We start from the raw sequence: 57,671 nt of genomic DNA, 5'->3' as shown, positions 1-57,671 counted from the left end.
ACGGCGAAAAGCGAAACATCGACGTAGTCTTAGGCGCTGCCGAAAACTTAGTCGCGCAAGCTAAAGATATGCATCCTGCGCTAGAAGGTGCTGACTTTGCGACAGGCAGCGATCGTGCTGGCAATGCTGCGGTCGAAGTTCGTGGAGTCGCTGAGGGCTCTCCAGCAGCAAGCATCGGCTTAAGAGCTGATGACGTTATTGTTGGCGTTAATCGTAAGCGTATCAGCAGCGTTACTGAGCTTTCAGAGAGCATAGAAGCGGCAAGCGGTGTCATCGCGCTCAATATACAGCGCGGAAACAGCAACTTGTTTGTGATTATTCGATAGTTAGCTATGGTAATGAATAAAGCCGCAGAAATGCGGCTTTTTTGTCTCTATTTTTTCAATTCGTCGGCCAACAGTTGTGATTTTATGAACACGGGCAATGACAACTGCGTCAAATTTGCTATGATCAGCGCTGTGATTTTTATTTGTTGGACACTATGACATTATTTGGCCGTATATTTGTTGCACTATTAAAACCCATTTTATTGGGTGTTGTAGTTGCGGCTATTTTGTTATTGTTCTTCCCAGAGTTTCGCCAAGGCGCGGGGCTTAATCTTAATTTTTTCAAACCTAGTCAAGTTATTCCGCCTCGCCTGAGCTATTACGATGCTCTAGAGCAAAGCGCACCGGCGGTGGTCAATATCTACAGCATTAGTTTAGAAAACAGCAATCGCTTATTCCGAAATCGAGCATATGAACGTACCTCGCTGGGCTCCGGCGTTATTATGTCAGATGATGGATACCTGATGACTTGCTATCATGTCATTAAAAATGCAGACAGTATTTATGTAGCGCTTCAAGACAGTCGTTTATTACAGGCACAGCTCATCGGTTTTGATGAAATTACCGACCTGGCAGTATTGCGAGTATTTGCCGAAGATTTGCACGTCATACCTCAAATGGAAGAGCCTGACCTGCGCGTCGGTGATGTGGTAATGGCTATCGGCAATCCTCTAGACTTAGGCCAAACTATTACCTCTGGCATCGTCAGTCGTACAGGGCGCAATGGCTTTTCTAACTTTTTTGACTTTGTTCAGACCGATGCGGTGCTCAATCCTGGAAACTCTGGTGGTGCATTAGTTGATAGCAATGGTTATTTAGTGGGTATTACTAATGCCAACTTTAAAACCCTAGATAACCGTCGCCGAGTAACCAATGTTGATGGTGTTAACTTTGCTGTACCTTATACGCTGGCACGAAGAGTGATGGAAGAAATCATCTCCAATGGCAAAGTCACTCGTGGGCAATTGGGATTTTCTGGAAGCGAAATTCGAGGCAGTCGCGGGATTGTGGTAGATGCGGTGTTAAGCAACAGTCCCGCTGATACTGCAGGCTTAAAAGTAAATGATATCTTACTATCAATAAACGGCGTAGAAGTGCAAAGCGCTTCAAAAACCTTAGACATGATTGCTGAAACCCTTCCAGGCTCAGAGATTGTATTAATGGTCAGTCGAGACGACGAAACTATCCGGATGACTGTGGTAGTTGGTGAATTAATCCCACAAATGATTGCTCGCGGCTAACTCACCCTTTCGATATTGCCGCCTAACTTTCTAAGCTTTTCTTCAATATTTTCATAACCGCGATCTAAATGGTAAATCCTATTTACCGTCGTTTGACCATCTGCAATCAACCCAGCAATAACTAAGCTTGCCGACGCACGCAAATCGGTTGCCATAACCTGAGCGCCTTTAAGGTGCGAAGACCCGGGGGTTAACGCACTGTTGCCCTCCAAATCAATACTTGCGCCCATCCTCTGCAGTTCGGGTACGTGCATAAAACGATTTTCAAATATCGTTTCGGTAATTATACCGGAGCCTTGCGCGACTGCATTTAGTGTAACAAACTGAGCCTGCATATCCGTAGGGAAGCCCGGATGCGGCATTGTTTTCAAAGAAACGGCCTTCGGTTGCCGCCCCTTCATATCAAGCTCAATCCAATCGTCGCCAACTTTGATTTCGGCTCCGCATTGTTCTAGCTTACTGAGCACTGCATCTAGTGTATGAGGCGCCGCTTTTTCGCATCTCACACTTCCTCGAGACAGCGCCGCCGCCACCAAGAATGTGCCGGTCTCAATGCGATCAGGCAATATGCTATACGTACAACCGTGCAGACTCTCAACACCTATAATGTGGATGCTGTCGGTGCCCGCTCCGGAGACTTTCGCGCCCATTGCATTTAAACAATTTCCTAAGTCGACGATTTCTGGTTCACGTGCGGCATTTTCAATGATAGTTTCGCCATCGGCAAGCGCGGCAGCCATCATTAGATTTTCTGTAGCGCCAACGCTCACCATATCCATAAATATGCGAGCACCTTTTAGCCGACCGCTCACCGAAGCTCTAATATAACCTTCTTCAACATCTATTTTAGCGCCCATTTTTTCGAGGCCTGATAGATGCAGGTTAACTGGCCTTGCACCAATGGCACAACCACCTGGAAGAGATACATTCGCTCTACCGTGCTTAGCAAGCAGCGGACCAAGCACCAAAATCGAAGCGCGCATGGTGCGTACTAAATCGTAAGAGGCCGTCACACTTTCTAGTTTACTAGCATCAATTTCGACCGTATCGCTGGCCGTTTGATTAGTAGTAGCGCCTAAGTCTTTCAGCAATAGTAAAGTGGTATTGATATCCCGCAGCTTTGGAACATTCGTAAATGTGCAGGCAGAGTCAGCCAACAAACTGGAGATAAGCACAGGGAGAGCGGCATTTTTTGCACCAGAAATAACAACCGTCCCTTTTAGAGGAGGGCTTTTCTTAATAACCAGTTTATCCACGATTTACCTTAGTTTATTGGTTAAAGAGTTTTTCACGCTGCCATTGAGCCTGAGAAAACGTCTTAATTGATAAAGCGTGAATAGTGCCATCTGCAATCTGTTCAGACAAGGGGGAAGAGATCATTTGCTGACGCTTTACTCGCGACATTGACTCAAATTGGTCATCAATCGCAATAACTTGGAAGTGACTACCTTCGCTTTTAACAATAACTTGGTCGATACCGGTCGCTTGTTTAATATGCGCTGCGACTTCTTCATTGGTCATAACTGGCCTCGTTGTTCTGTGATTAATTGACTGGCATTACTTAAACTCGCCAAATCTAATAGTTTTTTAGGGGGATTCATAACCGATACCGCTGTATTTACAGTCCGAATATCTCGTATTGAATTAAGCAACCACGCCAAGCCCGCAGTATCTCCGCGGGCTACATTTTTCAGGTCAATCGAAACTGACTTCGCCTGTTCTATGCTCTTTTTGGACTCGCTGGATAAGCCTTCCCAAAGGTTTTCTGCTAAGGTTTCCCTGTCTAATTCACCGTTAACTTCAATCACACAGTTGTCAGCGTCATTGTTTATAGACACGTCCACTAAATGCTAGCCTCTGCTTGCTTTGCTTTATCGTTGTTCAACTCAACCGGCTGATTAATACTGGCGCGCATTTGCGTGATGACTTCTTGAATGCCTTCTTTTCTGAGAATTGCCTCGAACTCACTCTGCTTGCTCGATAACAAACTAATACCTTCTGCAATCATGTCGTATGCCTGCCATTCCTCGCCATTACGATCTTTTCTTACCTTGAAAGCAATTTTAATATCAGGACGAACATCGTCAATAATGACCGCGCGCACAGTAACATCTGTGCGATCTGAAAAATCTCTAATGGGATCAAACTCAACGATTTGATTATCGTAATAGCCCATAGCCACTGCATAGCTCGTGATCAAATACTCTCGGAATACCGTGATAAACTCAAGTAGGTCTTTTTTCTCAACACCACGAGCATACTTGCCAAGTACTTTGTAAGCAGAAAAGCGATAGTCGATATATGGCATCAACTCTTCTTCCATAATCGTGCGTAACACCTCAGGATTGTTGAGAATGTCTTGCTCTTGCGCTTTCATACGAGAAAAGGTTTTGGTCGCAACATCTTGGACCATCATATAGGGGTCAGTTCTATCTATATCAACCGCTGCTTCTTGCGCACTTGCGACAGCGAATGTGCAAAGCAATACCAAGACGCCCAATAATTTTTTCGTTAAATTCGTCATTACCATAAACCTCATAAATTATTCGTCTCCTTGACTGAATAAAAATTGACCGATCAAATCTTCTAATACCAATGCTGACTTTGTATCTAATATTTCTTCACCGGCCGTCAAGTATGGGCATTCGCGTAAATCTTCCGTCTCACAAACTTTATCCTCTTCGATGGCGATTAAATCTTCAGGAAAAATAAAGCCTGGCTGTAATCCGATAAACTGCTCTCCCAATAAGCCAGAGGTTAGTATCGACAAACTGCTAGTGTCGGGAAATGTGTTTTTGTATTCAGATGATATCTCGAGTTCGACCACGGGAATTAAATCTCGTTCATTTAAGTATATTCTTGACACTCGACCTACAACCACACCACCCACTTTTACCGACGAACGCGGTTTTAACCCACCGATATTGTCAAACTGTGCGTTTAACATATAAACTTCACCGCTACCTGCCATACCTTGATTGGCGACTCGCATAGCTAGTAGCAGTGCAGCGGCAATTGCTAGTGCAACAAAAAAACCGACCGTTAATTCTGTTCGTTTACTTATCATTACTTTTCCTAATTCGCGCCAAACATCAATGCGGTTAACACAAAGTCGAGACCTAAAATTGACAGAGAAGAAAAAACCACTGTTTCTGTCGTTGCTTTACTAATACCTTCTGAGGTCGGAATGCAGGAATAACCTTTATACAGAGCTATCCACACAACCACCAACGCAAACACGATGCTTTTAATAATCACCCCATTTACGATATCTTTATCCCACTCTACGGTAGCCTGCATGATTGACCAGTAACTGCCCGCGTCGACTCCAAGCCAGTCTACCCCAACGATGTGCCCGCCTAATATTCCGACGGCTGAAAATATCAACGCTAACATCGGCATACTGATCACTCCGGCCCAAAAGCGCGGTGCAATAACCCGGCGCAAAGGATCAACCGCCATCATCTCAAGTGAGCTCAACTGCTCGGTTGCCTTCATTAAACCAATTTCTGCGGTGAGTGCGCTTCCTGCTCTGCCGGCAAACAATAACGCGGTAACCACCGGCCCGAGCTCCCTTAAAATAGATAGCGCAACCATCGGTCCCAAACTACCCTCAGCCCCGTAGTTTACTAAAATAGTATAGCCCTGCAGCGCCATTACCATCCCGATAAACAAACCTGACACTAATATAATTAACAGCGACTGAACCCCTACCACATGCACTTGAGCAATGGTGAGCCCCACATTTTTCCATTTAGGAAAAGCAAACAAAGCACCAAATAGCATAATGCTAGATGCGCCTACCGCGGTGATTTTCTCGATAGTTGAACGGCCTAAACTTTGTAAAAAGTTCATCGTTCATCTCCTATAAAACTACTTGTAAAATCTTTAGCGGGAAAATGAAACGGCACAGGGCCGTCCGCATTGCCTTTTAAAAATTGTTGCACTAACTGTGAGTTTGAGTCTTTAATTTGTGCGGGAGTTCCCTCTCCGATTATACGTTTATCGGCTAAGATATAGACATAATCAGCGATGGTAAGCACCTCGGTTACATCATGGGTAACCACCACTGACGTAACACTTAGCGCTTTTCCTAATGCTTTTATTAAGGACACTAGCACTCCCATTGAAATGGGGTCCTGTCCAGCGAAGGGTTCGTCGTACATAATTAAATCTGGATCAAGCGCGATAGCTCTGGCCAAAGCGGCTCTTCTTGCCATGCCGCCCGATAGCTCACTGGGTTGCAGGTCAGCAGCACCGCGCAAACCTACGGCTTCGAGTTTCAACATCACAATAGTACGAATAATATCTTCGTTTAGCTGGGTATGCTCGCGCAGTGGAAAAGCAACATTGTCAAACACCGACATGTTAGTAAAAAGCGCGCCGCTTTGAAAAAGCATGCTCATTTTTCGGCGCAGTTCATAAAGTTGGCTACGCGAAATAGCGTGAACATTTTGTTCTGAAAAAATGACGCTGCCGCTGTCGGGCGTAAGCTGCCCACCAATGAGCTTTAAGAGAGTAGTTTTACCGATGCCGCTTGGACCCATAATGGCGGTAATACTGCCACGCCTCACCGACAGCGAAATGTCGTCATAAATGACTCGGCCGCCGCGGCTAAAATGCATGTTTTCGATCGTTACAATATTATCTGGCATGAGTCTTTATTATTTCATCATCGCTCAGCAAATGGACGCTGTGCATAAAATCCCTATTAAGTAAGGTAAATTACCGGTTAAATCAGTAATATGATCATTAAGTTTTGGTAACTTGAACAGCGCTTGTGACACAGGTTTATAGACGTAGTAAAAATACAGTATTCAAAAGTCGTGTTATTTTAACCTTTTTCAAGTGCACCTGTCGTATAAAAAATCAATTAAGGCTGTATTTTGTAGTTATACCTTATTTCGTTGCACATAAATGTGATTTATTAGTGCTAAAACGTTACAATTTGCAACAGTGAACCCGTTGTTATTCAATAGAAGAATTGTGTGGTTATAAATTTAATAATATTTATTGTTGGTCTGGTGGTTCTTAGCTGGAGCGCCGACCGATTTGTTTACGGTGCCTCAGCATTAGCCAAAAACATTGGCGTTTCGCCAATGATGATTGGTTTGACGATCGTAGCCATGGGCTCATCCGCACCGGAGATAGTTGTTTCTGCTACAGCCTCACTGGCAGGCAACATCGACACAGCAGTCGGCAACTCCCTAGGCTCTAACATTACCAACATTGCCCTTGTGCTTGGCATAACGGCGCTGATAAAGCCTTTACTTGTATCATCGATGACCCTCAAGCGGGAATTGCCCGTGATGCTGATGATTACCTTACTTGCGGTTTATTTTATTGACGATAGCTTTCTTTCCCGGATAGAAGGGATCGTACTGATGACATTATTTGTGCTGGTTATTGCCGGAATGGCAGTTTTGTCGTTTACCGTCGATAAAAACGACCCTCTAGTCGCAGAGACTGAAACTGAAATACCAAATAATGTGGCCACATCAACCGCTGTATTTTGGGTAGTGGTGGGAATTGTGTTATTACCTCTGAGCGCTAATTTTTTAGTAGACTCAGCGGTCGAAATTGCTCGCCACTTTGGTATCAGTGAACTTGTGATTGGACTCACCATCATCGCGATTGGAACCAGCTTACCAGAGCTTGCAGCAAGTATAGCCGGTGTATTGAAAGGCGAAGATGATCTTGCACTTGGTAATATTATTGGTTCTAACATCTTCAATTTACTTGCAGTACTGGCTATGCCAGGCCTGATTGCACCAGGCATTATCGACGAAAATGCTGCCGGCAGAGACTCACTCGTCATGCTTGGCTTGAGTGTACTTCTGTTTGTATTTTGTTTTAATTTAAAAGGGACTAGACGTATCACTCGATTTGAAGGGGCTGTGTTTGTCTCTATCTTCTTAATTTATCAATATTGGCTATTTGCATAACGATGACTCTACTCGACTCTGCACAGCGAACGTTTAACAATCAAATTAATGCGCTAAGCGTGTTATCAAAAATGCTCGACAGCAGTTTTACTCACACCTGCGAAATACTGCTCGCGTGTAAAGGCAAAGTCGTTGTTTCTGGCATGGGGAAATCTGGTCATATCGCCAATAAAATTGCAGCGACTTTAGCCAGCACCGGCACGCCCTCATTTTTTATGCACCCAGGCGAAGCTAACCATGGTGACTTTGGAATGCTGAGTAAAGACGATGTGCTGATCGCCATCTCAAACTCAGGCGAAACCGCAGAACTCATCGGTTTATTGCCCGCAGTGAAACGACTCAACATTCCAATCGTTGCAATTACCAACAAAGCCAACAGCAGCTTAACCAAATTTGCCACGCAAACACTGTTGCTACATGTTGATAAAGAAGCATGCTCCTTAGGACTGGCGCCTACAACAAGCACGACTGCAACATTAGTGCTTGGCGACGCTATTGCAATTGCCCTATTAGAGGCCAAAGGCTTCACTGCTGAAGATTTTGCTTTTTCACATCCTGGCGGTGCGCTCGGAAAAAGATTATTACTTACTGTTGCAGACGTTATGGTCACAGGCACCGACATTCCAATAGTTGACGTCGGCGCAAGCCTAAGCCAAGCGCTGCTCGAAATGTCGTCAAAAGGCCTAGGTCTTACCGCAATAACTCAACATGCAAAAGTCGTGGGTATCTATACCGATGGCGATTTAAGGCGCACGCTAGATAAGCAGATTGATGTGCACGCAACCGCTGTAAGCGATGTAATGACACCCAACGGTATCACGCTATCTGAGCGAGGACTCGCCATAGATGCGCTTAACTTAATGCAAGAAAAACGCATCAACTCTTTAATAGTCGTCGATCACAACGGCAATGCTGTCGGCGCACTCAATATGCACATGCTCTTAAAAGCAGGAGTTGTATGATGGACGCCATTCACACGCTCTATGGAGAAGTGCCCAAAACAATCTATGATGCCTGCAAACATTTGAAATTATTAGTACTTGATGTAGATGGCGTGTTGTCGGATGGTTTCATTTATTTAGGCAATGCTGGCGAGGAACTTAAAGCCTTTAATGTGAAGGATGGCTATGGTATCAAGGCGATATCCCAATGCGGCGTAGATGTGGCAGTGATCACCGGACGTAGCTCGAAAATTGTGGAAAGTCGCATGACCGCGCTCAATGCTAAATTTATTATCCAAGGCGAAGAAGATAAATATCAGGCCTTAAGAAACTTAATGGCTCAAGCCGGAATTACGCAATCGCAAGTCGCTAGTATCGGCGACGACATGCCAGACTTGGGCTTATTTAAACTCAGTCATATTAAAGTTGCCGTGAAAGACGCCCATCCCTTTGTCAAGCAACAGGCAAATTTCGTCACAACGCTCAATGGCGGACGTGGTGCAGTAAGGGAATTTTGCGACTTAGTGCTGCAGGCTAAAGGTGTACTTAATATAAGCCATGGAGCAAGCATTTGAATCGTATCGGTTATAGCATCGCTTTTATTTTTACCGTTGTGCTCATTCTATACTTGCCTATTTTGTTCGAAAAAGAAGAAGCCCCATCGGTTTCTACTGACGGTGCTGAGCTGATACCCAATTATTCAGCTATTAATTTGTCGAGTAAGCTTTATGATAAATCTGGAAAATTAAGTCACCGCGTCGCTGCCACTAGAATGGAGCACTTCGATCAATTAGGATTTGCGGTCTTCGACAATCCGGTCTATACCCTGTATTTAGACAACGGTGAACCATGGCAGATTACGGCTGATGAAGGTGTTTTATATAATAACAATCGAATTCAGTTGGAAAAAAACGTAAAAATTCTGAATTTACGGACCGATGAGTATGTCAAAGAAATTACCACCGAATATATTGAAATAAATTTACAGGATAAAACCCTCTCATCTGATCAACTTGTTAATATCAGCGGAGTCGATTACACCGTTAAAAGTATAGGTTTGTTTGGCGACCTTGCAACACAACAATATGAGTTAAAAGAACATGTGCAAACCCAATTTTATCCTCGCCCTTAGTGTAGCCTTAGCGTTTGGCTTAGCTGGGACTAGCAACGCGCAAGACAGCAGTCCTGTTGTGACGAGTGAGCCATTGCAATCAACAATTAGCAGCGACTTTAACCTTCCGGTCACGCTCGATTCAAAAAGCCAAGCCCTCGACGGTAAAAATAAAACCTCTATTTTTATGGAAAACGTGGTTATTCGACAAGGCAGCCTCGAATTAATGGCAGACAAAGTAGAAGTAAATGCGGTAAATGGTGCAGGTAAAGAAATTATCAGTGCCAGCGGTCAACCGGCGAGCTACAAACAGCGTAAAGACGATGGCAGCATGGTTGAGGCGCAGGCTAACGAAATTATTTATACGGTAGAGTCACGTACTATTTCACTCAATGGCAATGCACTTATTATGCAAAATGAAGTCAGGGTGACTGGCGATTTAATCGTGTTTGATATGACTAGAGAACAAATACTGGCATCTACTAACGATAATAGTAGCGAATCTGTTAGAACCGTGATTAGTCCTGGCGCTTTCTCTTCCGAGCAGGAGCTTAAGCCTACAGACAATCAGGATCAACCATGACGAGCACCCTTAGCGCAAAGCATTTAGCCAAATCCTATAAGTCTAGACAGGTCGTTCGCGATGTCAGTATTGAGGTGTCTACCGGTCAGATCGTAGGATTGCTTGGTCCCAATGGTGCCGGAAAAACCACTACTTTTTATATGATTGTGGGATTAGTGCCTTTGGACAAAGGCGAAATTCAAATCGACCAATTAGATATTACTTATCAGCCGATGCATGAGAGAGCAAGACACGGTATCGGATACCTACCGCAGGAAGCGTCTATCTTTCGTAAGCTCACCGTCCATGAGAATTTAATCGCCATATTGCAAACCAGAAAAGAGCTGAGCCGAGCACAGCAAGAGCAGAAGGCGGATGAGTTACTTGATGATTTTAGCATCAACCACATTCGAAATAATTTAGGCATGAGTTTATCGGGTGGAGAGCGCCGCAGAGTAGAGATTGCTAGAGCATTAGCGGCAAACCCCAAATTTATTTTACTCGATGAACCCTTTGCAGGTGTTGACCCAATTTCTGTTAGTGATATAAAGAAGATCATATATCAGCTTAAAGAACGCGGTATCGGTGTACTCATTACCGATCATAATGTAAAAGAAACACTAGATGTATGTGAATTAGCGTACATTGTAAGCCACGGTGAGTTAATTGCATCGGGTACCGCTGATGAAATATTAGCCAACCAGACTGTTCGCGATGTATATTTAGGTGAACAGTTTGCACTATAGAGTCGCATTATTCGTATACAAGACGAATTCGTAGCTAAAGGAAGTTAATGAAACCCTCGTTACAACTGAAGTTTAGTCAACAGCTGACCATGACACCGCAGTTACAGCAGGCTATTAAACTGTTGCAACTTTCTACGCTTGATCTACAACAAGAAATCCAAGAGGCGCTTGAGTCAAATCCGCTTTTAGAGCTTACTGATCATGAGTATCCTGAGAATGACAGCACCGACAAATCTGATCAAAACAACGCCAAAACCAACGATAACTCTGCGACTTCTAATAATTCTGATCGAGAAACTGGTTTATCTGGCACCGACAACATGGATACCCATGACGCTCTAGAAAAAGGCGATATTCCTGATGATCTTCCACTTGATAGCTCTTGGGAAGAATATTTGGGCTCCAGTTCAGCGCCCATTAAAATGATCGGAACCAATCCTGACGAAGACTATGTTTTTCAAGGTGAAACTAGTGACTCCATCCAAGACCATTTAATGTGGCAAATGGAATTAACGCATTTTTCTGAAACCGACCGGTCGATTGCCATTGCGATCATCGACTCCATTGACGAGTCGGGTTATTTGACGACCACCAGCGAAGATATTCTCGAAAGCCTAGATGACGAAGACGTTGATTTAGATGAAGTCGAGTGCGTACTCAAACGTGTGCAGATGTTCGACCCTGTTGGCTCTGGCGCCAGATCGGTGCAAGAATGCTTGCTGGTGCAGCTGCGCCAATTCGACGCAAACACGCCATGGTTAGAAGAAGCCAAAGAATTAATTCAAGAGCATGCCGATTTACTGGGTAGCAAGGACTATCGAACCTTGATGCGCAAGACCAAACTCAAGGAGGACCAGTTACGCGAGGTCATGCGCCTGTTAAAGACACTTAACCCGCGTCCAGGCAGCGCGGTATCAACCAAAGAAGCCGAATACATTATTCCAGATGTAAACGTCTACAAAAAGAATGGCCTTTGGACAGTTGAGCTCAATAACGATGCGCTGCCGGCGCTATCGGTTAATGAGACTTATGCTAGTTTAGGAAAAACTTCAAAAAATCCGAACGATTCTCAATATATCAAGTCACATTTACAAGAAGCGAAATGGTTTATAAAGAGCTTGGAGAGTCGCAACGAGACATTATTAAAAGTCTCTCACTGCATTGTTTCAAAACAGCGTGAATTTTTTGAAAAAGGGCCAGAGAAAATGACCCCCATGGTACTAAATGACGTGGCAGAGATGGTCGATATGCATGAGTCGACAATTTCTAGGGTCACCACGCAGAAATATATGCACACACCGCGCGGTATTTTTGAACTTAAGTACTTTTTCTCCAGCCATGTTGCGACCGAATCAGGTGAGAATTGTTCGTCTACGGCGATTCGAGCATTGATTAAAAAATTGGTGGCTGTTGAACCTGCACATAAACCATTGAGTGATAGCAAAATTGCGCAAGTGCTCGCCGAACAAGGTATTCAGGTTGCTCGTCGAACAATTGCAAAATATCGGGAATCGTTACATATTCCCCCCTCAAACCAACGAAAAAGTCTTATTTAGACGCAACAAGAGGACTTAGTATTATGCAAATTAACCTTACCGGCCATCATGTAGATATCACTGACTCATTGCGTAGTTACGTGGATACTAAATTCGAAAAATTAGAACGTCATTTTGACCACATCAATAATGTCCACGTGGTCTTAAACGTAGAAAAACTCAGCCAGAAAGCAGAAGCTAAACTTCATTTAAAAGGCGGCGAAGTATTCGCGAACTCTGAACATACCGACATGTATGCGGCAATAGATTCTCTTATCGACAAACTCGATCGGCAGGTAATTAAACACAAAGAAAAACTCAGAAGGCACTAGACGAAACTTACCTTATGATAATTTCTGATATTATTTCTCTCGACCGAACGCAATGTTCGGTCGATTGCCAAAGTAAAAAGCGTATTTTCGAAATGATCAGCGATATTGCGATAAAACAAAACCCACAGTTGGATCAAGACGAAGTATTAAGTGGCTTAATTAATCGCGAAAAAATGGGTAGCACTGGCATTGGCAATGGGATTGCTATTCCTCATGGCCGTATTAAAGGCATCAGCCAAATCATGGCGATCATCGTGACCACCGAGGAGCCCATAGAGTTTGATGCCATCGACAATAAACCAGTGGATATTTTCTTTGCCATATTAGTGCCTGCTGAAGAGGCCGAAACACACTTGAAAGCACTCGCTGGCATCGCCAGAAAGTTGAGTAATAAAGACATTGTAAAAGCCATACGCAATGCCCAAACTAAGAAAGAAATTATTTCAGCATTAGCTTAGCTGAATCTAAACTCGTAACTAGGAGCAAGCAGTGAAGCTTTTAATCATCAGCGGTCGTTCTGGCTCTGGAAAATCTATCGCTCTTCGCTCACTAGAAGACTTAGGTTATTACTGCGTCGACAATATCCCAGTCAATCTGTTACCCACTCTTACACACGCACTTGCCGACGAAAATGAGTTGGTCGCCGTCAGTATCGATGTGCGTAACATGCCAAAAGCTGAGCAAGAAATTTCAGAAATACTAGAATATCTGCCTGAGTTTTGGGATATCACGATTATCTTTTTAGACGCGAGCGACGATGTACTGATCAAACGCTACAGCGAAACAAGACGTTTACATCCACTATTTAAGCTATCGAACTCACTTACCGATGCGATTAACGCTGAGCGGGAAATACTGGTTCCAGTGGCCGAAAAAGCCGACCTAAATATCAATACAGACCAGCTATCAGTGCATGATCTCGCCGAGTTAATACGCGAAAGAGTATTAGGCAAAAAAAGCACCGATTTAGTCATTCTGTTTGAATCTTTTGGTTTTAAATATGGTATACCAAAAGACGCTGATTATGTATTTGACGTGCGCTTTTTGCCAAACCCACATTGGGACCCTGATTTAAGGCCTCTAAATGGTTTAGACGGCCCCGTGGAAGTGTTTTTAGCAGGTCAACCTTTGGTTATGAAGTTCATCTGGCAGGTACAAAACCTCATCACGACTTGGTTACCTCACTTAGAGCGCAATAACAGAAGTTATGTGACTATTGCGATTGGCTGCACTGGCGGTCAACACCGCAGCGTGTATGTTGCCCAAGCACTTTCAGAAACCTTCAAAGCTACCCATGGTGATGTGCAGGTTAAGCATCGCGAGCTAAAGAAAATTAAGGACGAAAAAGGTGAGTGATGTAAACAACATCACAAAACTTCTGACCATAACAAATAAACTTGGTTTGCACGCACGGGCCGCGACTAAGCTTGTGCAGCTAGCAAACAAGTTTGCCGCCGATATTCAACTCACCCAGGGCGACAACACCGCTCCGGCAAATAGCGTATTGGCATTGATGATGTTGGAAAGCGGTCAGGGTAAGACTGTGGAAGTCACTTGTAAGGGCCAAGATGCTCAGGCTGCCATGCAGGCTATCAGCGAGCTTATTGAAAATAAATTCGACGAGTCGGAATAAAGCACTAGCACATAAGCAAGCTTAATAATTTCTAGAAACTTCATAATAATCAAGTATTCATAAACGATGTTGGTGATATACTAGCGCTGCGACGAATGTAAAGCGTGTTTGTTATCTTGGCTTTTATCTTATCCATCCCGTGGAGTGCGCATGTCCGAAACAGCAGAGCTCAACAACACTCAAGCAAGGCTAAATTCTATTGGCCGCTCGCTTAATGCGGGTGCTTTTGTGCGTGTTCGCAAACTGCTGCTAGACTTACCCGCTTCTGACGTTGCGCTGTTATTAGAATCCTCACCCACTAAAACACGTGATGAACTATGGGGCTTACTCGACGCCGACTTTCACGGTGATGTGCTCGAAGAGCTATCTGAAGATGTGCGCAATGGCATCATCACCAAAATGGTTCCCGCCACCGTGGTCGATGCCCTTGAGGAGATGGACACCGATGATTTGGCCGAGACGCTCAGCAGTCTGCCAGATGATGTTCTGCAGAGCATTCTCAAGTCGATGGATACCCAAGACCGGATAAGAGCAGAAAAAGCCCTATCTTACGGTGAGGAAACCGCCGGTTTCATTATGAATACCGATACCATTACACTGCGCCCAGACGTAAGTGTAGATGTGGTATTGCGATATTTACGCCTAAAAACTGAATTACCTGAAAATACCGACACGTTATATGTGGTTAACCGCCAAGATGTATTAATTGGCACTGTTTCTTTAGCCAGTTTGTTAATTGCCAGCCCTGATATCTCAGTGGCAGAGATAATGGATGATGAGCCAGAGGCGATAAGTGCTAATACCTCAGACGCCGAGGTCGCCAGCATGTTTGAGCGCTACAACTGGCTATCTGCGCCAGTTGTAGATGAAGACCATAAACTTGTTGGTCGTATCACTATTGATGACGTGGTTGACATTATCCGCGAAGACGCCGAACACTCAATGATGAGCATGGCTGGTCTAGACGACGACGAAGATACATTTGCGCCTATTGGGCAAAGTACCAAAAGACGCTCCGTCTGGCTCGGGGTAAATCTCGTCACAGCGCTGTTGGCTGCTGCGGTAAGTGATTTGTTTGAAGCAACCTTGAGTCAGCTTGCAGTCCTTGCGATATTAAATACCATTGTGCCGAGTATGGGTGGTGTGGCCGGTAATCAGACACTCACTTTAGTGATACGTGGTATGGCACTGGGCCACGTTACTGGCTCTAACTCGGTATGGTTAGTCAGAAAAGAACTGGCAATTGGATTTTTCAACGGCATGATCTGGGCAATACTGATTGCTGGCGTAATCGCAATATGGAAACAAGATTATATGCTAGGTGCGGTTATCGCCTTCGCGATGATGATGAACATGATTGCAGCAGGACTGGCCGGCGCCACCTTGCCTCTTATCATGAAGCGCCTAAAAATAGACCCGGCATTGGCCGGCAGTGTTATATTAACGACTATTACAGATGTTGTCGGAATCTTTGCGTTTCTGGGCACCGCAACTATTTTCTTGCTGTAGAACTCTATTGCTCTTTATCGCAGATACCCAATATCGCCAATAAACCCCTTTAGTCGTCTATTTCGTTCTCTCTTAACCACTGCTCTAAGGTGGGGACATCTTGCTCGAGGGCCATATCAAGCTGCTCCATCCAGTCGTGCACGTTCTCCCACCAAGCAGGATGTTCGCCCTGCTGTATCTCATTAGCTGCGCTTTGCACTCGAAATAAGCCAACAGAACCAGCCGCCCCTTTTATTTTGTGAGCTTGCGAACAGACTTCATCTTTGTCTTGTGCAGCAAGCGCAACCTTCATTTCTTCCATGTACTCGGGTATTTTTTCTTTAAACACCCCTAAACTGGTTTTCACCATGGCATCCCCAATAGTCTCTACTAACATGTTTAGCAAGTCAGCATCGAGCACATTAGGCGCTTCTTTTTGAATCTTGATAACATCATCTTTGCCATGATTTAGGATCACCGGTTGGCTGTCTCCCCTTGCGAAAAGCTCGTTGAAGACCTGGATCACCCGACTCTTTTTAATTGGTTTGGCAATAATGTCGTCCATACCGTTTTGTAAATACTCCTCACGCTTTTTAATCACATTTGCCGTCAGCGCGACAATTGGTGTTTGCAACACAAGATCTTCTTCTAGCACCGTTTTTGCGACATCAAAACCTGTCATATCCGGTAATTGGATATCCAACAGAATCAAGTCAAAGGTTTCGGCTCTGATCATATCAATGGCTTTTTGCCCAGTCATCGCCACACTCACTTTTTGGCCTAGCTTTTCAAGCAGGGCTTTAGCGACCATTACGTTGAGTTCGATATCTTCTACCAATAAAATATTCAAACCTTTAACCTGCAGCTCTTCCATCACTATGCGTTCATCAGATACCTCAACTGGCAGTGTTATTTCAAAGCAAGTGCCACGATTGAGCTCACTATTAACTCGGATGTTGCCCCCCATCTTATCGACCATTTGCTTGCAAATTGCCAAACCGATCCCGGTACCCGTAGCTGACTGAAAATCCTTACGCTGAACTTGATAATACATCGCAAAAATTTTGTCCAGTTCTCCCTTAGGAATACCAATGCCAGTATCTTGGATAGTAAAGTGTATATCTGCAGTTTTCGAAGTGGTATTGCTTGCAGACATCGTCAGTGAGACAGAACCCTTTGGCGTAAATTTCACCGCATTAAACAACATGTTCCACAGTACCTGTCGCAAACGTGTCCCATCAGCCTCAAATGCGGCGGGAACAGGCTCAATAATTTCATATTTAAAGTGAAGGTTTTTATCTGCCGCAAGTAAACGGATGATGCTGGCAATCTCATTTACAAAAGCGGTAGTGGAGACGGTTTTAAGTTGGATTTCAACTTTGTCTCGGTCGAGCTTATCCAAATCGATAATATCGTTGAAAATATTGCCTAAGGTGATTGCGCTAGCATAAATGGTACTGACCCATTCATACTGTTCGGTATTGAGCTGAGTATCACGCATCATTCTGCTCAAGCCAACAATACCGTTTAGTGGCGTTCGAAGCTCATGAGAAATGGTCGCTATAAACTTGGTTTTATCTTTACTGGCTTGCTCAATGGCAACTTGAGATTGTTTTCGCTCGGTCATATCGCGACCGAATGCCAACAATCCTAAGCGGTGACCATCGTTGTCATAAAAGGGCACTTTTTGCATTTCGAAAAATCGCTTGCGGCCATCTGCAAAACGCAGCCATAGTTCTTCGGTAATGGAAGTATTACGCTCAAGCACTTCGTTATCGGATGCTACGACCTGCCTTGCTAGCTCTTCGTCATATACTTCATGTGGGGTTAAGCCCAACAGCTCTTTTTCAGTTTTACCTACAAGTTCTTCTGCTACTTTATTGCAACCAGCAAATTTACCTTCTTCATTGCGGTAATAAATTAGATCAGGCGAGGCATCAATAATGGATCGCGTGAGCGTCGACAAACGACGAGCTTGAAGCTCCTGTTCGGATTTTTCTTTAATTTGACGCTCAAGTTCAGAGAACATTTTCTCACGCTCTAACTGGGCGTTTTTGCGCTGATCAATCTCGTAGTTTAATTGCCTGATGTTGTTTTGCAGCTCGCGATTTAGTATCACATCGTGCCGGCGCAGCCGCTCTAACTGAGAAACCGCCTCTTCAAGATTTATTCGTGAATGCTCTAACTGCTTGATCAGTTCACTAAAAAAATAGAGAACCCATGGCGCACTAATTAAGGTAAGCACTATTGCACTAATAAAATCATCAACTTGAATATCGCTGCCCATGCTTGCGCGAATAAGGTATGACCCTAGTAAAGTGAACATCAGTGTAAAAATAACAAATAAGACGCTGACTTTTAGCGTTCCGACTTTATCGACAAATTGAGCAAATTTTATTGCCCATGATTCTGGTAGCGTTTTGAGCTGCATATTGTAATGACATGAGGTAAGCAGATTAGATAGGCACATGCTATCAAGAAATGCTACGCACGGGTAGTAAACGCCGTAATAAGCCGTCTAATTGTGCTTATCCAACTGCTTGGCATTTGATTGTTTGATGTTTGGCATTACATCATGAACACTGCGGCATGCTCGATAGAGAGTGCAAAGAAAAAGGGAGCATTAGCTCCCTTTCTAAAAATTATACCGCTATGTTAATTGCATAGATTAGAATCTTGCTTGAACATCAACATAATAACTGCGACCGAAATCTCGGTGCGCATCAGCAAAAAATCCAAAAAAACCATCCGCTAAAGGCGCACGTTCATCGGTCAAATTCACGGCACCTAAACGAATACGAGTTTTCACATCATTGACGGTTACACGATAGTCTAGGGTTGCATTGAAAGTAGTCATGCTAGGAATGATATATCGCGTGCCGTCTTCTAGGGTCAGCGAACTTTGATAAAAGCTACCAATACGATTGCCACTTAGCGATGCACCAAAACTGTCTAAACGCCAGCTTAATCGCATTGAATGGCGCTGCTCTTGATTACCGTCTTGACCAATTAAGTCAGCAAAACCGGCGACAGGGAAACCGCTTGGAATTTGTCCGGCTTCTTGCGCTGCCACTAAGATACTGGCATCACCGCCGGCCTCTTGTTCATATTTATCGATAAAAGAACCGTTATAGCTAAATTTGAAGTCACCTGCACTTGTATCAATATCGTAATACAAGCCTACGTCAAAACCGGCTAAGTTACGCGTGTTTAAGTTTAGGTATTGGTCATCGACAAATCTTATATCACCGGCTGGACATATACCGGCGGCCAGATAGACCGCACTGGCGCCAGAACTTGCCGCCGCTCTCGATACTGCTGGGTTAAAGGTTGCACTTGAGCAATTGCTGGTACCCTGCTCTAAGCGCAATATCAAATCGAGCAAAGTATGATTCTCTTCACCGAACAAGCCGATAGTATTTTCCTTTTTAATGGACCAATAGTCTGCCGTAATGGTTAATCCGTCTAAAGGCGTTAAGACAAAACCAAAGGATGTGTTAGTTGACTCTTCAGGTGCCAAAGTATCGCTGCCTTCCGCTATACGCTGAATGGAATTAGTACAATCGAGCGTGTTTTGGTTTGGATCGCCGCCATTTTCAGCAGCATACAAACAGGCGTAGTCTGTCCGTGTATTGTTGCGAGCAACTATGCTTTCATTGATGGTAACTAAGTTAGGAGCACGATAAGCCTCAGACCATGACCCTCTCAATAAAAACATATCAGAGGGACGCCAACCAAATGCGATTTTACCAACCGTTGTAGCCTCTACATCTGAGAAATCCTCATAGCGCATCGCCACCTGTACGTTTAATGTTTCTAGCACTGGGATTTGCAACTCAGCAAATAAGGAAGTTACATCACGCTCTCCGCTGTTGTCTGGCGTAGGGCTTGAGTTAACGACATCGGACACAAACGGGTAGGTATCTCCCTCAAAATCGGTAAATGTAATAGTGCCGTCTAAGCGGTCATCTCGATCATCCAAGAAAGTTTCATTTCTATACTCAAATCCGACTACCATGCCAACAGGTCCTGCGGGCAAGGTATAAATTTCTGGATGTGCGAATTTAATATCAAAAGTGGTCAGCTCAGTTTCACTGATACGCTCTACATCGACTAGTGCACGCTCAATGTTGGAGTTTAAGCCGCCACTGAAGGGGTTGTAAGCAGCTGGTGTGCTGTCAAATAAGGCCTCAGTAATAAGGATGTTTGATACACGATTACGGGTAATATCACTGTTTTGAGCCTTAGAATAGGCGAATGCTGATTCCCAACTCCAATCACCGAACTCACCTCTAAAACCCTGCAAAATTCTAAAGTCGTTACTGTCGTTATCCACAATACGCGGCAATTCAGAAAAGCGGTAGTTATCTATAATCAACTCTAGGCCGGTACAGGGCACATTGGGGATTAATGCTGAATCAAGGCGATTAGGTGAACCGCAAGGACCAAAAGGATTATAGTAGTTTTCAGCCCCAACTCTGAGCGCCGATGTTGCAAACGGCGAAGCGCCATGGCGCAGCAGATTAGTCTTAGCCTCGTAAAACGAAAGTTCGGTGAAGCTCTCTACGCCGTTTTGGAATTCATGGTTTACAAAAATAAATGCGTTAGAACGTGTTAACTCTGAGCTAAGATCCCGGTTCGCGTTTAAATTGTCTCTGAAGGTACCTTGCCCATCCCTGCCGCCACAGGTGGTGGCATTAAGTGTATATTGACAACGTGGGTCACCAATTGGATAGGTTTCAAACTCACCCGCATTATCGGTAAATATGCCGTTTAGGCCGGCAGCCGAAGCACTGCTGACAACATCAAACTGTCCGAATAAAGAGTTTGCACTGTCATTTCTAAATGCGGCATCACCAAACCAAGGTGAATCTACCGGCACGCGATCGCTAAAATCCGCATTCGCCCATCGGGGGTCGTCTTGAGCATTTACCCTTTCGCGCTTGTAGTAATTTAAAAACGTACTGATGTTAGTGCGCCCGCCATTAAAATCTTTACCCCATTCGGCAGTGATGGTCTGCGTGTCCCGAGGTAAATTCTCAAACTCTGTCCAGCGACCAGTTAGCGTGAAGCCAACAAAATCAGACTTCATAACATGGTTAACAACACCGGCAACAGCGTCCGCACCGTATATTGCTGACGCGCCATCTCGTAGCACTTCTACGCGATTCAGACCATTTACGGGGATGGTATTCACGTTAACTGAATTGACGGGTACAAAACTGCCACCCACTTCTTCTGTTTGGTAGCTGGCTGAATTCACCATACGTCTACCGTTTAACAATACCAGTGTATTTCCTGTGCCTAAGTTACGCAGGTTGTAGGTACCAATGTCGCCGCGCGCAGCGTTAACGCCACCGCCTATGTTTTGCGACTCTGAGAAAAAGTTTTGTCCGTTTTCAGGGATTAACTGCAGTAGATCGTCAATTGAGTCTATACCCAATATCCCGATGTCTTCTGCAGAGATAACCGAAACGGCCAGAGCTTCGGCTACTGCTCCACCTTTGATATGGCTACCTACAACAGAGATTTTCTCAACTTTTTCTTCCGTGTTGGTAGCTTCTTGAGCCATAGTTGAGCAAGTAAAAACTGACGCGATAGACACCGCCAGAAGTTTTGGTAAGAACTTAGATTTTCGATTATTTCTTTGCATTATTATGGCCCTAGAAGACTTTTTGTGTTTATTATATTTGTTGTGTTAACAACAAGTGCTTTTTCTCGGTTCGCGCGATACTAACTTTACAAAGTTGCTAGTCCCTAGGTTTTTTTTCTGTCCAATAAGAACAAAACTTTTTGATTGACTTTATCCTCAATAAAGACATTGCGCATTGCATCTGCATTAACATCTATATTATGTTGATCAGTCAATTCCGCCAGCCGTAAATAGTTATGCTGATTTACTTAAATTTTTTGCAGTTAAGAGATCACAAAATATAGTTGTGCTTGCAACTAAAATTCACATAAATTTAACGAATTAGTTTTTCATAAGGGAATCTTCGCTTAATTTATGAAAAATTTAATATTATTTAAATTCAATGTTTTAGCTTTAATTTATTTGATGAACATAAAGAATTTGAATGGTGATAATTGATTTCTCAAAGGGAAATAGGTAACGTCAAGAACCCGCTTAGTAAAGTGCATAATAATGCGATACGCATTCGTATCCTCATACCGCAAACTAACGACAAAACAATAAGAAAATTTGAGGTCGACGATAAGTTAGACGTCATGGCCGTTTGCGAAACAACATACGTTTGTGCGGCGCACAATTGAGAGCGTCAAGGAGTAAAAAATGGGTTTGTATCATATTACTGATTCTAAAGATAACTGTGGATTTGGGCTGATTGCCCACATTCAGGGTGAGCCTAGCCATAACTTAGTTACCACGGCGATAGAAGGCCTTGACCGCATGCAGCACCGCGGCGGTGTTGCATCCGACGGTAAAACCGGCGACGGTTGCGGCTTACTTTTGCAAAAGCCCGATGCATTTTTTAAGAAAATTGCAAGCCAACACCAATGGTCACTCAACGCTAACTATGCCGTAGGTATGATATTTTTGAGTCGTGACCCAATAAAAGCAAATGCGTCGCGAGCATTACTTAATGCTGAGCTCGAAAAAGAAATGCTGAGTGTGGTTGGGTGGCGAGAGGTTCCTACCGATGAAAGCGTGCTCGGTGATCTGGCGAAAACTGGTGTTCCACAAATTGAACAGATTTTTGTAAATGCTCCGAGTGGATGGTCCTCCCCTGATTTAGAACGCAGACTATATATGGCAAGACGTCGCGTTGAAAAAGAGCTTGTGCATGACGAAGATTTTTATGTCGCATGTTTGTCAGCGTTAGTCACGATTTATAAAGGCCTTGTGATGCCGCGCGATTTGCCGGCGTTTTATCTTGACTTGGCAGACCCTGATTTACAATCTTCTATCTGCGTATTCCATCAACGTTTTTCTACCAACACTCTACCGAAATGGCCGCTAGCGCAACCTTTTAGGTTTTTAGCCCATAACGGTGAGATTAACACCATTAAAGGCAACAGAGATTGGGCAATTGCACGGACAAATAAGTTCGCCACACCGCTTATCCCCGATTTGAAAGACGCGGCACCCTTTGTCAATTTAACAGGTTCAGATTCAAGCTCCTTAGACAATATGCTCGAGTTATTTTTGGCCGGCGGTATGGATTTATTCAGAGCCATGCGCTTACTAGTGCCACCAGCCTATCAAAACAATAAAACTATGGACCCTAACCTTCGCGCATTTTATGAGTTTAACTCCATGCATATGGAGCCATGGGATGGTCCGGCCGGTATTGTGATGACAAACGGCCGTCATGTTGCGTGTAATCTTGATCGTAACGGCTTGCGCCCAGCACGATATGTCATCACAAAAAACAATTTGATCACCTTAGCCTCCGAAATCGGCATTTGGGATTACAAGCAAGAGGATGTTGTTGAAAAAGGCCGCGTTGGTCCTGGGGAAATGCTCGCCGTTGATACCCATACAGGTAAAATTTGGCGCTCTACCGAAATTGACGAAGATCTTAAAAACCGTCATCCCTATGCTCAGTGGATTAAATCGCATATTAAACGCCTAGCGCCCATCGAAGAGGTAGACGCCTCGCAAATCGGCAAGCGCGCCTTTGATGATGCTCAAATGGCAACATTCCATAAACTATTTAACTATAGTTATGAAGAAATGCAGCAAATCATAAAGGTTCTTGCTAAGGATGGACAAGAAGCGGTCGGCTCCATGGGTGATGATACCCCGATGGCCGTTATGTCTTCAAAGCAGCGTACGATCTATGACTTTTTTAGACAACAATTTGCACAAGTTACCAACCCGCCGATTGATTCGCTTCGTGAAAACCACGTAATGTCTCTAGCAACGTGCATAGGCCGCGAACAAAACGTGTTCAATGAAACCAGCGGTTATGCACACAGAGTACTATTTGATTCACCTGTACTCATGTACACCGATTTAAAACAGCTCAAAGAGTACGATGCTAAGTATTATCATTATGAGCAGATAAGCATTAATTACAGCTTAGAAGAAGGGCTAGAAGCGGCAATCATCCGTGTATGTGACGAAGCGGTCGCGGCAGTAAAAGAAAAAAATGCGGCATTTGTGATTTTAAGCGACCGCCACATCAGCAAAGACAAACTCCCAATACCAGCAGCAATGGCCGTGGGAGCGGTCCAAAGACGACTCATTGAAAACCAGCTACGATGCGACGCCAATATTGTCATTGAAACAGCATCGGCGCGTGACCCTCATCACTTTGCAGTGTTAATTGGGCTAGGCGCTACCGCAATATATCCATTTTTAGCTTACGAAACCATTGAACAAATGGTCGACTTAAAAGACTTAGATCTTCCCCCTTTAAACGCTATTTTGAATTATCGTAAAGGGATTAATAAAGGTCTATACAAGATCATGTCTAAGATGGGCATTAGCACCATTGCCAGCTATCGTAGCTCTAAGTTGTTTGAAGCGATTGGTATCAACGAAGAAGTAGTAGAGCTTTGCTTCAAAGGGATCCCCAGTCGTATTCAGGGGGCTAGCTTTGAAGACTTTGAACAAGATGTGGTCAACGCCGCTCGTGTTGCATGGCTTAAACGAAAAACGATATCTCACGGCGGTTTATTAAAATACGTGCATGGCGGTGAGTACCACGCCTATAATCCTGATGTGGTAAAGACCTTACAACAAGCAGTGGTTAGTGGTGAATACAGTGACTATCAGGTGTTTGCCTCTTTAGTAAATGACCGTAACCCCAGTCACTTGCGAGATCTAATGGGTTTAAAATATGATTTACCGCCCGTAGACATTAGCGAAGTCGAGAGCGCTGAAAAGCTCTTTCCAAGGTTTGATACCGCTGCTATGTCGATTGGCGCATTGAGCCCCGAAGCCCACGAAGCACTCGCTATTGCCATGAATCGCTTAGGCGGTCAGTCGAATTCTGGTGAAGGCGGCGAAGATCCAAAGCGCTTCAATACCGAAAAGAATTCAAAAATTAAACAGGTGGCATCCGGTCGCTTTGGTGTCACGCCACACTATTTGATGAATGCAAATGTGATTCAAATAAAAGTGGCTCAGGGCGCAAAACCCGGCGAAGGCGGCCAGTTGCCCGGTGACAAAGTAAACAAATATATTGCTGAACTGAGGTTTTCGGTCCCCGGCGTGACCTTGATTTCACCGCCGCCCCACCACGACATTTACTCAATTGAAGATTTGGCACAGCTTATTTTTGACTTAAAACAGGTCAATCCAAAGGCGCTCATTTCTGTCAAATTAGTATCTGAACCAGGCGTGGGGACGATCGCAACCGGCGTAGCGAAAGCTTATGCTGATTTAATTACAATCTCAGGGTATGACGGCGGCACAGGTGCTAGTCCACTCACCTCAGTAAAGTATGCCGGTAGCCCATTTGAGCTAGGACTCGCTGAAACACAGCAAGCATTAGTTGAAAACGGCCTAAGACACAAAGTAAGAGTGCAAACAGACGGTGGCTTAAAAACAGGCTTGGACGTTGTCAAAGCAGGCATTTTAGGTGCCGAAAGCTTTGGCTTTGGCACTGGCCCAATGGTGGCATTAGGCTGCAAATACTTACGCATTTGCCACCTGAATAACTGCGCCACCGGTGTTGCAACGCAAGATGCAAAGCTTCGTGCAAATTACTTTATTGGCCTACCTGACATGGTCATGAATTATTTTAAGTTTGTAGCGCAAGAGGTTCGGGAAATAATGGCCAGTATTGGAATTAAAAACTTCCAAGACTTAGTGGGTCGAACTGAGCTGTTGACGCTTCTTGATGGACAAACGGCAAAACAGGCTAAACTGGATTTGTCTCCTCTACTTGAGAAGCCGAAAGCGGGCAATCATACAAAGTTGTTTTGTTCAGAAGTAACCAATTCACCCATTGATAAAGGCACTTTAAATAAACAACTGGTAGCAGATGCAGAATCAGCGGTTTTGTCGAAAACCTCGATTAACTTGCGATATAACGTTCGCAATACTGACCGCTCAATCGGTGCTACGCTATCTGGATTTATCGCCAAGCGTTACGGCAACCCAGGGGTCGACGACTCACCGGTAAATGTTGTGTTGACCGGCACTATCGGCCAAAGTTTTGGTGTATGGAATGCCGGCGGCTTGAACATGCGATTAGTAGGAGACGCCAATGACTACGTCGGAAAGGGCATGGCTGGCGGTAAGTTAGTAGTGCATCCGCCGCTTCGTATAACCTTCGATGCACATAACAGTGCGATCATGGGCAACACCTGTTTATACGGTGCAACTGGCGGGAAGCTCTATGCCGCTGGACGCGCTGGAGAACGCTTTGCTGTAAGAAACTCTGGGGCAATTGCGGTTATTGAAGGTATTGGCGACAACGGTTGTGAATACATGACCGGCGGTATTGTGGCTATTCTTGGTAGTGTTGGTGTCAACTTTGGTGCGGGCATGACCGGCGGTTTTGCTTACCTCTATGATGAATTTGACGACCTTGAACAGCGCGTCAATCATGAACTTGTTGACGTTCAAGGAATCGAGGATAAAGTGATATTGTCTGAGCATTTGCGCGGAATGATTAACGAGCATTATGAAGAAACCGGAAGTGCTCATTCATTGGAACTATTGATGAATTTTGCTGAAGAAATGAAGCGCTTTAGGTTAGTGAAGCCAAAAACCAGTGATGTGAAGAGCCTATTAGGTCACATCAGCCGCTCAAGCGCTGAACTGCGCCTTCAAGCACAGTAGCCAAGGAGTAGTAATAAGATGGCGAAAAATGTATATCAATTCGTAGACGTAGCGAGAATCGATCCGCCCAAAAAGCCGATCATTATGCGCACTGAAGAATTTGGCGAAATTTACCAGCCGATGACCTCGTCCCAAGTAGCCGGTCAAGCCGACCGATGCCTTGATTGCGGAAATCCATATTGCGAGTGGAAGTGCCCTGTGCACAATTTCATTCCACAGTGGCTAGATTTAGCCAACGAAGGAAAAATAATTGAAGCTGCAGAGCTGTCTCACAAGACCAATAGCCTACCTGAAGTATGCGGCCGTGTTTGCCCACAAGACCGCTTATGTGAGGGCGCATGTACCTTAAATGACGATTTTGGAGCGGTAACTATTGGCAGTATTGAAAAATATATTACCGACACTGCATTTAAAATGGGCTGGCGCCCAGATATGTCTGGCGTTGAGTGGACCGATAAAAAGGTCGCTGTCATCGGCGCCGGACCAGCAGGATTAGCCTGCGCAGACATCTTGGTCCGCAATGGCGTGAAACCCATCGTATTTGATAAATACGAAGAAATTGGTGGTTTGCTAACCTTTGGGATCCCTTCATTTAAGTTAGAAAAAGAAGTGATTAAATTACGTCGTGAAATCTTCACCGACATGGGAGTAGACTTCAGACTGAATGTAGAAATTGGCAAAGACATACACTTTACTGAGTTGATGAAGGAGTATGACGCGGTATTTCTTGGTATGGGGACCTACAAAGCTATGCAGGGTGGATTTGCAAACGAGAAAGCCAAAGGCGTATACGAAGCTTTACCTTTCTTGATCGCAAATACAAATCGCATAATGGGATTAGAAAAGTCTCCGGCAGACTTTATTGATATGCGCGATAAAACAGTCGTTGTGCTAGGTGGTGGTGACACCACAATGGATTGCGTAAGAACCTCAATTAGACAGGGCGCAAAGTCGGTTATATGCGCTTATCGTCGAGATGAAAAAAGTATGCCTGGGTCTCGCAAAGAGGTAACAAATGCCAAAGAAGAAGGCATACAGTTTCAGTTTAATATGCAGCCAATTGACATTGCCGTTGATGAAAACGGCGCTGCAGTGGGTGTGAGGATGGTGCGCACTGAAATGGGTGAACCCGACTTGGCAGGCCGTCGTAAGCCAGTTGAGATACCCGGCTCCGCTCATGTCCTAAAAGCTGATGCGGTGATTATTGCGTTCGGTTTTTCGCCAAGCCCAGCTAGTTGGTTTGGCGATGCAGGCATCATCCTCGATGAAAAAGGTCGCGTCCGGGCGCCAGGGGCAGGTCGTTTTCCATTTCAAACGTCTAACCCAAAAATATTTTCCGGAGGCGACATGGTCAGAGGATCGGACCTTGTTGTAACCGCTATAGATGAAGGCCGAAGAGCAGCCGAAGGCATTCTCGATTATTTAGAAGTATAAGTTCACAAACTGAACAATTGCCCCCTGTTGCTCACCTCGAAGGTGACCAAGGGGGCAAATTTTCAAACACTCCCATTTATAAATATTAGATTGCATACCTAAAGTCAGCTAAACACACCCGACCGCAGCAATACAGAGTTTAAAGTACTCGACAATCTGACAATCTGAGCTGGTTTTGCTATACGGTGATAATGTTAATCAGCTTTGTTCCGATATATAGATATAAATCGATTATTAAATGAGATACTTATTGATGTTATTTAAACAAACAAAAGGCCTGCTCTTACTACTCGCCTGTTTCTTATCAGTAGCCGCCACTGCGCAAAATTCCTCACTTGACGAGGAAAACACAATGGCTGCTCAAGCTAGCGATATGCCAGAACAATCCGCTGTAACAGCCTTTAACAGCCAAGCATGCCCTGCTGAGTTTTTCCAAGTTCCAATCCCTGTTGGCGGCAAACTTTGTCAGATTTTTGCCACCGACTTGCCTGCTAGTATGGTGCTGTATGTACCGCAATCGCCACAAAGTGTCGTAGACTTTTATCAAAACAACGGCCAGTTTCAAACTGCTAACGCTAGTAAGCAGCGATACTTGATACAGTCAAAGGACAACAATATTACCGTCATCGTCTCTGCAGACGGCGCTGGTAGCCAAGTTGACATATTGGTTAAACAAGACCCGACTCAATAAAGTGTCAAAATATTTTGCCTATGTAAATTTATTGGCATAGGCTTTGCAAAATCTCCAGTAAGTTAATCTGATGTGCCGAATTGTCGGCTTATTACACTTTTGGAGTCCTCATGGAAATTGCCATTATTTTGTTGGCCGTATTAATTTGTGTTTCTGTGTTAGCAGTCAAGCTAAACGATAGTAAAGTCGACTTTCCCTTTGCTGGGAAGAAGCAGTTATTTACCTCAGCTGAACGACAGTTTTTAAGCTTAATCGAACAGTCGGTTGGCGACGAATTTAGAGTCCTATCGAGAGTTAAATTAACCGATCTCCTCTCTCTGCGAAGCAATACCGATCGCAAAATTGCAAACAGCGCCTTACTAAGAGCTGGCGGTAAACAACTCGACTTTGTATTGTGCGACCGCAAAGATATGACGCCGGTAATGGCTATCGATCTGGTATATGGCTTAGGCAAAGATGGCCACAACACGCAGCGAGATTTTTTTGTAAATGGCGCACTCGATACCGCATCAATACCCCATGTGCGCATAAAAGCCAAAGGCGGATACACCGTTGCGGATATTCGTGAATGCATAGAAGCCAAGCTTATACCACTTCGCCGCAGACAGGGCAAAATACCCTTCTCACCGTCAACTCAGACACAAAATAGTATCTTTCAAACTACCAAACGTCCTACCCGCCCATTGAGTGCGAGCCGTCGCGTAGCGGCTTAAAAACACCCGCACGGTTTTGATATGTCCTTGTATTTATTAATGATGCGTCTATCATGACGCTCAAATATTTATTCTATTGAGTTAATACTATGAAAATCGCCATTATTGGAGCTATGGAAGAGGAAATCACACTATTGCAGGAGCAGTTAGCCGATTGCAAAACCGTGAGTGTGTCGCATTTAGATGTATTTGTGGGCAAACTTAACGCTCACGAAATTTTCCTCGCACAAAGTGGTATTGGTAAAGTCGCCTCAGCATTAGCAGCTGCACTACTTATTCATCAGTTCGCTCCAGACTTGGTTATCAACACCGGCTCAGCAGGTGGCTTTGATCCAGATCTTAACATTGGCGACATCGTCATTGCCGATTCACTAATGTATCACGATGTAGATGTCAGCCATTTTGGCTATGAGCGCGGTCAAGTGCCATCCATGCCTCGACATTATGTATCTGACAGCACCGCAAGTGGCTTAGCTTATGAGGCGGCACAAGAACTCAACAATATTCAGGTGAAAACGGGCTTGATATGCAGTGGGGATAGCTTTATCGGGAGCGACGAAGCCGCTGCTGAGATCCGCAAAGCGTTCCCAAGTATGAAAGCTGTCGAAATGGAAGGTGCCTCAATTGCTCAAACCTGTCATATGATGGATACCCCATGCGTGGTGATCCGCAGTTTGTCTGACATTGCAGGGAAAACATCGACAGTATCGTTTGAGACCTATCTTGAAAAAGCGGCGAAACATTCTGCAATGCTCGTTTTAGGTATGATAAAAAGGCTGTAAGTTTTTGGACAGCCTGCAGGCACTTTTATACTCACCGGGCGTAATCATTTGGTGCATAATGATTCTAGCATGGTTAGTGGAGCGCTTTTTGCCCATTAGCAGCTCCGTAGATCCTATCGCTTTTTTCCGTTTTGTATGCGACCGCATGGCAGATAAAGTGCTGCCACCAAGTCAGCAAACTCAACAACATTACATTTCTGGTGCGCTTGGGCTTATCACGCTGGTTTTACCAATCGTCATTATCGTTAGCCTAATAGCAGAATTTGCTTTTTATGGATGGCTATTTGATGCAATTATCTTGTACCTGTGTCTGCAATTTAGTCAGCAAATTCGCCTGATGGTACTGATTAAAAATGCGCTTCGGGGCAGCAAGAAGCAACTTGCAAAAGACTTACTTCAACCCTCGGTTCTGCGCGATACGGCTCCGCTTTCGGAAGTAGGCCTGAACAAAGCGAACATAGAAATGTTCACGCTCCGATTGGTATATCAACAAGCAGTGGTGATGTTTTGCTTTGTTTTGCTTGGCCCAATTGCGGCGTTAAGCTATCGTTTGTGTTACGAAGCGAGTCAGAGCTGGAATATAAAGCTCATCCGATTTTCTCGTTTTGGCTGGCTTAGCCATTCTATTTGCGCGATCGTTCAATTGATCCCAACACGGTTATTTTGTACATTACTATTGTTGCTTAGCTTTTCAAAATCATCATTCAAAAGCCTAAAAATGATTTTTAGCACTACGGTATTGTTCGGTCCTAATGGTCGCTTTACCCTTGCTGCACTGGCGGGAACATTAGGTAAAAACATCAGCGGCCCATTATTTTATAAGGGTCATAAAGTAAGGCGCACTAAATTCAATCACACAGAGGAAGTAAATTTAAATGATTCACTGAAAGTACTTGCGCTTGGCTTGAGAGCAACCGCAGGCTTTCTATGCTTACTTCTGGTTATTTCATGGGGTCTTTATGCTTAGGACAATACTCATACTAGGTTTACTCATGCTAACAGCAAGTGCTCACCCCCAAGCATTATCTTCTGTAAAAAACACACTTGCATATAATGGCGATAACACCGAATTACCAGATCCAGAAATGCGTATTGTTTCTTTGGCTCCGCACTTAACCGAAATGGTCTTTCTATTAGGTCTGGGCGAGCAACTTGTGGCTGTGAGTGATTTTAGTGATTATCCAGAGCAGGCAAAAACGCTTCCCCGAGTCGCTAGCTATCAGGGCGCAAATATCGCCGAGGTGTTGAGATTAAAAGCCACTCATGTATTGGCATGGCAGGGAGGGAATAAAGACAGCGATATACGCAAATTAATCAGCAGCAACATTGCGGTTTATCAATCAAAGGTAACTGATGTAGATTCCTTGCTTAGCGATATAAGTGCGATTGCGGAATTCTTGAATGCCCCCCTACAGGCGCAACCTTTACTTGGAAGTATTGCTGAGCAAGTGCAGCGCTTAGAGCAAGACTATCAAAGCAAAAGCAAAGCGGTGTTCTACTATTTAAGTGATAAGCCCTTGCTAGCTCTTGGCAACGATAAATGGCTTAATAGCTTGCTAAGATTATGTGGATTAAACAATATATTTGTTGACTCAATTGCGCCGTTTCCACAGGTGAGCATTGCACAGGTGCTTAGGCATCAGCCTGAATTAATAATTGCAGCCTCAAATAAAAACAAAGCTTATTTGTTAGCTCAATGGACGGAACATCGGTCAATGCTTAGCGCTGACATAATAGTGGCCAACCCAGATATGCTGCATCGTTTTACGCCACGCGCTATTAATGAAATGACGCGAACGTGCGAAAGCGCATATTCGGAAAATACTACGACATCTATAATCAAAGCAGAGCAGTGACGCTTGCTAAATATGCAATACTAAGGTGTGCTCGAATACAATTCTGATAACATCAAATAAATCGTCGGTGGCCCCCTATGCAAGCGGGTCAAACCTGATTATGCCAGAGTCACCTTTGCAAATTTACGCTTACCTACCTGATAAACTGCGGTTCCGCTTTCAGATATGAGTAAGCGGGGATCGTCTACTTTTTCGCCGTCTATTTTAACAGCTCCTTGCTTAATCATGCGCATTGCATCCGAGGTAGAGCTGACTAAATCCGCCTCTTTTAATAAGTTACCAATCGCAATACCCTCATCTGGCAATGCAACAGAGACCTCAGGCATATCGTCTGGAATTGCGTTTTTTTGGAATCGTTGAATAAAGTCTTGATGCGCAGACTCAGCGTCTTCTGAAGTATGAAAGCGTTCAATTAGCTCTTTGGCCAGTTCAATTTTTATATCTCTAGGGTTCTTGCCCCCTTCAACATCAGTTTTCAGTTGCTCGATATCATGGATAGGTCGAAAGCTCAGTAAATCAAAATAACGCCACATTAACTCGTCTGAAATAGACATAATTTTTCCAAACATGTCGTTAGGAGCATCGGTGATACCAATGTAGTTATTGAGTGACTTAGACATTTTTTGAACACCATCTAAGCCCTCAAGCAGAGGCATCATCAAGACCGTTTGTTGGGGCTGTCCTTGGCTTTTTTGAAGCTCACGTCCCATTAGTAAATTAAAACGCTGATCGGTTCCACCTAGTTCGACGTCGGACTCTAAAGCAACTGAATCCCAGCCCTGAACTAAAGGATACAGAAATTCATGAATGGCAATCGGTTGTCCATTAGCATAACGCTTTTTAAAATCGTCTCGTTCAAGCATTCTGGCGACGGTTTGGCTGGCTGCGAGTTTAATCATCCCGGCTGCGCCAAGCTTGTTCATCCACTCTGAATTAAAGCGAATAGTCGTTTTATTTGGGTCTAAAATTTTAAATACTTGGTCTTGATAGGTCTTCGCGTTCTCTAAAATTTGGGCTTCAGTTAAGGGCTTTCGAGTGACATTTTTACCAGTGGGATCACCAATCAATCCAGTGAAATCGCCAATTAAGAATATTACTTCGTGACCTAACTGCTGAAATGTTCTGAGTTTGTTAATCAAAACAGTATGACCTAAATGCAGGTCTGGCGCGGTTGGATCAAAACCAGCTTTGATTTTCAGAGGCTTAGAGGTCTTAAGACGTTCAATAAGCTCTTCTTCTATTAAAATTTCATCTGATCCGCGTTTTATTTCTGCGAACGCTGTTTCCCAACTGGCCATTTTATTGTCCTACTTATTGATTTTTATAACGCCGCAATGCGCACGCTGTTATCGATGTTTACAGATTATTTTAGCAAGCAGATGCCGAGGTTTTAGAAAGCACTATAAAAGCCGATAAAGCAATAAGTGGCAGAGTGAACCTTTGGACTGGAAACGAGACTAAAATCGGTATATTCTTATTTTTGACTTGTCGATATTTTACGAGCGTATGATACACAATACAATAAAACATCTTCCAAAACTTCATCAGATTATTTTAGGTGTATCTGGTGTGCTGCTGATTTTGATGATTTTTTGGCCGTCTGATGAAGCTGAGGCCTCCCGACAGGTCAGAGCAATCGAGCTTATACCTGGCATGCAATACGAATTGCCGATGCCTGTTTTTGAGCCCAGTGCCGCTATCGATGACGCGGTTTTTGAAGCTGAAAACTATATTACACACAAGGTCAGCCGCGGTGATACCTTAGCAAAAATAATGTCTAAGCATAAGCAATCACCGCAAACGACCTACAAACTCGACAATGCCGGCGAATACGCAAGAACCCTGCGTAGGATTCGTCCAGGTGATTCTGTATATCTGCAAATAAATGAAGCTGGTCAACTCGTTTCGTTAAAATATCCGCTTAGCAACACCGAAACATTAATGATAAAGGCGCAAGACACCGATTTTGTCAGCAGTATCGAAACCAAGCAGGTAGAAACTTCGCTTAATTTCGCTCAAGGTACTATTCAAAGCAGTTTCTGGAATGCCGGTATAGCCGCCGGTCTGACTGACAGTAAAATTATGCAGCTGGCGGGCATATTTGGTTGGGATATCGATTTTGCACAAGAAATTCGACCGGGAGATTCATTCAACATGGCGTTTGAAGAGCTTTATGTCGATGGAGAGTTCATTGGTTATGGTGATATTGTTTCAGCAGAATTTATAAATCAAGGTGACGTGTTTACCGCAATAAAGTACACCGACGGCAATTATTATACGCCCGAGGGTCGCAGCATGCGCAAGAGCTTTCTGCGTGCACCAATCAATTTTAGTCATGTTAGCTCTAATTTTAACCCAAAGCGGTTTCATCCAGTACAAAAACGTATCAAGCCTCATCGCGGCGTAGACTATGTCGCTCCGGTTGGCACGCCCGTAATGGCCGCTGGGAATGGCAAAGTGATACGCTCTGCGTACGACCGTTTTAATGGCCATCATGTGTTTATTCAGCATGGCGAGCGCTATCAAACAAAGTATTTGCACTTTACACGCAGAGCAGTGAAAGAAGGAGAATGGGTTAAGCAGGGGCAAGTCATCGGTTATCTGGGGTCAACAGGCATGGTAACCGGCGCGCATTTGCACTATGAGTTTCTCGTTGACGGCGTTCATCGTAATCCAAGAACCGTGGAACTACCTAAAGCAGACCCTATTGATAAGAAAGAAAAAGATAAGTTTCTGTTGATTGCAGATAAACAAATGTCACTACTAGAGAATAACAAACGCATTATGCTTGCTATGCAGTAATCTACCGCCTGACTTTACAACTGAGCAGCCGCTTGACTGGCGAAGTATTTTTCTAGTTCTACAGGCAGGCTTTGTTCTGCATCTTTAAGTACCAGAGCCAGTTTTTCAAAACACGCTAGCCAGCTATACTGCTGCTGATGCATATCTTGCTCACGTTTAAAGCCTCTTTGGCTCAATCGAATATTAGTGGCACCATTTTCTTTTTCGCTAAAATTTATTTCTACCTTACTGATGTCGTTAGTATCTTCCCACCGCCACGTAAAGCTTAAGCTGCTGTTGTGCTGAATATCTTGATAGGTTCCCACCACCGTTTGCTGAAAACCGTCTGCCGATTGCACTACCATTTGATAGTTTCCGCCGGCTACACAATGAGAATGAAACTGAGATACCGATAAATTGCCAGGGGCACTCCATCGTATTAAGAGTTCGGGGCGAGTAAAAGCCTCAAACACTTTCGGAAGACTTGCGTTTAAAATGCCATTTATAGTGAAATCGAACATAAATTATGCGAACCTCTTTGCCGTCTCCGATGAATAATTGGTATCGGCATTTGCAATAAAATCTTCATCACTAAACGCGATTTTTTTAAGGACCCGCCTCTTGTCAAAACTTGCCATTGTTAGCCGTGATTTTGCCATCTATCAAAAGTATTTTGAAACAGCTTCAAGCTTGCCCGCAGCAGTAGAATTAATCTACGCAGGACCCACATCAACGCCAGATGTTGAGCAACACGCGGATATTTTATTGTCTGAGCCAGACATCGCATCGCAGTTTATTTCGCGCTGCAAAAAACTGCGTTGGCTACAATCCGCTTGGGCTGGCAATAACAAACTCCAAAAATTATCAAAACAAGACTATAAACTCACAGGCACCAAGGGGATTTATGCCGCGCAAATGCGAGAGTATGTGTTCGCTTACCTTCTTTACTTCCAGCGTCAAATTCCTGAATTACAGGCTCTTCAAGCGTCTCATTCATGGCAAACTATGAAGATCGCCACGCTGGCAGGTAAACGCTTAGGAATAATGGGATTAGGTAACATTGGCTGTGAACTTGCGCGATTGGCGCTGAACTTTGACATGAATATTTCGGCAATTACCGCCACCAATCAACCTCTAGAAAATGTCGATTACTACTCGCTAACTGATATTCACCGTTTTGCACATGACTGCGATTTTATCGTAAACCTACTCCCCGAAACGCAAAACACTGTTGGAATTTGTAACAAGGCTTTTTTTGATGCGATGAAAAGCAGCGCAATTTTCTTAAACGTTGGCCGAGGCAGTATCCTGAAAAACGACAAAGTACTTGTTGAAGCCCTAACTCTCAAGCAGATTAAAGCCGCTGTGTTGGATGTTTTTACAGAAGAGCCCCTGCCGAATAACCACGCTTTTTATGCACTAGAAAATTGTTTGATCACAAACCACACAGCGGCGGTATCCGAGCCACATAAAGTATTTTCGGTGTTTAAAAATAATCTACAGCGGTATTCAGAAGGGCAGCCTTTGCTATTTGAACATGACTTTTTGAAGGGCTACTGAGGCCGTGTAAAGCGCTCCGGGCTTATTGTTTTAAAAACTGCGTCATACCTTGGTTAAACAAACGCATCCAATTGCCACTGAGCTGCCCCTTATAGTTTTGATTGAGCGCAATTACGGCTTGTTTTGGCGTTAAGCTTTGCTCATTTTCTTGGGGGAGGTTTGTAAGATTGTCATAGCGGTCAAGAATCGCTAAAAGCTTAGCACCATTGCATATTTGGTCACCCTTGAGTCCAAGAGGATATCCGCTACCGTCCAAATTTTCATGGTGCTGCATAACGATTTTTCGCGCCTCGTCCCAAATACTTAAATGTTCTAACAACCGAGTGCTCTTATAAACATGTGAGCGCATTAAATTCGCTTCTAAATTAGTTAATTTATCTGTTTTCATAACTACATGATTGGGCATAAAGGCCATGCCAAAATCATGCACATAGCACGCTACAGCAAGTTGCTCTTCGGCAATGGGTTGCTCACTTAAACCGTTTATATAAAATGCTAAAATAGCTAGGCGATCTCCTCTGCCCTCTTTGTAACCGGCTCGCTTTTCTATCGGGCGCATCAACTCTCTAAAAAATAGTAGATCACCTTGCTTGTCTGGTGACAGATCTTTAGGAATACCAGTTTTGGCTAATTCAAGTTGTTTGCCTTGAACATCAGAGCAACCTTTGTTTTCTTGATGGGTCAGGCAATTAATTGCTTTTTGCAACAATTGCTCGTGGTCAGACTTATTTCCAGCATGAATTTGCTTAATTACAACAATAGTCGCATCAAGCCCTTCTTTGTCATAATGCGCCTGACCATTCTTTATACAGTCTGTCACAAAACGAGTTACTCTATCCATCAGCTTTAGCACAAGATCACTGAGCATACTGGTGTAGCTTGCTTCACCCTTGCGCAATAGGTCCAAGATATCTTCTAAGTACTGAAGCACCTCAATCATAGGGACAAAACCCACAAGACCGAGGTCGCCTTTTATGGTATGAACCGAGCGAAAAAGCGACCGTTGAAGTTCGTTATCGGTGGGGGTAAGCTCCAACTCAATTAAGGTTTGCTCGCTGGCTTCGTAGAGCTCTTGTATTTCCTCGCTAAGGTCATTGAGGATATCCTGTTCGAGTTCTTCTGGAGTAAATATTGCCATATGAAAATGTACCCGTTGCCTGAGAATAAACACTACTGAGTTTATCGACTGGATGAGAATTAACCTAAGAACACATAGCGCAAGCAAAGCTCAGTGAATTATATTAACTGATCAGCTTTGCTCTGATGCAAAACTGCGTATAATCTACGCCAATCTTCACCCGCTGGAACTTTATGTGCTAGGCCTTGTAAGAGCTATCGTTTTATTTTTCTACTTCATTTTAGTCAATGCTTTTTTAATCATCGCTTTTTTAGTTCGCCCAATGCATCGCAACAACGTAAATTTAGCAGGCAAAGTATACTGCACTATGGCGAAGATTTTGGGGGTAAAACTCGAACTCAGGGTATCTGAGAAGATTCGAGAAGACGAAAGCTATGTATTTGTAGCGAATCATCAAAATACTTGGGATTTAGTGACGATCAGCAAGGCTGCGCTGCCTGGCGTTGTTACCATTGGTAAGAAAAGTCTAAAGTGGATCCCGATATTTGGCCTTATCTATTGGTTGTCTGGCAATATCATGATTGATAGAAAAGATTCCGGCAAAGCCCGCAATACCCTCTCGCTTGCAGGGCAAAAAGCCAGAAAGAGAGGCTTATCAATTTGGATGTTTCCAGAGGGCACTCGAAGTCGAGGAAAGGGTGTGCTGCCTTTCAAAACTGGTGCGTTTAGACTGGCAGTAGAAACCAAACTCAGGATCGTTCCAGTTTGTTGCAGCGACAACCATCATAGCATTCGATTTAACCGCTGGGACAATGGCACGATCATAATTGAGGTAATGGACCCTGTTGATATCCAAGAAGACCAAAATCCGAAGCAACTGTCTCAGGCTTTTGAGTCGCTAATCAGAGCTAAATATAAAGATTTAACGGCAGAAGCCGCCACTCTTAAATAATAAGAGTTAAGGAAGAAAAATGAACAACGAAGAATTACAAGCTTGGTACGAGTTTAACGAAGAAACCATACAAGCCTTAAAAGACGATGGTAGCGATGTTAGTCAACCGCATATCATAGAGCATCATTTTGCCAGTAAAGACTTCGATATTCTTGAAAAAGCGGCTGTCGACGCATTTAAAGCCGGATTTGAAGTGACCGATGCAGAAGAACTGGTGCTGGACGATGGTGGCACTGTATTTTGTTTTGATGCTATCATCGAAAAAATGCTCGATCTCACTATATTCAATAAAGACACGCAAACCCTTCTGGCACTTGCCGAGAAACACGGCGTACATTACGACGGCTGGGGTACCTATTATGTAGGTGACGACTCAATTGAATATGCCGATGAAGAAGACGACGATTTCACTATAGACGATGACTAGGGTCTGTTGCGTTCTAGTTACTCTGGATAGTGACCGCTCAACGATGCATATTAAGTGAGATAAAGTCAGATGTTTTATGCCTTTTGCAAATAAAACATCACTTTAAATACCCTTAACGGGTTTTGCTCAGTGCAAATATTCAGTAACATAGACAGATAACTCAGCTAGAAAACTAGACCAAAGCTGGTACTTAGCGTAAAAAGGACAGCATAGTTGGTGAATACTCGACCACAGGGTAACTCTTTATGACTCAGCGCATCCGCACCTTAATAGTTGATGACGAACCATTAGCTCTTAGATTGATGAGGGCAATTCTTGAAAAAATCCCAGAGGTTGAAATTGTTGGCGAATGCAAGAATGGTCGCGAGGCCCTGAAGGGTGTAACCGAACTTTCTCCAGACTTATTATTTTTAGACATACAAATGCCAGGCATCTCTGGCTTAGAAGTCATAAAAAGAATACAGGGCGATGTAATGCCGCTAGTTGTGTTTTCAACCGCCTATGAACAATATGCGCTAGATGCATTTGATTCTAATGCGGTTGACTACATCCTCAAGCCTATCGACAGCGAGCGCGCAAAGCGAGCAGTGACAAGAGCCATTGCACGATTGCAAATCAAAGAGTCAAAGTACCAGACAAAGCCTGCTGTACTTGGTGCTATCGAGCAAATTGCTTACGCCGAGCAAAATTTGCAAATGAATAACCGACGTGATGACCATCATGCCGCTCCTGAACTCAACACAACTAGTCGCATCGTGGTAAAAGACAGAGACGAAATTCATTTACTCGATCAAAAAGAAATTGAATGGATTGACGCGGCTGGAGATTATATGTGTTTACACATCGGCGGCGAAACACATGTTAAGCGCACGACCTTAAAAGAGTTATTAGCCGAACTTGATGAATCCAAATTTAAACGCGTACATCGCTCAACAATCGTTAATTTGAATTTTGTTAAAAAAGTAATACCCCATTCAAAGGGTGAGTTTTATCTGATACTCGGCGAACACGACAAAATTAAAGTCAGCCGCAATTATAAAGATGTTGTTAAAGAGTTTTTAGGTACCTAAGCAATCTCAAGTATCACCAACAATGTCGGATTTCTTTTAGCAAGCATGATGCATTAGCTGTAGCCAATAATAAAGGTCAATAAGCAAACACCTACTGACCCAGACCTTTTTACAAACTTTCTAAGAAGCTTAGCAGCGCCGTCTTGTCTTGAGCGCTTAAATCAACGTAGGTCTGTTTAGACACTTCAGCCTCACCACCGTGCCACAAAATGGCCTCCTCTATCGTTCTCGCACGGCCATCGTGGAGATAGCCAATACGAGTATCGTCGTCAGAGCGTCTAGCAAGTGAAATGGTGTCGTTAGCTTTTGCGTCTCCTAACATCACGTTTTTCGCTAAACCCAATCCCCATAACGGTGCCGTTCGCCATTCTGCTCCAGATGCTGAACCTTCCGCCAAGTTGTCGGCTAAGCCAGGTCCCATATCGTGCAATAATAAATCAGTATACGGGTGAATAGTTTGATTGCGTAATTCTGCCAATGGATGAAAGGGGCTTGTATTCATGGTTGGTCTATGACAACTCGCACATCCTATATCTGCAAACATTGTTTCACCAACTTCGTTGGCATAATCTCTTCTGGCCCCCACTCCGAGTAAACTTAGATACTTCACTAGTTTGTCTAGGTTCTGCTCGGATAATTCGGCGCCAGACTCGCCACAATCGTTTTGTGCACTGCCGCAGTCAGGCTCTGGAAGCATGCTTGTCATAACGCCCATATCGGTATTTAGTGCGCTGGCACTTTGGTGTTTAACGCTGAAAGTCCCAGCTTTATAGCCAAACCGTCCTAAGCGCATTACCCCGTTGCTTGGGTCTTCAACGATTGAAGCGCGCCCCGATATTCCGTCATTATCGGCATCATCAGCATCTTCCCATTCTAAAATTTGAGATTCAGAGACAGCTTCTAGCAAGCCTAAGCCCACTAATTGCGGGGCTATGCGAGCCGAAAACTGTGGCGGTGCGCCGTTTGAGAAAAGATAATTTGGCGACCTTAGGCCATTTTCTAGCTCTGTCCATGGACCCAATGTGACCTGACCTTCAGATACGCCCGCTCCCTCAATCTCAGGTTGCAATACTTGTCCCATCAACGGATGCGGATTTCCACTTACGTCACCTACTCTAAATACCCATTTCTCAAGACTTTCACCTACATCGCCCACAAGCGCTTTTCCATTTCTTACATGGCATGCAGCACAAGAATGATTAATGTAATGCTTGCCAAGTTTGCCGACTTGTTCTGTCCAAATGGGGTTATCTAAACGTTCGTCATGGCTGCCATCTTCAAAATTAGTGTGATGTACGCGCCTACCCTCAACAAAAGGTTGAGCATTGTGTGCACTTAAATTAGTAGCCATCTGCATAAACCTACCTGCAGGCTCCTCGCTATAGTTATAGCCTAAGGTTGTCTCACCACCTGATAAACCTTTTGCAGGAATGGGCGTGCCGTCATTTGAACCGAATTGATTTTCAACGCCCCGCTCCCATTCAAATGGTGCTACGCCAGTCTGACCAATCACATAAACAAAAGAAGTACCATAGTAGTTCAAACGAGCCCCGGCTGGAGGATTTAACAAAAATTGACTGACTTCAAATTCCATGTTCATGCCAGGCTCCAAAGTAGGCTGAAACTGTCCTCCATTTTCCCACTTGTTGACAATGTCCAAGGTATACATGTGTTGAATACCCTCTTCACTGATCTTTTCAAAATCTTCGTTCCAAGTGCCTTTACCGACAAACACCACACCAGTTTCGTTTGGATTAACTTTCGCTTCCTCTTTTTGTGGATTGAAATGAAATTGTCCTGTCGTATTACGACCCCAAAACCATACTCTGAACTCTCGAGCGCCTAACTTTGCTTCAGTAATAAAAGTCGCTCTAATAAGACTTTGTCCATTTGGCACATGATCTTCAAGTTGTATCCTCGCGGTACGGAATTCCCAATAGTGAGCAAGGTAATGGTCATAATGATCTTGGATGGTTATATCTTTTGCATGGCGATCTCTGCCACGATCACCAATTCGCGTTATCAGCACGCCATCATCACGCACAAAACGGCTCACATCTTCTAAGCTTGTATTTTCATCATATAGCGCGGTAATGATTGACTCAGTATCAACCGGCGGTGGCAGCGTTGGTGGTGTTACGGGTGGTGGTGTCACCGGCGGTGGGTTAGGAGTTGCTGGCTCCGATGTATCGCCGCCGCCACACCCACTTAAGGCAAAAAAGGCTAAAAAGAGGTATACAAGATGTTGTTTCATGGTTGTTCCAGACGGCTACCGCATTTTTCGTCGCAAAATGATTTCATAACATATTTGTAACATGAAAAAATATCTCCAGCTGACATTAGCGCTAAAAAGGTATATAGGCACGACTAGTCGGGCTTTTTGAGTAATTTAATGACAGTAAATGAAGCTTAGACAGGGATTTGATGCGTCATTTAAGGCGCTTCACAATAAACCTAGCGCCATTTCAGTTTGTGCTTGTGAATAACTATTTAGTTTTTTATGGCCTGGCGACCATCCTACTAAAAAGCGCTCAAAATCTGCCCAAGCGAAGGGGATTAAGCCTCGCCATTCTTCATCCAGGCTCTCCAAACTGCATTGTGATAATGAAGAAGAAAGTACTCTTTTAAGCTCTATAAAGTATGCATTTACCATCGATGGCATATACTGATACAGCTGATGATTATCAAAACAACTGCCTAAGAAATATACGAGATCTTTTACCCCACAGCCTCTGCCAACATATTGAAAGTCAACTGCGGCGACGTGAAGGACATCAGACGAAAAACAAAAATTCGCTAATTTAGCATCCCCATGCAAAAGGGTCGTATACACCGCATTATTCAAACGCTGATCAATTAACTTGGCCGCATCTTTTAAGTTAGAGCTCTGCATTTTCTGCCATTCCTCAGGTCGGGTATCTAAAAACCAGTAAGTACCAATAGGCCAAACAGCGCTGATGTTTGCCGCAAAAAAGCTAGCATGAAAATTCGCAAGCCAAGATACACACTTTTTAGCCACCGCTAAATTTGCGTTTGAAAAACGTGTATCTAAGCCTTCAGCATCTAAATCTTCCATGATTATCCAGATGTCTTTACTTGACGCGCCAGACGCTTCCATTTTTGGTACTCTGCATTGAGCACTGCAGTGCGTGGCAAGTTCTTCATAAAAGCGCTGCTCGTTATAATATGAGGAGACTTTACGCTGATGCGAAAAATCTGTGTTCCAAGCTCTTGGATGATGAGGGGTATTGAGTAACTTAATATGTTTTGTAATACAAAAGCTTTGCGAAGCCGGTAATCGATAGCGGGCAATTTCACCATACCCACTCCACAGTGCTTGTACTTGATGAAGTTTCGATGCCTGAGGATCTTCAAAAAGATCTTGAATTTTTGTCAGTAAAAAATCCGCTTCAGGCATCTTGTTTCACTACATTTTTTCTATAGCGATGCGCTGCTCTTTAATCTTATCGAGCTGCATCTTTGCATCTGCAAGCTTAGCTTTTTCTTTATCAATTACTTCAACTGGCGCTTTTCCAACAAAGTTTTGATTATTTAGTTTACCTTCTGTTCTTGCGACATCTTTTTCGAGCTTGTCAGCAGCCTTATTCAGTCTCGCCAGTTCTGCGGCTTTGTCGATTAGACCCGCCATCGGTATTAATATTTCCATCTCACCTACCAAGGCCGTTGCAGAGGCAGGCGCCTGAGCCGATGCATCTAAAACATCGATGCTTTCAAGTTTGGCTAGGGTCAATAAATACGATTGAGTATTGGCAAGTCTTGATACATCTTGTGCATGCATATTATGCAATAATACTGGGAGGCGTTTAGAAGGAGCAATATCCATTTCTCCGCGAATATTTCTAATGCCCATTACAAACGCTTTTACCCATTCAATATCCTGCTCGGATTGCTCATCGATTAAAGACTTCGTGAATGTTGGAAAAGCATCAACCATGATACTTGGAGCATTTGTGACATTTGCAGAAAGCGGTTTTATCTTTTGCCAGATTTCATCGGTAATAAAAGGCATAAACGGATGAAGCACCCGCATTAGTTGCTCAAGTACGTTGATAAGAGTATGGCGCGTTCCACGTTTTTCAGCCTCGCTGGCCGTTTCACTATTGACTATCGGTTTACTTAATTCCAAATACCAATCGCAAAATTGGTTCCACGTAAATTCGTACAAAGTCTGCGCCGCAAGGTCAAATCGATACTCACTAAGCTGCTGTTCAAACTGCGCCACCGTGCGTTCAAAACGAGACCAAATCCATTTATCAAATGGGCTTAGCACCAACTCGCCACCGGCATTTCCGGTGTCAAACTCTTCAGTATTCATCAAAACAAAGCGAGTGGCGTTCCAAATTTTATTGCAAAAATTACGATAGCCCTCAACACGACTCATATCAAAGTTAATATCGCGACTGGTTGAAGCCATTGCAGCAAAGGTAAAGCGCAAGGCATCTGTACCATAGGGGTCAATACCGTTTGGAAACTGTTTGCGAGTTTGCTTAGTGATTTTTTCAGCGAGCTGCGGCTGCATCATCCCAGTGGTACGCTTGGCAACTAACGCTTCTAAGTCAATGCCGTCAATAACATCGATAGGATCGAGCACATTTCCTTTAGATTTTGACATTTTGTCGCCGTTCTCGTCTCTAACAAGCCCGGTGATATAGATATCTTTAAAAGGAATTTGCCCCGTAAACTTTTTAGTCATCATGATCATTCTGGCGACCCAAAAGAAAATAATATCGAAGCCAGTAACCAGCACCGAACTTGGCACAAAGGTATTCAACTCGGGTGTTTTTTCAGGCCATCCCATTGTCGCAAATGGCCACAGCGCTGATGAAAACCAGGTATCGAGAACGTCTTCATCTTGGCGTAACGCTATATCGTTCGATAGACTATATTTACTGCGCACCTCCGCTTCTGACTTACCAACATATACTTTGCCGTGCTCGTCAAACCATGCCGGTATGCGGTGCCCCCACCAAAGCTGACGAGAGATACACCAGTCTTGGATATTGTGCATCCATTGATAATAGGTTTTGTTCCAATTTTCAGGAACAAACCTAATTTCGCCTGACTCCACCGCTTCAATAGCGGGTTTAGCCAAAGACTCTACTGCCACATACCATTGGTTAGTCAAGTACGGTTCGATGACGACACCACTTCGATCACCCCTAGGGACTTTTAATTTATGTGGTTTTATTTCCACCAATAAGCCAAGAGCATCCAAGTCTGCAACAATGCGCTTACGGCATTCAAAGCGATCTAATCCGCGATAGGCTTCAGGTGCTTCATCGTTGATTTTTGCATCATCACAAAGAATATTGATAAGTGCTAAGTTATGACGTTTGCCCATCTCGTAGTCATTAAAATCGTGCGCAGGAGTAATTTTTACGCACCCAGTACCAAAGTCTTTATCTACATAGTCATCGGCGATTATAGGAATTTCGCGGCCGGTGAGCGGAAGAGTTATGGTTTTACCCACCATATTTTTGTAACGCTCATCATCAGGGTGCACTGCAACTGCGCTGTCACCCAACATGGTCTCAGGGCGAGTGGTAGCCACGACTATACTGGAACTGCCATCGCTCAGCGGATAGCGCATATGCCACATCGAGCCGTCTTCTTCCTCGCTGACCACCTCTAAGTCGGATACTGCGGTAAGCAGCACGGGGTCCCAGTTTACTAGGCGTTTGCCACGGTAAATAAGCCCTTCGTCATATAGCTGAACAAAGACCTCTTGCACCGCTGCTGAGAGCTTGTCGTCCATCGTGAATACTTCACGATCCCAATCTGGCGAAGTACCCAAGCGGCGCATTTGTTGCGTAATATTCCCGCCCGATTCTTCTTTCCATTCCCAGACGCGCTCAACAAATTTTTCACGACCTAAGTCATGCCGAGTTTGGCCCTGTGCATTTAGCTGACGCTCAACTACCATTTGCGTAGCAATACCCGCATGATCAGTACCACATTGCCATAGGGTATTATCACCCTTCATACGATGGTAGCGAATCAAGGCATCCATAATAGTGTGTTGAAAAGCATGCCCCATATGCAGACTACCCGTGACATTTGGAGGCGGTAATAAAATGCAATAAGGCTCGCCCTGTCCAGACGGAGTAAACATGCCTTTAGATTCCCAATGCTGGTAACAAGCTTGTTCAATTTGACTAGGGTTAAATGTTTTTTCCATGGAAAAGCTTCTCTTTTTCAATTAAGTAAGGCGCAAACACCAGATGTAAGTTTAGTTTGAGTGCTCATCAGCATTGACAAAGACCATTCTGCAGCCGGCCTGTTTGTATTGCTTATATCGCTCACGTGCGGCCATTTTAAGGGTTTCGTCACCGGGCACAAAATCAACAACGTGCTGATACGAAGCAAAGGTTGGTAAAAATTGATTGGACACATTAATCACCAGCTTCTTATTGCGAATAGCATGGCTGTCTAAAGCGCTTAACCAGGTGATTTCAACAGGCGAGCCGTTCGCTGGACCCTCACCTAGCAAATTGTGGGCAATAAACAAATTTGGCGGCTGCTGCCAGATATATTCATCTATGGCCTCTGCATGCTTTTTATCAGAGCACAGCACCGTCAGGTACTGCCTCTGCTGATAGTTGCTTGATATTAGCTCGACAATGTGAGCCATCAGCGCGTTATCGGCGGCTTGTGCACTTGCCGGTAGCTCGTAGAATGACACCTGCATAATCGCTTGCTCTATTCGTCGGTCGCAATGTTAGCTTTATTCATCAAGTATTGGGTTAGCATTGGCACAGGTCTGCCGGTTGCGCCTTTGCGTGCTCCGCTGAGCCATGCTGTGCCGGCAACATCTAAATGCGCCCAATTGTACTTTTTGGTAAACCGAGATAAGAAGCACGCTGCCGTAATTGCTCCTGCAGGACGCCCTCCTAAATTTGTCATATCAGCAAAAGGGCTTTCGATTTGATCTTGGTATTCATCCCATAGCGGCAGTCGCCATGCTCTATCTGAGCTTTGCTCTGATGCATTGACGATTTCATGCGCCAGTGGATTATGACTGCTAAATACTGCTGTGGCATGCTTACCGAGCGCAATAACACAAGCTCCGGTTAGCGTCGCGACATCGATAACGGTATCTGGTTCTAAACGCTCTACGTAAGTTAGCGCATCACACAGCACCAAACGACCTTCTGCATCAGTATTTAATACTTCAACCGTCTGACCTGACATGGTTGTCAAAATATCACCTGGGCGATAAGCGTTAGCATCCGGCATATTTTCACATCCCGCCAGCACACCCACCACATTCAAAGGTAAATTTAGTGCTGCAACGGCGTGCATCATTCCTAATACGCCAGCAGCTCCGCCCATGTCGTATTTCATTTCATCCATTGCTTCACTCGGCTTAATTGAAATACCGCCTGAATCAAACGTTAAGCCTTTACCCACTACAACGATTGGCGCTTGGTCTTTCGGGCCACCAGAATGCGTAATAATGCTCATAAATGATTCGTTAACCGAACCTCGTCCAACAGCTAAATAGGAATTCATGCCCAACTCAGCCATTTTCGCCTCGTCGATAGTCTCAAGAGACAACGTTGCATATTCAGAGACTAATTCTGCTGCCTGCTCATTCAAATATTTTGGGTTACAAATGTTTGGAGGCATGTTCGCTACATCTTTTGCGACTTTGACACCTTTACTGATTGCCTGAGCATGCTCAATAGCTCGTTCACCTAGCGTAAGGTCTCTGCGTGTAGGCACGTTGAATACCATTTTACGTAATGGTCTTCGAGGCTCACCCTTTTTGGTTTTTAATTGTAAGAAGGTATACAGGGTATCATTAGCTGCTTCTACAGCCTGCCTGACTTTCCAATAAGTATCACGCCCTTTGACATGCAGCTCAGTTAAAAAATTAACGGCTTCCATTGAGCCGGTTTCATTCAAGGTTTGGATAGTTTTAGCAACTATTTGTTTGTACTGACGTTCGTTCAATTCACGCTCTTTACCACAACCAACCAATAAAACTCGCTCGCTCAATACGTTCGGCACATGGTGCAATAACAACATTTGACCGGCCTTGCCTTCAAGATCTCCGCGTCGAATAAGATTGCTGATATATCCTTCACTAATTTCATCTAATTGCTCAGCGACTGGCGTCAAACGACGTGGCTCAAACACGCCAACCACAATACATGCGCTACGTTGTTTCTCTGGACTACCGCTTTTTACTCCAAATTCCATGATGACCTCTTTTGTCATGTTGCACTGCTTGAATGACAATTACTTATATTGTTTGAATTTAAAAAACCGAGGCAAAATTAACATTTGTTTGCCTATCGGCTATATATTTTTCTGTGCTACACTTTAGCAAATTATGCGGCATTTACATACAAAACTGTAATAAATCGTAAGCTTACTTGAATATCGCCGCCTTTCCATCAAAAACGAACATTTAGTAAACAAAGAAACTGGCCCAGATGCTTATTTTTAGATATCTCCTGCGGGAAACATTCAAATCTCAAATTGCCGTTTTTTTCATCTTAATGTCAATTTTTATCACCCTACGCTTTGTACGTGTACTGGGCGACGCTACTGACGGCAATGTTCCTGCTGACTTAGTGTTAGGCTTCATCACGCTATACAGCCCGGTATTGGCATCTTTAGTGCTGCCAATAAGTTTGTTTCTGGGAATTATGCTTGCCCACGGGCGCATGTACGTCGAAAGTGAAATGACGGTGCTCAAAGCATGCGGAGTGAGTGAGTGGTACGTTACCCGTGTAACATTACTTTTTTCGCTAATAATCGCCGTGGTAACTGCTGTAGTCACTTTGTATCTGGCTCCTTTAGCCCTTGAAAAAGAATACCAACTTAAAGAAGAAGCCGCGGCAACAAGTGGGATCGCAGCTGTTGTGCCCGGACGATTCCAACAAACCGGAGACAGCAAAGCGGTTATCTTCGTGCACGATACCGACAATGATACCGATTCCTTGGTAAAAGTCTTTTTATCTCAACGCACCAAAGAGGATGATGAAGTACACCTTATTTATTCAAAACAAGGGCGCATAGAAGAAAGCGCATTTGGCGAGCAAACCTTAATTCTAGTGAACGGTCGTCAATATGACGGTCGGCAAATGCAAAACGACTATCAAATCGTTAACTTTGATGAATATGCCGTAACTATCACGCCACCAAATCGCACGCAAGAAGGACGCAAGCTTGTTGCTGTATCTACCGCCGAACTTTGGAACATGGAAGGTGTTGAGGCATCGGCAGAATTTCAGTGGCGCATCGCGATCCCTCTTTCTTTGCCGTTCTTAGTGCTAATTGCAGTTCCGATGAGCGCGGTAGATCCTCGTCAAGGCAGATTTGGAAAGATGCTGCCAGCTCTTTTACTTTATTTGGGTTATTTTCTGCTGCTATTAGCCTCAAGACGAATCATGGAGGACGGTAACTTACCGAGTTTCTTGGGCTTATGGTGGGTTCATGTGGTGATGCTTATTATAGGTATCGGCTTAATTGCCCGAGATAGAAAAACCGGTGCAATTATTCGTCAAATGTTCATAAGGCAAAGAAATGTTTAAGATCATTGACTTATATATCGCACGCACGCTGTTAAGTACCATCGCAGTCACCCTATCAGTATTGCTTGGTCTTAGCGCATTGATTAAGTTTGTAGAACAGCTGCGACGTATTGGTCAAGGTGATTACGATATGACAATTGCCGCGCTTTACGTATTTTTAAGCTTACCTCGAGAGATTGAACTATTTTTGCCTATGGCGACCTTATTGGGCGGCCTCATCGGCATGGGCTTATTGGCGCAAAGCAGCGAGCTGGTTGTCATGCAGGCTTCAGGCCTGAGCCGAGCAAACATTACCATGTCGGCAATGAAGTCGGTTGTCGTGGTGATCATTGCAATGATGGCGTTGGGCGAATTTGTGACTCCACCAAGCGAAAGTAAAGCGAAAGAGCTCCGTACCCAAGCATTGTCTGGAGGAAGCCTTCTCTCTTCGGGGTCGGTGACTTGGGCAAAAGACGGCAATGATTTTGTGAGCATATCGGAGGTTCTTGACCAAAACAGTTTGCAGAGCATTGAAATATTTAAATTTGATACTGACCTCAACCTTACTGAAATAGTAAAAGCCGAGTTTGCTCAGTTTAACGGCGAGAACTGGACGCTAAATGACGTTAACCAAATGTTTTTCACTGAGCAACAAATCTCTAATCAACAGCTAGAAAAGCTTGAATGGGATAGTTCATTAACACCAGACAAACTCGGTATTGTTGCGGTAAAACCAGAAGCATTGTCGATACGAGGGCTAATTGACTACGTTGCATACTTAGAAAACAACGACCAAGAATCGGCTCGCTATGAATTGGCGCTATGGCGAAAAATCTTTCAGCCTGTATCAGTTGCAGTAATGTTGTTGCTAGCGATGTCTTTTATATTTGGACCACTGCGCAGCGTCACTATGGGTGCGCGCACAATCATGGGTGTACTTGCTGGATTTGCCTTTTTCATTAGTAACGAAATGTTTGGACAAGTTAGTTTGGTGTTCAGCTTGACCCCCGTACTAGGCGCATTGTTACCCAGTGCAGTATTTGCGATGTTAGCGGCCTTTTTGTTGAAACGAAAGTAGCTCTGCTACCACGCTCTATGGTGGTTCTCTTCGGCACTTAAAAACAACACTTCAGTACGAGTCAGTCGGTCTTGCAATGCAAGTTTATTGCGAAAATCCAACAGTACTAATAGGGTGCCTAAGCCACCCAATGCGCTCAACAACCTTATTATTAAACGTCCGTATCCTACTGGCTCGTCTGGGTTCAAGTTATATATTCGAATGCGCCATGCCCGCATTCCTAGTGTTTGACCACCGTTTTTCCAAAACCACAAAAAGAAGGCACAAACCCAAAAAGTCACCCAAGCCTGAACAATGAGTTTGTAGAGCCAATCTTGCTGCATAATCTCACTCACATGCTCGTAGCCTTGCTTTGACAAAACATTTGTCTCAAACAGCGCAGTCAGTATGCCAATTAAAATAAGCGCCGAGAGCATACCAATTGCTACGGCAATAAGACTGTCATAAACCATTGCGGCTAAGCGCCTAAAAAACCCAGCTCTTTGCGAGACGTTTGATTCCATATCTGAACTTTACCTTCGACGATTGACAAGCTTACTAAAGTGGCGAGAGTGTAGCATTTTTTTGCTAAGTCAAAACCCGCTTACGGTCATCTAATGAACAATCAGTGATTGGATTTGTAAATAAGACTTGATAGCAAGCGCCAGATAGCTATAATGCTCGGCACTTCGAAAGAAGGTTTTTCCACAATGCCAGAGTGGCGAAATTGGTAGACGCAGCGGATTCAAAATCCGCCGGTAGTAATACTGTGCCGGTTCAAGTCCGGCCTCTGGTACCATTTACAATTAATAGTTTCTCAAAAATGCCTATGCAGGCACTTCTAGCGAAAGCTTATATCCAGAATATTTTCTTATATTGATAACTCGGTCGCCGTCTAGCAGCAGATATTGACCTTTTATACCTTTAAGCTCACCAGAAAACGCCATCTCTTTATCGAGATTAATCGATTTTATTTTTGCTGGATAAGCGACAACAGGATAGTCAATTTCAATTTGCTCTGCATCAATTGGAGAAATAGATTGCAGGCCAAATTTTTGCATAAGCTCATCTAATTCTGGCTTCGCTTGTTCAAGTAACTTGTTTTTAACATCATTCAGATCCAAAGGAGCTATATGCCCTTTAAGCATCGTCCTCCAATTAGTTTTATCGCTAATGTGTTTGGCTAGTGCAGTTTCGACTAAACCACTAAGTTTACGCTCGGTAACGCGGAATATAGGCAGTGCTTGGGAGGCCCCCTGATCTATCCAGCGCGAAGAAACTCCCTTAACAGCATGGCGAGTAATTCCTACCTTTGCGGCGCCTGTATTAGCTAGATAGACAAAATGTGATTGCAAACAATGGGCCTCTCCCCATTCAGGCTCTCTGCACGTACCTTCATGATAATGGCATTTTTCAGGTTTGATAATACAGCTATCGCATTGGGCTAAACGCATCAAACAGGGGTAACAATATCCTTGACTAAAGCTCTTTTTGGTTACTCGATTGCAATGTACGCAATTTATTGTTCCTTCATAAGTAAGGCTAATGTGTTTTCCTATTAGGGCGTTCATATCCACAAGTAAATCATCTATAGGTAAATGATATTGTGCTTGATTGTTGATATTTACACTAACCTGCATTTTTTGAATATTACCTTGATACACAAACAACTCCAAAGCGCTTAATATAACGTTAGTATGCACAACGACAGCGCTAAATACTACCTTCCTGAAACGAGTATTGCTGTAAACATCTTATAATAATAGCATATCCATATAAAAACGATTTATGCCTTGAATCAAGTGATTTTTAACGAAATTTTAGATACGTTTTTTTGCATAATTTTCTGCTTATATTTTTAAGACTCCGTTTATTTAAGCCCGCATAGGAGAATATACATTAAGAGAGTTTAAGGCCATACATTGAGCAGTTCATCGATACTTCTGTTCTGATTTTGATGCAAACGTAGCCAATAATTATTGTTATCTTGAAGCAACTTACATTAAAGTTATCCACAACACGATTGAGTACATCGCTTTTTTAATACTAACTATGAAAAAACGCCGCACAAAACGCCTGACATTAAAAGAAGTTGCAAGCCAAATTGGGGTCTCTACAGCGACCTTATCCAATGCGTTTAATCGCCCTTCACAGCTTTCGCAAGAGCTTAGAAAGGACATACTCCACTCATGCGAACAGATAGGATATGCGGGCCCTAATGCAGAATCTCGTCAGTTACGAATAAGCAAAACCAAAGTGATTGCAGTAAAGCTGTCAGATCAACGTACTAACAATTTTTTAGACCCTGTCAGCAATCTCGTTTTGCAAGGGATATCACAAATTTTAGAGGAAGCAGACTACAGCATTTTATTGTTGCCACCATATTTCAAACTTCAGCATATAGAAGGGCTAAAGTCTTTCGTTGAAGGGTTTGTTTTTTGCGGCCCCCCTTCACGCGATTGTCTCGACGAACTAGCCCATCAGAGAAAAGCCATAGTCGCGATCGACTTTACAATAGACAAAGGGGTGTCTATTAACATCAATAATCGACAAGCGGCCAAAGCATGTGCGCAAGTAGGATTTTCTCATAATCCCGATGCTACATCGGTTTTAGGGCTAAAACTAAGCCAACAAAACGAAAACACTAGCCTGGATAATACGACATTGTCAGACTCACCAGAAAATGTCATGGTCGAACGTCTGAAGGGCTATGAAGAGGCAGCCCTTGATAATAACCTGCTTATTCATAAACAAAACATCTGGAATATTCCGGAAAATACCCACTTTTATGCTTACGAAACCGCAAAATATGTTTTACAACAACCATCTCGACCAGAACTATTGCTTTGCATGAGCGATCAAATAGCACTGAGCGCAATTCAAGCAGCAAAGGATTTAGGGCTGTCTGTTCCAGCAGATGTTTTGATTACTGGTTTTGATGGCATTTTCGATGCACAAAGGTCGCGGCCTACGCTAACAACAATTGAACAACCTAGTATATTAAAAGGCAGGGCAGCCGCAGAGGCATTGTTCGGTCGCAGGCGAGAACACAAAATAGTAATGCATGCCCCTCTAATCATTGGCGAATCCTGCCCATTAAAAAACAAAGGGAATTCATAACGAAAACGTAGCCTTGCAAAGGATTGAAAAACATTGAGGATAAATTTTTGTTATGGACACCGATGTTCCTTTTAGTGCAAAGTGGTATCCTTAACGGCCATAAGAGTTTAAATAGCAGTAATGTTTTCCTTTTACTCTTTACCTTTGTAAACAAGCGCTATATTTGCGAGATAAGACTAAGGTTATTGCGATGGGCATACGTATTCGTTTGATGTATTTCTCGTCACAAATAAGAAGCTCGTTAATCATGAATCACAGAGCTAATTCTGCAAAAAGGGCTTCTGCACGTTATGCAGTTCGAATAAATATTCGGCAGATTAAATTTAATTGAGGGCATTATGCTACTAAGACAAACCAACATAAAAAAACTAAGCGAGCATGAGTATGACGTTTTAGTGGTTGGTTCGGGTATAAATGGTGCGGTTTCGGCAGCTGCATTAAAACGCAAAGGCGCTAAAGTAGCACTTATAGACAGAGGTGATTTTGCTGGCCATACATCTTCTAATTCCTCTAACCTAGCTTGGGGCGGCATTAAGTACCTTGAAAACCATGAGTATTTGTTAGTCAATAAACTGTGTAAAAGCAGAAACCATTTGATGAGAAGCTACCCATCAACCGTTAAAGAAATTCGCTTCCTCACCACCTTACAAAAGGGTTTCCGTTTTCCTGCATGGTTTGTCTATATCGGAACACTTTTGTACTGGGTTATGGGACGATTTTTCACTCAAAAACCAACCTTCCTGAGCGCATCAGAAATCAAAAAAACCGAAAGCGTAATTGACGTTAAAAATTGTCAGGGTGGCTTCGAGTACTCGGATGCTTTTCTGTATGATAACGATGCGAGATTTGTTTTTAATTTCGTACGCAGCGCAATGGATAACGGAGCGATTGTTGCTAATTATGTGGGTGCCAAGGAAAGTAAAATTGAAGATGGTCTGTGGCATACCCAAGCTTATGACGTAATTGATGGCAAAGAATTTGTGATTCGCTCAAAAGCTGTCATTAACGCATGTGGACCGATGGTAGATGTATTTAATCAATCAAACCATCAAGTCACTGAGCATAACCATTTGTTCTCCAAAGGCGTTCACCTGATCGTTGATAAACTTACTAGCGTGGATAAAGTACTCGCATTTTTTGCCTCTGATGGTCGTCTATTTTTTGTGATCCCCATGGGTCAAAAAACCTGCATAGGTACAACCGATGACCAAGTGGAAAATCCAAACTCTGAGGTCACTGATGCAGATCGTAAGTTCATCTTAGACAATGTAAATGCATTGCTAGACTTAAAAAAACCGCTAACGACCGCAGATATAATTTCAGAGCGCTGCGGTGTTCGCCCCCTTGCTGTAAAAGGCGGAAAGGGTGAGGCTGACTGGGTTCAATTATCTAGAAAACACGCTATTGATGTTAATTCAGACGATAAGTATATGAGCATTTTTGGCGGCAAGTTAACCGACTGTATAAATGTTGGCGAAGAAGTTTGTCAGCTCATTAGCAAAATGGGAATTCAATTACCTCACAAAGAAAAGATTTGGTATGGAGAATCCTCGCATGCCGTTAAGGCTGAATTTGAGCATAGAGCCAAATTACTTGATTTGGATTCAATGACTCCTGAATATTCGTCTGAAAAGCTTACCACGCGCTTATGGAGACGCTACGATGGTCATGCATTACAAATCCTTGATGAAATACAGCGAGATCCGTCGCAAGCAGAACAGTTAATGAAAAATGCTGAGTATTTAAGAGCCGAACTACACTATGCTGCAAGACGTGAAATGATCACAACTTTAGAGGACTTCTTACGTCGACGCTCAAAAATAGAAATGGTGCTAAGAAAAGAAGATATTATTGCGACACCAGGCATCATTGAAGCCTGTGAGATACTCTTTGGCGACCAAGCTGACAAGAAGCGGACAGAATATATTAAGGCTTGCCAAACCACGTAAGACTATTTTGTTGCTTATAGCTTGAGCAATACAAACCATTTATTATGAGTATCTTATTTACTTGGTTTGATACTTAAAGACAGTAGCATATCATCGAGGATTGTATGCAAGTCATTAAATTTCTCGTTAGTAATGTAGATACTCATACTTGAGCGGACACTTATATCAACGCCGTGCTGGTCATCTAAGAAGGTGTTTTCTAAGGCCTCTTGAACACGTTCAAAAAATGATTTCGCCGAGCCTTCTTCAATATCTCTTAGACATAGAATAAACTGCTCTGGAGCAAAGCGACCTAAAATATCGTTATTGCGAGTTACCTTAGTGAGAGTACTAGCGATTTTTTGCAAAACATAATCGCCTTTTGTAGAGCCTACTTGCCTGTTGACCTCTCGGAAGTTACCAAGGTCAAAAATGGCCAGCGCATTAATCTTCCCTTCACTTGGTAAATCGAGCTTCGCGATATCATGAACTGCTGTTTTACTATTGAGCAACTTAGTGACGGGGTCTATAGACAATAACGCTATACGTCTTTTACGAATAAAATAGGCTATTACTACAACAACCAAAACCAATAAGAGAATCGCGCCAACGGTTATCTGTTCCTTACGTCTTTCGGCAAGTATAATTTTATTCTCTAGCACATATATTTGGCTGTATAGATTAGCAATACCAATTACCCTCGCTAAACCGTCTTGATTCTGTTTAATATCATCTAGTCTTTGGATGCTGTTTTCAAATGCCATATTAGCGGCTTGAAGATCTCCAATTGCCATGTTTGAGCGTACTAAAAACTTGTGGTAGTCATAACTAGCATACGGTTTCTCAGCATCACTTAATTTATTCTCAATATCTACGAATGCTTTGAGGCACACTAAATCCTTGTGATACAAGCAGGGGACGGCACTGTACCATCTATATAAGCCTCTATAAAATCGAGTATCTACTTTAGGCAGTATCTCTGCGAGCAACGGAAGCGTCTTTTCTAATTCCGCGATTTTATTAGTACGGTAATAATAACCAGACTTCGCGTAGTAATACCAAAAATCAGTTAGGGGGGTTCCTACTTCTTGATTAATCAGCGCAAAGTCTTCTATAGCCTCGTATGCTCTGTCATATTGACCACTGCCTAACAGCGAAGTAATTGCACTGATTAATATTGATAAACGATTACTGCCAGTATAAACATTTTGTCCCATCTCATGAGCCTTGAGATATTGATCAGCAGCTAAAACATGCTGCTCTCTTGCCCCAAAAAAAAGACCTATACTATTATGAATATGAGCTAAAGCTCTGAAATTACCTGATTCGGCGTACTTTTCTACTAGTGCAAAGTAGGCTGCCAAGCGTTCACTATCGTTACTATAACCACTTTGTGGACAGTTAGTAATAAGACCTAAAGTGGCGCTCATTTCTATGTCTACAAATTTCCCTTCTGATAAACGAAGCGCATCACCGTAATGAATACACCTTTCGTCTCGTTCTTGAACATCGTAAGTGAAACCTAGCTGGTATGTAGCCGAAGCAAAATATTCGGTACTTTTATCTGCCTTAGGGTCACTAATAATAGCTTTGAGAGTATCTTGAGCTTGGTTATTTTCCCCATTGCAATTCTGATAGTGTGTTTGATTAACTAATAGCTGAAAACGATGACTCTCACTTAAGTTTTCTGAGGTCAAAAATTGGTTTAACTGCTCACGAAATGCTGGATTCGGACAATCGTAGGTAACAGTTTTTACCTGTGACAAAAAGCTATCAAGTGGAGTATTCGCAATGACATGAAAGGGGAAGGCAAGTAATGTAACTACTATAGCTGCTAGTTTGATAATATTTGGTAAGTTCAATTTGTACCCTTACTCTTTTAATTTCATAAAATCTGCCGCAGATTTAATGTGAGCCATAACACGTTGTTAGTGTATTCATTTATAACTCTGATCACAACTCAATTCAATTTGGAACCAACATGAGACCTTATTAAACCAGCTTTAACTACAACAAATCATAATTTTGACAGTAACCGTCGCCTAAAGACCGTCACCT

Annotated in this window: 50 protein-coding genes, 1 tRNA gene and 1 pseudogene (1 of these 52 running past the window's edge); 32 read left to right on the top strand and 20 right to left on the bottom strand. The window is 43.5% G+C overall.

What is annotated here, in order from left to right; genetic code table 11:
- Both AB9H30_RS12080 and AB9H30_RS12075 read left to right on the top strand, forming a co-directional pair.
- A protein-coding gene (locus tag AB9H30_RS12080) for a DegQ family serine endoprotease (protein ID WP_371194926.1) crosses the window boundary here: on the top strand, nt 1-326 show its 3' portion. It extends 1,033 nt beyond the left edge of the window; the window shows 326 of its 1,359 coding nt (coding positions 1,034-1,359); the start codon falls outside the window, past its left edge; it ends in the stop codon at nt 324-326.
- A 155-nt stretch (nt 327-481) separates the two neighbouring features.
- On the top strand, nt 482-1,567 hold the full coding sequence (locus tag AB9H30_RS12075; protein ID WP_371194925.1) for a trypsin-like peptidase domain-containing protein: 1,086 nt from the start codon (nt 482-484) through the stop codon (nt 1,565-1,567).
- On the opposite strand, the gene murA is transcribed toward AB9H30_RS12075, so the two are convergent.
- Genes murA through AB9H30_RS12040 form a run of 7 tightly spaced genes read right to left on the bottom strand, consistent with a single transcriptional unit; the run spans nt 1,564 to nt 6,222 of the window.
- On the bottom strand, nt 1,564-2,823 hold the full coding sequence (murA, locus tag AB9H30_RS12070) for a UDP-N-acetylglucosamine 1-carboxyvinyltransferase (RefSeq protein ID WP_371194924.1): 1,260 nt from the start codon (nt 2,821-2,823) through the stop codon (nt 1,564-1,566). The two genes, AB9H30_RS12075 and murA, sit on opposite strands and share 4 nt — an antisense overlap.
- A 13-nt stretch (nt 2,824-2,836) precedes the next feature.
- Nucleotides 2,837-3,088 carry a BolA family protein gene (locus AB9H30_RS12065; protein ID WP_371194923.1) on the bottom strand — a complete coding sequence of 84 codons (252 nt, stop codon included), beginning with the start codon at nt 3,086-3,088 and terminating at the stop codon, nt 2,837-2,839.
- A complete protein-coding gene (locus AB9H30_RS12060; protein WP_371194922.1) occupies nt 3,085-3,411 on the bottom strand; it encodes a lipid asymmetry maintenance protein MlaB in 327 nt (108 codons plus the stop codon). Before AB9H30_RS12060 ends, AB9H30_RS12065 begins: the two co-directional genes overlap by 4 nt.
- A complete protein-coding gene (locus AB9H30_RS12055; protein WP_371194921.1) occupies nt 3,411-4,091 on the bottom strand; it encodes a phospholipid-binding protein MlaC in 681 nt (226 codons plus the stop codon). The genes AB9H30_RS12060 and AB9H30_RS12055 overlap by 1 nt, the downstream gene beginning before the upstream one ends.
- Nucleotides 4,092-4,109: 18 nt before the next feature.
- Nucleotides 4,110-4,634, bottom strand: a complete 525-nt coding sequence (gene mlaD, locus AB9H30_RS12050; protein ID WP_371194920.1) for an outer membrane lipid asymmetry maintenance protein MlaD — start codon at nt 4,632-4,634, stop codon at nt 4,110-4,112.
- Nucleotides 4,635-4,642: 8 nt separating this feature from the next.
- Nucleotides 4,643-5,422, bottom strand: coding sequence for a lipid asymmetry maintenance ABC transporter permease subunit MlaE (gene mlaE, locus AB9H30_RS12045; RefSeq protein WP_371194919.1), 780 nt, complete (start codon nt 5,420-5,422; stop codon nt 4,643-4,645).
- Nucleotides 5,419-6,222: an ATP-binding cassette domain-containing protein gene (locus tag AB9H30_RS12040; protein ID WP_371194918.1), complete on the bottom strand. Its 804-nt coding sequence runs from the start codon at nt 6,220-6,222 to the stop codon at nt 5,419-5,421. Before AB9H30_RS12040 ends, mlaE begins: the two co-directional genes overlap by 4 nt.
- 333 nt (nt 6,223-6,555) lie before the next feature.
- On the opposite strand from AB9H30_RS12040, the gene AB9H30_RS12035 reads away from it, so the two are divergent.
- From AB9H30_RS12035 to mgtE, 12 genes are all read left to right on the top strand, one after another.
- Nucleotides 6,556-7,512 (top strand): calcium/sodium antiporter, encoded by a 957-nt coding sequence (locus AB9H30_RS12035; protein ID WP_371194917.1) that lies wholly within the window; start codon nt 6,556-6,558, stop codon nt 7,510-7,512.
- 2 nt (nt 7,513-7,514) lie between these two features.
- Complete coding sequence (locus AB9H30_RS12030; protein ID WP_371194916.1) at nt 7,515-8,474, top strand: KpsF/GutQ family sugar-phosphate isomerase; 960 nt, start codon at nt 7,515-7,517, stop codon at nt 8,472-8,474.
- A complete protein-coding gene (gene kdsC, locus AB9H30_RS12025) occupies nt 8,474-9,028 on the top strand; it encodes a 3-deoxy-manno-octulosonate-8-phosphatase KdsC (protein WP_371195015.1) in 555 nt (184 codons plus the stop codon). Before AB9H30_RS12030 ends, kdsC begins: the two co-directional genes overlap by 1 nt.
- Entirely contained in the window at nt 9,025-9,585 is a 561-nt protein-coding gene (gene lptC / locus AB9H30_RS12020) for an LPS export ABC transporter periplasmic protein LptC (protein WP_371194915.1), read from the top strand. Before kdsC ends, lptC begins: the two co-directional genes overlap by 4 nt.
- Entirely contained in the window at nt 9,554-10,147 is a 594-nt protein-coding gene (gene lptA, locus AB9H30_RS12015) for a lipopolysaccharide transport periplasmic protein LptA (RefSeq protein ID WP_371194914.1), read from the top strand. The genes lptC and lptA overlap by 32 nt, the downstream gene beginning before the upstream one ends.
- Nucleotides 10,144-10,872: an LPS export ABC transporter ATP-binding protein gene (gene lptB, locus AB9H30_RS12010; protein WP_371194913.1), complete on the top strand. Its 729-nt coding sequence runs from the start codon at nt 10,144-10,146 to the stop codon at nt 10,870-10,872. The genes lptA and lptB overlap by 4 nt, the downstream gene beginning before the upstream one ends.
- Nucleotides 10,873-10,919: 47 nt before the next feature.
- On the top strand, nt 10,920-12,428 hold the full coding sequence (locus AB9H30_RS12005) for an RNA polymerase factor sigma-54 (RefSeq protein WP_371194912.1): 1,509 nt from the start codon (nt 10,920-10,922) through the stop codon (nt 12,426-12,428).
- Nucleotides 12,429-12,451: 23 nt separating this feature from the next.
- Nucleotides 12,452-12,739 (top strand): ribosome hibernation promoting factor, encoded by a 288-nt coding sequence (gene hpf, locus AB9H30_RS12000; RefSeq protein WP_371194911.1) that lies wholly within the window; start codon nt 12,452-12,454, stop codon nt 12,737-12,739.
- 14 nt (nt 12,740-12,753) lie between these two features.
- Nucleotides 12,754-13,197, top strand: a complete 444-nt coding sequence (gene ptsN / locus AB9H30_RS11995; protein WP_371194910.1) for a PTS IIA-like nitrogen regulatory protein PtsN — start codon at nt 12,754-12,756, stop codon at nt 13,195-13,197.
- A gap of 31 nt (nt 13,198-13,228) precedes the next feature.
- The gene (gene rapZ / locus AB9H30_RS11990; protein ID WP_371194909.1) at nt 13,229-14,095 is read left to right on the top strand and encodes an RNase adapter RapZ; all 867 of its coding nucleotides are present in this window, start codon (nt 13,229-13,231) and stop codon (nt 14,093-14,095) included.
- Nucleotides 14,088-14,372, top strand: a complete 285-nt coding sequence (locus tag AB9H30_RS11985) for an HPr family phosphocarrier protein (RefSeq protein ID WP_371194908.1) — start codon at nt 14,088-14,090, stop codon at nt 14,370-14,372. Before rapZ ends, AB9H30_RS11985 begins: the two co-directional genes overlap by 8 nt.
- Nucleotides 14,373-14,522: 150 nt before the next feature.
- A complete protein-coding gene (mgtE, locus tag AB9H30_RS11980) occupies nt 14,523-15,881 on the top strand; it encodes a magnesium transporter (RefSeq protein WP_371194907.1) in 1,359 nt (452 codons plus the stop codon).
- 49 nt (nt 15,882-15,930) lie between these two features.
- Here mgtE and arcB read toward each other — a convergent pair whose 3' ends face one another.
- A complete protein-coding gene (gene arcB / locus AB9H30_RS11975; protein ID WP_371194906.1) occupies nt 15,931-18,291 on the bottom strand; it encodes an aerobic respiration two-component sensor histidine kinase ArcB in 2,361 nt (786 codons plus the stop codon).
- A 237-nt stretch (nt 18,292-18,528) separates the two neighbouring features.
- A complete protein-coding gene (locus tag AB9H30_RS11970; protein ID WP_371194905.1) occupies nt 18,529-21,513 on the bottom strand; it encodes a TonB-dependent receptor domain-containing protein in 2,985 nt (994 codons plus the stop codon).
- Between the two features lie 639 nt (nt 21,514-22,152).
- Between AB9H30_RS11970 and gltB the strand changes: the two genes are divergently transcribed.
- The 7 genes from gltB to AB9H30_RS11935 all read left to right on the top strand — a co-directional run bounded on the left by gltB (nt 22,153) and on the right by AB9H30_RS11935 (nt 32,095).
- Complete coding sequence (gene gltB / locus AB9H30_RS11965) at nt 22,153-26,619, top strand: glutamate synthase large subunit (protein ID WP_371194904.1); 4,467 nt, start codon at nt 22,153-22,155, stop codon at nt 26,617-26,619.
- An 18-nt stretch (nt 26,620-26,637) separates the two neighbouring features.
- The gene (locus tag AB9H30_RS11960) at nt 26,638-28,053 is read left to right on the top strand and encodes an FAD-dependent oxidoreductase (protein WP_371194903.1); all 1,416 of its coding nucleotides are present in this window, start codon (nt 26,638-26,640) and stop codon (nt 28,051-28,053) included.
- Between the two features lie 250 nt (nt 28,054-28,303).
- Nucleotides 28,304-28,744: a hypothetical protein gene (locus AB9H30_RS11955; protein ID WP_371194902.1), complete on the top strand. Its 441-nt coding sequence runs from the start codon at nt 28,304-28,306 to the stop codon at nt 28,742-28,744.
- A gap of 110 nt (nt 28,745-28,854) precedes the next feature.
- On the top strand, nt 28,855-29,457 hold the full coding sequence (locus AB9H30_RS11950; RefSeq protein ID WP_371194901.1) for a DUF2726 domain-containing protein: 603 nt from the start codon (nt 28,855-28,857) through the stop codon (nt 29,455-29,457).
- Nucleotides 29,458-29,546: 89 nt separating this feature from the next.
- The gene (locus AB9H30_RS11945; RefSeq protein WP_371194900.1) at nt 29,547-30,239 is read left to right on the top strand and encodes a 5'-methylthioadenosine/adenosylhomocysteine nucleosidase; all 693 of its coding nucleotides are present in this window, start codon (nt 29,547-29,549) and stop codon (nt 30,237-30,239) included.
- 58 nt (nt 30,240-30,297) lie between these two features.
- The gene (locus AB9H30_RS11940) at nt 30,298-31,206 is read left to right on the top strand and encodes a cobalamin biosynthesis protein (RefSeq protein WP_371194899.1); all 909 of its coding nucleotides are present in this window, start codon (nt 30,298-30,300) and stop codon (nt 31,204-31,206) included.
- A gap of 25 nt (nt 31,207-31,231) precedes the next feature.
- The gene (locus AB9H30_RS11935; RefSeq protein ID WP_371194898.1) at nt 31,232-32,095 is read left to right on the top strand and encodes a helical backbone metal receptor; all 864 of its coding nucleotides are present in this window, start codon (nt 31,232-31,234) and stop codon (nt 32,093-32,095) included.
- A gap of 98 nt (nt 32,096-32,193) precedes the next feature.
- Here AB9H30_RS11935 and tyrS read toward each other — a convergent pair whose 3' ends face one another.
- Complete coding sequence (gene tyrS / locus AB9H30_RS11930; protein ID WP_371194897.1) at nt 32,194-33,393, bottom strand: tyrosine--tRNA ligase; 1,200 nt, start codon at nt 33,391-33,393, stop codon at nt 32,194-32,196.
- A gap of 208 nt (nt 33,394-33,601) precedes the next feature.
- On the opposite strand from tyrS, the gene AB9H30_RS11925 reads away from it, so the two are divergent.
- Nucleotides 33,602-34,897, top strand: a complete 1,296-nt coding sequence (locus AB9H30_RS11925; RefSeq protein WP_371194896.1) for a peptidoglycan DD-metalloendopeptidase family protein — start codon at nt 33,602-33,604, stop codon at nt 34,895-34,897.
- A 14-nt stretch (nt 34,898-34,911) separates the two neighbouring features.
- Here AB9H30_RS11925 and AB9H30_RS11920 read toward each other — a convergent pair whose 3' ends face one another.
- The gene (locus AB9H30_RS11920; RefSeq protein ID WP_371194895.1) at nt 34,912-35,397 is read right to left on the bottom strand and encodes an SRPBCC domain-containing protein; all 486 of its coding nucleotides are present in this window, start codon (nt 35,395-35,397) and stop codon (nt 34,912-34,914) included.
- A 100-nt stretch (nt 35,398-35,497) separates the two neighbouring features.
- On the opposite strand from AB9H30_RS11920, the gene AB9H30_RS11915 reads away from it, so the two are divergent.
- Complete coding sequence (locus AB9H30_RS11915) at nt 35,498-36,436, top strand: D-2-hydroxyacid dehydrogenase (protein ID WP_371194894.1); 939 nt, start codon at nt 35,498-35,500, stop codon at nt 36,434-36,436.
- Between the two features lie 22 nt (nt 36,437-36,458).
- Here the strand turns inward: AB9H30_RS11915 and AB9H30_RS11910 are convergent, their stop codons facing one another.
- Nucleotides 36,459-37,574 (bottom strand): HD domain-containing phosphohydrolase, encoded by a 1,116-nt coding sequence (locus AB9H30_RS11910; protein ID WP_371194893.1) that lies wholly within the window; start codon nt 37,572-37,574, stop codon nt 36,459-36,461.
- Between the two features lie 307 nt (nt 37,575-37,881).
- Between AB9H30_RS11910 and AB9H30_RS11905 the strand changes: the two genes are divergently transcribed.
- The 3 genes from AB9H30_RS11905 (at nt 37,882) to AB9H30_RS11895 (ending at nt 39,963) form a co-directional block, all read left to right on the top strand.
- Nucleotides 37,882-38,466 (top strand): 1-acylglycerol-3-phosphate O-acyltransferase, encoded by a 585-nt coding sequence (locus tag AB9H30_RS11905; RefSeq protein WP_371194892.1) that lies wholly within the window; start codon nt 37,882-37,884, stop codon nt 38,464-38,466.
- Nucleotides 38,467-38,485: 19 nt separating this feature from the next.
- On the top strand, nt 38,486-38,893 hold the full coding sequence (gene rraB, locus AB9H30_RS11900) for a ribonuclease E inhibitor RraB (protein WP_371194891.1): 408 nt from the start codon (nt 38,486-38,488) through the stop codon (nt 38,891-38,893).
- A 245-nt stretch (nt 38,894-39,138) separates the two neighbouring features.
- Nucleotides 39,139-39,963 carry a LytR/AlgR family response regulator transcription factor gene (locus AB9H30_RS11895; protein WP_371194890.1) on the top strand — a complete coding sequence of 275 codons (825 nt, stop codon included), beginning with the start codon at nt 39,139-39,141 and terminating at the stop codon, nt 39,961-39,963.
- A gap of 109 nt (nt 39,964-40,072) precedes the next feature.
- Here AB9H30_RS11895 and AB9H30_RS11890 read toward each other — a convergent pair whose 3' ends face one another.
- The 5 genes from AB9H30_RS11890 to pepA form a co-directional block, all read right to left on the bottom strand.
- The gene (locus AB9H30_RS11890) at nt 40,073-42,217 is read right to left on the bottom strand and encodes a di-heme oxidoredictase family protein (RefSeq protein ID WP_371194889.1); all 2,145 of its coding nucleotides are present in this window, start codon (nt 42,215-42,217) and stop codon (nt 40,073-40,075) included.
- A 189-nt stretch (nt 42,218-42,406) separates the two neighbouring features.
- Complete coding sequence (locus AB9H30_RS11885; RefSeq protein WP_371194888.1) at nt 42,407-43,381, bottom strand: phosphotransferase family protein; 975 nt, start codon at nt 43,379-43,381, stop codon at nt 42,407-42,409.
- A gap of 9 nt (nt 43,382-43,390) precedes the next feature.
- Nucleotides 43,391-46,162: a valine--tRNA ligase gene (locus tag AB9H30_RS11880; RefSeq protein WP_371194887.1), complete on the bottom strand. Its 2,772-nt coding sequence runs from the start codon at nt 46,160-46,162 to the stop codon at nt 43,391-43,393.
- Between the two features lie 51 nt (nt 46,163-46,213).
- Nucleotides 46,214-46,672: a DNA polymerase III subunit chi gene (locus AB9H30_RS11875; protein WP_371194886.1), complete on the bottom strand. Its 459-nt coding sequence runs from the start codon at nt 46,670-46,672 to the stop codon at nt 46,214-46,216.
- 11 nt (nt 46,673-46,683) lie between these two features.
- Entirely contained in the window at nt 46,684-48,189 is a 1,506-nt protein-coding gene (gene pepA, locus AB9H30_RS11870) for a leucyl aminopeptidase (RefSeq protein WP_371195013.1), read from the bottom strand.
- 236 nt (nt 48,190-48,425) lie between these two features.
- Here pepA and lptF point away from each other — a divergent pair, with 236 nt between their 5' ends.
- Together lptF and lptG are read left to right on the top strand one after the other, a co-directional pair.
- The gene (lptF, locus tag AB9H30_RS11865) at nt 48,426-49,529 is read left to right on the top strand and encodes an LPS export ABC transporter permease LptF (protein WP_371194885.1); all 1,104 of its coding nucleotides are present in this window, start codon (nt 48,426-48,428) and stop codon (nt 49,527-49,529) included.
- Nucleotides 49,522-50,586 carry an LPS export ABC transporter permease LptG gene (gene lptG / locus AB9H30_RS11860; protein WP_371194884.1) on the top strand — a complete coding sequence of 355 codons (1,065 nt, stop codon included), beginning with the start codon at nt 49,522-49,524 and terminating at the stop codon, nt 50,584-50,586. Before lptF ends, lptG begins: the two co-directional genes overlap by 8 nt.
- A gap of 5 nt (nt 50,587-50,591) precedes the next feature.
- Here the strand turns inward: lptG and AB9H30_RS11855 are convergent, their stop codons facing one another.
- Complete coding sequence (locus AB9H30_RS11855) at nt 50,592-51,089, bottom strand: RDD family protein (protein ID WP_371194883.1); 498 nt, start codon at nt 51,087-51,089, stop codon at nt 50,592-50,594.
- A gap of 188 nt (nt 51,090-51,277) precedes the next feature.
- Here AB9H30_RS11855 and AB9H30_RS11850 point away from each other — a divergent pair.
- Nucleotides 51,278-51,364 (top strand) — tRNA-Leu (locus tag AB9H30_RS11850).
- A 28-nt stretch (nt 51,365-51,392) separates the two neighbouring features.
- Here AB9H30_RS11850 and AB9H30_RS11845 read toward each other — a convergent pair.
- Nucleotides 51,393-52,235: a DUF2797 domain-containing protein gene (locus AB9H30_RS11845; RefSeq protein WP_371195012.1), complete on the bottom strand. Its 843-nt coding sequence runs from the start codon at nt 52,233-52,235 to the stop codon at nt 51,393-51,395.
- 382 nt (nt 52,236-52,617) lie between these two features.
- Between AB9H30_RS11845 and AB9H30_RS11840 the strand changes: the two are divergent.
- The 3 genes and pseudogenes from AB9H30_RS11840 to AB9H30_RS11830 form a co-directional block, all read left to right on the top strand.
- Nucleotides 52,618-52,764: pseudogene (locus AB9H30_RS11840) on the top strand (LacI family DNA-binding transcriptional regulator); the annotation flags it as partial.
- A 57-nt stretch (nt 52,765-52,821) separates the two neighbouring features.
- The gene (locus AB9H30_RS11835; protein ID WP_371195011.1) at nt 52,822-53,685 is read left to right on the top strand and encodes a substrate-binding domain-containing protein; all 864 of its coding nucleotides are present in this window, start codon (nt 52,822-52,824) and stop codon (nt 53,683-53,685) included.
- 338 nt (nt 53,686-54,023) lie between these two features.
- On the top strand, nt 54,024-55,634 hold the full coding sequence (locus AB9H30_RS11830; RefSeq protein ID WP_371194882.1) for an FAD-dependent oxidoreductase: 1,611 nt from the start codon (nt 54,024-54,026) through the stop codon (nt 55,632-55,634).
- 53 nt (nt 55,635-55,687) lie between these two features.
- Here AB9H30_RS11830 and AB9H30_RS11825 read toward each other — a convergent pair whose 3' ends face one another.
- Entirely contained in the window at nt 55,688-57,475 is a 1,788-nt protein-coding gene (locus AB9H30_RS11825) for a GGDEF domain-containing protein (protein WP_371194881.1), read from the bottom strand.
- Nucleotides 57,476-57,671: the final 196 nt, after the last annotated feature.

Origin of the sequence: Glaciecola sp. SC05, assembly GCF_041380235.1 — a bacterium.
Classification (GTDB): Bacteria; Pseudomonadota; Gammaproteobacteria; order Enterobacterales; family Alteromonadaceae; genus Glaciecola.
This window is presented reverse-complemented; position numbering and strand designations above follow the sequence as displayed.

Excerpts from the sequence above, each read along its gene's own strand:
- AB9H30_RS11910 (WP_371194893.1), bottom strand. The coding sequence starts at position 37,574 with ATGGCAATATTTACTCCAGAAGAACTCGAACAGGATATCCTCAATGAC.
- AB9H30_RS11925 (WP_371194896.1), top strand. The coding sequence starts at position 33,602 with ATGATACACAATACAATAAAACATCTTCCAAAACTTCATCAGATTATT.
- mgtE (WP_371194907.1), top strand. The coding sequence starts at position 14,523 with ATGTCCGAAACAGCAGAGCTCAACAACACTCAAGCAAGGCTAAATTCT.
- AB9H30_RS11855 (WP_371194883.1), bottom strand. The coding sequence starts at position 51,089 with ATGGAATCAAACGTCTCGCAAAGAGCTGGGTTTTTTAGGCGCTTAGCC.
- AB9H30_RS11920 (WP_371194895.1), bottom strand. The coding sequence starts at position 35,397 with ATGTTCGATTTCACTATAAATGGCATTTTAAACGCAAGTCTTCCGAAA.
- gltB (WP_371194904.1), top strand. The coding sequence starts at position 22,153 with ATGGGTTTGTATCATATTACTGATTCTAAAGATAACTGTGGATTTGGG.
- AB9H30_RS12005 (WP_371194912.1), top strand. The coding sequence starts at position 10,920 with ATGAAACCCTCGTTACAACTGAAGTTTAGTCAACAGCTGACCATGACA.
- arcB (WP_371194906.1), bottom strand. The coding sequence starts at position 18,291 with ATGCAGCTCAAAACGCTACCAGAATCATGGGCAATAAAATTTGCTCAA.
- rraB (WP_371194891.1), top strand. The coding sequence starts at position 38,486 with ATGAACAACGAAGAATTACAAGCTTGGTACGAGTTTAACGAAGAAACC.
- lptA (WP_371194914.1), top strand. The coding sequence starts at position 9,554 with ATGTGCAAACCCAATTTTATCCTCGCCCTTAGTGTAGCCTTAGCGTTT.
- AB9H30_RS11945 (WP_371194900.1), top strand. The coding sequence starts at position 29,547 with ATGAAAATCGCCATTATTGGAGCTATGGAAGAGGAAATCACACTATTG.
- AB9H30_RS11890 (WP_371194889.1), bottom strand. The coding sequence starts at position 42,217 with ATGAAACAACATCTTGTATACCTCTTTTTAGCCTTTTTTGCCTTAAGT.
- AB9H30_RS11880 (WP_371194887.1), bottom strand. The coding sequence starts at position 46,162 with ATGGAAAAAACATTTAACCCTAGTCAAATTGAACAAGCTTGTTACCAG.
- mlaD (WP_371194920.1), bottom strand. The coding sequence starts at position 4,634 with ATGATAAGTAAACGAACAGAATTAACGGTCGGTTTTTTTGTTGCACTA.
- AB9H30_RS11940 (WP_371194899.1), top strand. The coding sequence starts at position 30,298 with ATGATTCTAGCATGGTTAGTGGAGCGCTTTTTGCCCATTAGCAGCTCC.
- lptG (WP_371194884.1), top strand. The coding sequence starts at position 49,522 with ATGTTTAAGATCATTGACTTATATATCGCACGCACGCTGTTAAGTACC.
- AB9H30_RS11875 (WP_371194886.1), bottom strand. The coding sequence starts at position 46,672 with ATGCAGGTGTCATTCTACGAGCTACCGGCAAGTGCACAAGCCGCCGAT.
- mlaE (WP_371194919.1), bottom strand. The coding sequence starts at position 5,422 with ATGAACTTTTTACAAAGTTTAGGCCGTTCAACTATCGAGAAAATCACC.
- AB9H30_RS11970 (WP_371194905.1), bottom strand. The coding sequence starts at position 21,513 with ATGCAAAGAAATAATCGAAAATCTAAGTTCTTACCAAAACTTCTGGCG.
- tyrS (WP_371194897.1), bottom strand. The coding sequence starts at position 33,393 with ATGGCCAGTTGGGAAACAGCGTTCGCAGAAATAAAACGCGGATCAGAT.
- AB9H30_RS11935 (WP_371194898.1), top strand. The coding sequence starts at position 31,232 with ATGCTAACAGCAAGTGCTCACCCCCAAGCATTATCTTCTGTAAAAAAC.
- AB9H30_RS12075 (WP_371194925.1), top strand. The coding sequence starts at position 482 with ATGACATTATTTGGCCGTATATTTGTTGCACTATTAAAACCCATTTTA.
- AB9H30_RS11895 (WP_371194890.1), top strand. The coding sequence starts at position 39,139 with ATGACTCAGCGCATCCGCACCTTAATAGTTGATGACGAACCATTAGCT.
- AB9H30_RS11960 (WP_371194903.1), top strand. The coding sequence starts at position 26,638 with ATGGCGAAAAATGTATATCAATTCGTAGACGTAGCGAGAATCGATCCG.
- hpf (WP_371194911.1), top strand. The coding sequence starts at position 12,452 with ATGCAAATTAACCTTACCGGCCATCATGTAGATATCACTGACTCATTG.
- AB9H30_RS12040 (WP_371194918.1), bottom strand. The coding sequence starts at position 6,222 with ATGCCAGATAATATTGTAACGATCGAAAACATGCATTTTAGCCGCGGC.
- AB9H30_RS11950 (WP_371194901.1), top strand. The coding sequence starts at position 28,855 with ATGGAAATTGCCATTATTTTGTTGGCCGTATTAATTTGTGTTTCTGTG.
- ptsN (WP_371194910.1), top strand. The coding sequence starts at position 12,754 with ATGATAATTTCTGATATTATTTCTCTCGACCGAACGCAATGTTCGGTC.
- AB9H30_RS11905 (WP_371194892.1), top strand. The coding sequence starts at position 37,882 with ATGGCGAAGATTTTGGGGGTAAAACTCGAACTCAGGGTATCTGAGAAG.
- kdsC (WP_371195015.1), top strand. The coding sequence starts at position 8,474 with ATGGACGCCATTCACACGCTCTATGGAGAAGTGCCCAAAACAATCTAT.
- lptF (WP_371194885.1), top strand. The coding sequence starts at position 48,426 with ATGCTTATTTTTAGATATCTCCTGCGGGAAACATTCAAATCTCAAATT.
- AB9H30_RS11885 (WP_371194888.1), bottom strand. The coding sequence starts at position 43,381 with ATGCCTGAAGCGGATTTTTTACTGACAAAAATTCAAGATCTTTTTGAA.
- AB9H30_RS12055 (WP_371194921.1), bottom strand. The coding sequence starts at position 4,091 with ATGACGAATTTAACGAAAAAATTATTGGGCGTCTTGGTATTGCTTTGC.
- lptB (WP_371194913.1), top strand. The coding sequence starts at position 10,144 with ATGACGAGCACCCTTAGCGCAAAGCATTTAGCCAAATCCTATAAGTCT.
- AB9H30_RS12065 (WP_371194923.1), bottom strand. The coding sequence starts at position 3,088 with ATGACCAATGAAGAAGTCGCAGCGCATATTAAACAAGCGACCGGTATC.
- pepA (WP_371195013.1), bottom strand. The coding sequence starts at position 48,189 with ATGGAATTTGGAGTAAAAAGCGGTAGTCCAGAGAAACAACGTAGCGCA.
- AB9H30_RS11830 (WP_371194882.1), top strand. The coding sequence starts at position 54,024 with ATGCTACTAAGACAAACCAACATAAAAAAACTAAGCGAGCATGAGTAT.
- AB9H30_RS12030 (WP_371194916.1), top strand. The coding sequence starts at position 7,515 with ATGACTCTACTCGACTCTGCACAGCGAACGTTTAACAATCAAATTAAT.